Below are 54,631 nucleotides of genomic sequence, written 5' to 3' on the forward strand. Positions count from 1 at the left end.
CGCAGAGGCCTCGACGACGACCACAACCTCAGCCATGACGAAAACCCCTCTCAGACAAACTTCTCGGCGGCCAGATACGACACCAGCAGAGCGCCGCCATCACCCTCATCCGTGACCTTCTGCCCCGCGGANCGNGCCGGGCGGGCAGCGAACTCCAGCACCNGNCTGGTCGCNCCGGCNGNNCCNACCTCACNCGCGTCCACACCCAGATCGGCCAGCGACAGGGTCTGCACCGGCTTCTTCTTCGCCGCCATGATCCCCTTGAACGACGGATACCGCGGCTCGTTGATCGTGTCCCACACACTCACCACCGCCGGCGTAACCGCCGTGACCACCTCATAGCCCTCATCGGTCTGCCGCTCCGCCGTCAACTGCGACCCATCAACCGTCAACTTGCGGGCACCCGTCAACGCCGCGATCCCCAACCGCTCAGCCAGCATGTGCGGCATCACCTGCACCCGGCCATCCGTCGACTCCGCACCACAAATGATCAAATCCGCGTTCAACGTCCCCAGCGCCGCGGCCAGCACCTTCGAGGTCGCCACCGCGCACGAGCCGTGCAGGGCATCGTCCTGCACGTGAACCGCCTTGTCCGGACCCATCGACAGAGCCTTACGGATCGCCTCGGTCGCCGTGGCCGGACCCATAGTCAGGATCGTCACCTCACCACCACCGGCCTCCTTGATCTTCAAGGCCTCCTCGATGGCGTACTCGTCCATCTCATTGATGACGTTGTTGGCCGACGCCCGTTCCACCGCGAAATCCGCGCCCAGCGTGCGCTCAGCACCGGAGTCAGGCACCTGCTTCACCAAAACGACGATATTCATCGCGCTCCTACGACCTCCTGTTGTGGGCGACGCCGGTGATCAGCGGCGTCATCAGTTCCGAGACCATGGCCAGGGCGGCGTCGAGGGCCGGGTGGGCGTCCTCGGCGCCACCGGCCCGCAGCCACTCCCGTAAGACTTGGTTGTGCGCGGCGGCGAACGAGGCGGCCGCGACGTGCGCCGCCAGTGCCGCCTCGGGCGTGTCGGGCAGCCGGCCGCGCAGGTAGTCGCTCATCGTGCGCTCGTACCGCGCGACGCTGGCCACCTCGCGGTCCCGCAGCGCCGGCACGACCCGGGTGAGGCGGTACCGCGCGATCGTGCGCTCCGGCGCCGCCATGAACGTCTCGAAGATCAGCCGGGTCGCCTCGGCCACGGCGAACACCGGGTCGGCCGCCGACGACGAGCCGAGGTACCACCGGACACGCTCCAGCACCGAGTCGTGGTCCGGGAAGATCACGTCTTCCTTCGACCGGTAGTGCCGGAAGAACGTGCGCCGGGCAACCCCGGCCGCCGACGCGATCTCGTCGATCGTCGTGCTCTCGTACCCCTTCTCGGCGAACAACTCGAACGCCGCGGCCGCCAGCCGCTCGCGAACCGGCTCGGCGGCCGGGGCGACGGGAAGCGCGGTCGAGTCCATTTCCGGACCATAGCATCCGGTGGCACTCAGTGCCATAGGCATGGCACCCGGTGCCTCATCCGTGAGTCGGTAGGTTGGTACGCATGGAATATCGCACGCTCGGGCGCAGTGGATGCGCCGTCTCCGCGCTCTGCCTCGGCACCATGACCTTCGGCAACGAGTCCGACGAGAAGGTCGCGCACGCCCAGCTCGACCTGTTCGCCGAGGCCGGCGGCACGTTCGTCGACACCGCGGATGTGTACTCGGCCGGCGAGTCGGAACGGATCATCGGCCGCTGGCTGGCGTCGCGGCCGGCCGCCGTCACCGAGGCCGTCGTGCTGGCGACCAAGGGACGCTTCCCGACGGCGTCCGACCCCAACGGCGCCGGATTGTCCGCGCGGCACCTGACCCGCGCGCTCGACGCCTCCCTGACCCGGCTCGGCGTCGACACGGTCGACCTCTACCAGGCGCACGCGTGGGACCCGATCACCCCGCTCGAGGAGACGCTGCGCACCCTGGACGGGTTCGTCCGGGCCGGCAAGATCCGTTACTACGGCTTCTCCAACTTCACCGGCTGGCAGCTCACCAAGGCGGTCCTGCTGGCCCGCTCGCTCGGCCTGGCCGGCCCGGTCAGCCTCCAGCCGCAGTACAGCCTGCTGGTACGCGAGATCGAGTACGAGATCGTGCCGGCCTCCCTCGACGCCGGGCTCGGCCTGCTCCCGTGGAGCCCGCTCGGCGGCGGCTGGCTGACCGGGAAGTACCGGCGCGACCAGCGGCCGACCGGCGCCACCCGGCTGGGCGACAACCCGGCGCGCGGCATGGAGGCGTGGGACCGGCGCGGCACCGACCGCACCTGGGACGTGGTCGACGCCGTGCAGCGTGTCGCCGAGGACCGCGGCGTGTCGATGGCCGAGGTGGCTCTGGCCTGGGTGACCGACCGCCCCGGAGTGACGTCGACGATCCTGGGCGCCCGCACGACCGACCAGCTGGAGGCCAACCTGCGGTCCGCCGGGCTGCACCTGGCCGACGAGGAGATCAGCGCCCTGGACGACGCCAGCGACCTGCGGCCGACCGATTACCCGTACGGCCCGCTGGGTCTCGATCAGCGAAGCAGAAACCTCTCGGCGGTGAAATCCTGAGCGGCATGACGGACCTGGACGCCAAGGCGAACCTTCATCGGTACCTGCGGGAGGCACGGGAGGCGCTGCTCGGCAAGCTCGACGGCCTGTCCGAGTACGACGTGCGGCGCCCGCTCGTGCCGACCGGGACGAACCTGCTCGGGCTGGTCAAACACGTGTCCTCGGTGACCGCCGGGTACTTCGGCGAGGTGTTCGACCGGCCCTTCCCCGAGCCCGTCCCGGGCCTGGAGGAGGACGCCGAGCCGAACGCCGACATGTGGGCCACCGCCGACGAGTCCCGCGAGGACATCGTCGGCCGGTGGCACCGGGTGTGGGCACACGCCGACGCGACGATCGACGCGCTTCCGATCGACGCCCCCGGCGCGGTCCGCTGGTGGGCCGGCACGCCGGTGACGCTGCACCTCATCCTCGTGCACATGCTCGCCGAGCTGAACCGCCACGCCGGCCACGCCGACATCGTCCGCGAGCTGATCGACGGCCGGGTCGGCTGGCGCCGGCCGGGCGACAACGTGGCCGAGGGCGATGAGGCGTGGTGGACCGCCTACCGCGAGAGGCTGGAGTCCACCGCCCGCAAGTTCGCCTGAACGCCGTGGTCAGACGTAGTTGAACACGGGTGGGAAGACGAGGACCACGATCCAGGCCCAGGCGGCGTACACCTCCAGGTAGCCGGTCTGCCAGCGTTCGAGCGCCGCGAACGGCGTACGCCGGCGGATGAAGTTCAGCAGGAGCCACGCCGACCAGGCGAGGTTGACCAGCAGGATGACGTTCTCGCCGAGGGCGGCCGCCCGGTTGGGCGTACCGCCGTACTCGTCGGTGATGCGTCCGGTGATTTCCAGCAGCACCAGTACGTCGATCGCCAGCGCGCTGACCACGAGCGCGAGCTGGAGCCGGTCGAACGGGCCGGGCGGGGCCAGCGGGTCGCGGGCCGAGAGCGAGTAGAGCAGCAGCCCCAGCACCACCACCAGCAGGAGGTTGAACAGGATCAGCGCTTCGCGCTCGACGTCGATGCCGTTGCTGGTCCAGAGGACGGCGACGAGGAAGGCAAGGAGGGCCGCCGTGAACAGCGGGGTGAACAGCCGGGTGAGGACCGGCGCGATGTTCTCGACGACGCTCTGCTTGGCCTCGACGAGCCACGCGGCCACGACGATCGCGGCCGCGGCGCCGCAGGGAAGGAGCCAGTACGAGATGAACTCCTCGGGGAGGATCCCGATGGCCTTGAACGTGTTGAACAGGAACGCGGAGAGCACGCCGCCGCCGAGGGCCATGAGGACGAAGTAGATGAACCACTCACCGGTGAAGCGGATGAAGTCCATGCGCCGGCGGGAGGAGCGCCATTCGTCGGCGACATAGGCCAGCCCGGCCACGAGCCATAGGGCGATGGGGAGGTGGATGCTGGTGACGACCAGGGACTGCGACGTGTCCAGCAGGGGGTACACGTTGGCCGCCACGGCGCCGAGAGCGAACAGCGCGACCAGCGCCGCGATCACCGGCCGTGAGGCTTTCCGGCGCCAGGCCAGGAAGGCTGCCAGCCAGGGCAGCGCGAGCAGGGCGAAGTTCCGCGCGTAGAACGAGCCGTCATCCTCGAGGCTCAGCCCGAACAGTGCCGGCACCTTGACCGACACTGCCGCGCCCACCGCGCAGATGACCAGGGCCCACAGGTCCCGCCGGGAGCGCGTGGCGGCGACCGGGCCGCCGGTGTCTGCGCTCAGCACCAGCTGCTTCCACAGCCGTTCCGAATGCTCCCGGGCGAACTCGCGGGAGAGCTCGTCGAGGCTGCCCATCCGCTTGACCGCGACCAGGAACGCCTCGTCCGGACTCAGGCCCGCCGCGACGAGCTCGTCGACGGAGCCGCGCAGGTGGTCCTCGAGCTCGTCGGCGTCGAGCGGTTGCAGCTCCTTGCGGCGGAGAACGTACTGACGCCACTGCGCGAACTGCGCTTCCAGCTCCTCCTTGCCGTCCTGTGTCGTCATGCGAGGCCCTCCAGCGGGTTCGTCAGCGGCACGCGGTCATGCCAGATCTCCTTGAGCGTGTCCACGACGGTGTCCCACTGCCGGCGCTGCTCGGCCAGCTCGGCCAGGCCCTGGCCGGTGATGCGGTAGTACTTCCGCTTGCGCTCGCCGGTGACCGACTGCCAGTTCGACTCCGCGAAACCGAGGCGCTCGAGCCGGTGCAGCAACGGGTACAGCAGGCCCTCCGTCCAGTCCAGCTCGCCCCCGGACAGCTCGTTGATCCGCCGGAGGATGGCGTACCCGTAGCTCTCTCCCTCGGCCAGGATGCCGAGCACCAACGGCGTAGCCGAGGCGGCCACCAGATCCTTAGCGACCTTCACAGGACCTCACTCCGGTCTCCTATCCCTAGAACCTTGATGCATAGTACTGATAGGTATCCCGGGACACAACGGCCGTCAATTCAGTCGGGCGGCAGGTATCTCCGGTCGCGGTCACCGGGGTAGACGACGGTGATGCTCAGGTGGGCAGTTTCCAAGCCGGGATTCGCGTACGTGTGGGAACGGTCCCCGCGCATGCGCAATCCATCCCCCGGACCGAGGCCGACCTGTGTGCCGCCGACCTCGACCGTCAGCTCGCCGCTGTGCAGCAGCAACAACTCCCGCGCACCGGTCGGGTGCCCGTCCGACCGGATCTCGTCGCCGGCCGCCACGGCGAAGTCCCACAGTTCGACGAAGGGCGCGTGACCGTCGTTGATGAGCAGCCGGGCCTCACTGCCGCCGGCGGTACGCCGCACTGTGGCCTCGCCGCGGCGAACCACGTCGACCAGGCCGGGCGGGGGTGAGACGAGGTCGCCGATCGGCACGGCCAGCGTCGCGGCGATCCGGGCCAGCGTGCCGACGCTCGGGTTGGTCCGGGCGGTCTCGATCTGCTGAAGCATGTTGCGGCTGACACTGCTGTGCTCGGCCAGCTCTTCCAGCGTCCAGCCGCGAACGAGCCGGGCCGCTCGCAGGTTCGCGGCCAGCGTGGCGGCAACGTCGGAACCAATATAATGTGTGTGTGGCACAAGATAGTGTACGTCGCCTGATCGGTGCCGGGTTCATCGACTACCTCGGCGGCGGACTGTTCCTCGCCTTCTCGGCGGTCTACTTCACCCAGGTCGTCGGGCTCACCGCGCCGCAGGTCGGGCTCGGCCTCGGACTGTCCGGCCTGGTCGCGCTGGTCGTGGTCGTGCCGCTCGGTCAGCTCGCCGACCGGGTCGGCGTGCGGCGGGCCCTGGTCGTCGCGCACCTGGTCCGGGCGGCCGCGACGCTCGGCTATGCGACCGCCGGCGGCTGGTGGTCGGCGCTGCCCGCGATGATCGTGGTGACGGTCGCCGATCAGAGCGTGGCGGCGTGGACCCAGGCGCTGGTGGCCGAGCTGACGTCGGGCGCCGAGCGCGTCCGGGTGATGGCCAAGTACCGCACCGCGGTCAACGTGGCGATCAGCGTGGCCGGTCCGCTCGGCGGCCTGGCGGTGGGCCTGCGGTCGCCGTCCGCGTTGCGGTGGCTGCTGGCGATCGCGGCTTTCGCGTACGTGCTGGTGGCCACGCTGCTTGCCTCGATGCGGCTGGCGCCCCTGCGTCGGCCGGAACACCGTCGCCGCCGTCTCGCGGCGTTCCGGGATCGCCGGCTGGTGCGCCTGGCCGCGATCGACACGGTCCTGCAGTTGTGGACACCGGTGCTCAATCTCGGCTTCCCGCTCTGGCTGACCGGTCACACCGACGCCGGCATCGGCTGGACGGGTCTGCTCTACGGGCTGGCCACCGTGCTGTGCGTGCTGCTGCAGTGGCCGATCGCCCGGCTCACGGCCACGGTCGGCCGGGCCCGGGCCGGTCAGGCCGCCGCCGGACTGGCGCTCGCCGCGGCCTGCGCGGTGTTCGCGGCCGCGGCACACACCCGCGGGCACCTGACGCCGTCGACGTTCGCCGTCGCCGTCACTCTCCTCACGCTGGGCGAGCTCCTCGCGGTGGCAGCCGCCTGGACCTTGTCGTACGCCCTCGCACCCCGCGATCACCGGGCCGAGTTCCTCTCCGCGTTCGCCATGGGCCGTGCCGTGTCCCGCTACGTCCTCGGCCCCGTCCTCGTGACGGCCGCCCTGGCCACGATCGGCGTCTGGACCTGGGCCCTGCTGGCCGCCCTCTTCCTCATCGCCGCGCTGGCCGCCACCACCGTGAAGATCGAGCCGGCGCCCGTCCACGCGGTGTAGCGCACTCGATCACGCCGAACTCTGCTCGGACGGGTCACCACTGTCCAGCGCGTACTCCGTCCTCGAGGATCCGCTACTCGCTGCGGCGCCCCAGGAGCACCGTCACGCCGGTTTGGTGCCGGTGAGCAGCATGGCGTGGCCGAGGACCTTGGGATGCCGCAGCGGGAAAGGCAAATCCATCACTTCGGCCAGCGGGCGCGGTGTTTCCACCGTACGGATGCCGGCGGGGTTGGGGTAGAAAGCGGGGTCGCCGAAGAGGTCGAGAAAGACGAAGGCGCCACCGGGACGCAGGACGCGGAGTGCCTCGACGACGCCGTCGAAGCGGTCGGCGTTCTCCTTGATCTCGTGGAACGTCATGCAGCTGACCACGGCGTCGAAGGAGCCGTCGGCGAAGGAGAGGGCGCTGCCGCTCTGCTGCTCGAACGAGACCCGGCCGGCGACCCCCTCGGCGCGGGCGTTGCGGTCGCACTGGTCCTTCGAGTACTCCCAGTCGTGGCCCCACGAGTCGACGCCGGTCACGGACGCGCCCGGGTGGGCCTGGGCGACCTTCACCGCGAGGCTGCCGCTGCCGCAGCCGACATCCAGGGCCCGGCCGCCGTTCTCCAGCGAGACAGAACCGGCGATCAGCAGGTGGATGCGCCGCTGGAAATCACCGCCGCGCGGGCCGAGCCGGTACACGGTCAGCGCCAGGATCAGCGTGATGTAGCCGAAGATGCCCAACGGCACGAGGAAGAACAGGAACCAGGGACTGACGAACGCCAGGACGCACCCGGCCAGCGAGACGACGGTCGCGCCCGCGAGCGCGCGCAGGCGGTGCAGCCGGACCCACGTACGATATCGGGCCCCGGCCGGAGCCGGGGAACCATCTGTCGACATCGGTGGATCGTAACCACCACCTACGAGATCAGGCCGTCGAAGACGGAGGCTCGATCGAAAGCCATCGCCGTCTCGCGGGCGCGCAGCTCGTAGTCGGCGCGCTGAGCGGTCGACATGTCGAGGACCACCCGGTCGAGCGCGTCGGCGAGGCCGTTGATGTCGCCGGGCTCGACGATCACCGCCGCCTTGCCCACCGCCTCCCCCGTGCCGCCGGTCAGCGTCGTGACGATCGGTCCGCCGCCGGCCAGCATCTTCTCGGCCAGCGCGATGCCGAACGTCTCGACGAAGTCCGGCTCCGGCTTGGTCGGCAGCGCGTAGGCGGCGCACCCGGCCATCAGCAGTGGCTTCTCCTCGTCGTCGACGTCGGTGAGGAAGACGATCCGGTCGTCCTCCTTCGCCATCGCCCGCACGTGCTCGAGGGCCGGCCCGGTGCCCGCCACCACGAGCCGCACCTTGTCCCGGCAGCGCATCTGCCCGTACGCGATGATCAGGTCGTAGATGCCCTTGGCCCGGGCGACCCGGGAGAGGAACAGGATGTAGCCGTCCCGCTCGAGACCGCGGCGGGCCAGCGCCGCCTCGACCGCGTCGTCGTCCATGTCGACGAAGGCCGACGCGTCGATCGGCGGGTAGCTGACGCGGACGCGCTCCCGGCACTGCGCCGCGAACGTCGTGCCGCAGTGGGCGTCGACCTCGGTCGCCGACGCGATGATCTCGTCGCGGGTGTACTCGGAGACCGCCACCACGTCGTCGTTGGCGAGGAACGTCGTGAACAGCACCGTCGCCGCGCCGAAACGGCCCTCCCGCAGGCAGGAGCGGATCACGTTGGTGACGTCCGAGCCGACCGCCTTCGCGATCGTGCGCACCTTCGGGTCGAAGCCGGCCGCCCGGGCCGCGGTGACCGCGTCGTTGACGACCGCCGTGTGCGGCACCAGGTACATCGACAGGCATACCGTCGGCACCGGCTCGCTGAGCAGCTCGACCAGCCGGCCGGTGAGCCCGGCCAGGTGGCGGCCGTCCGGCACCCGGTAGTCGCCGACCGCCTCGGGCCGCTCCACGGTGATGCCCGGGCTGTACGGCAGGAGCCGGTCCAGCGGCTTCAGCGGCAGCCCGGCGGCCTCCAGCGCCGGGATCGGCCAGGTGAGCAGCCGGACGTCGTCGAAGCCCCGGGTCAGCGCGACCTCGGCGAGGTTGCGCGCCTCGCCGGAGTGGCCGCAGATCACCGGGTCGGCCCGGACCACGATGACGAGGCGGCGGCTGGGGTGGCTCATGGTCGTTTCCTCGGGGGTGGAGGGTCAGGACAGGGACGGGGGGCGATTCGCGCTCCCCCAGGAAGTGGGCTCGGGGCCCAGCTTCAGATGCAGCCGGCCGCCGCGGTGCAGGTCGGCAGCGGACAGGTGCGCGGCGTGCAGCGGTTCCCCGTTGAGCGTCGCGGACTGCACGTACTGCGGTGGCGGGTCGCGGTCGATGCCGTCCACGCCGATCGGCGTCTCCCGGTGCCCGCTCGTCTCGATGACGAACTCGCCGTCCCCGGCCTGGATCACGGCGCGGGCGAAGGCGGGCGCGTTGATCAGAAAGAGGTGCTGGCCGGCGACCGGGAACAGGCCGAGCGACGCCCAGACGTACCAGGAGCTGAGCCCGCCGGAGTCGTCGTTGCCCGGCAGGCCGCCGGGGCCGGTGCCGAACTGCCAGGTCAGCGCCGAGTGGACGACCTCGGCGGTGCGATCGGGACGGCCGGCGTAGTGGTACGCCCAGGGCGCTTCCATGTCCGGCTCGTTGTTGAGGCCCTCGAACCGGTTGAGGGCGTAGCCGGCGGCCATCTCGGTCGGCCCCGGGCAGCGTCCGGGCTGCTTGACCGGGTCGGCGCCGTACCCGAAGAAGCGGTCGAGGATCGCGATGAACGCGTCGTCGCCGCCGGCCAGGCCGATCCGCCCGGCCATGTCGTGGATCAGGCGGAACGAGTAGTTCCACTTGCCGCCCTCGTAGAACTCGCTGTCCCGCAGCAGCCCGGTGGCCGGGTCGAACGCGTTGACCCACTGGCGGCCGCGGCGTTCCAGGTCGTCGGCGAGGCGGCGGTCGTTGAGGGCGCGGGCCACCTGGGCGGTGCAGTGATGGGCGTACGCGAGATCGAGGGTGTGCGTGATCGGGTGCACCACGCCGTGCTCGAAGAAGTCCTCGCCGTACATCCGGCGCAGGTCGTCGACCATGTGCACCAGCGCCCAGCTCCAGTCGAGCCCCGGCCGGGCGATCGCGTGCGCGTCGGCGAGCGCGGTGTGCGCGAGGGCGCTGGCCTGCCGGAAGAACCGGTCGGCGCCGCGGGCCATCCGGTAGCCGATCGGGAAGTTGCCCTCTTCCTCGCACACCCGGATCAGGGACTCGAGCAGGTCGGTGAAGCGGTCCGGGGCGATCGCCGCCAGCAGCGGCAGCTGGGTCTTGTAGATGTCCCACATCGTGCAGACGTCGTACGCGTACGGGCCGAGGTCGGGCCAGAACGGGCTCTCGTCCTCGGCGACGCACGGCTTGATCAGCGAGTGGTAGAGCGCGGTGCCGAACACCTTGCGCCGGGACTTCGTGCCGCCCTCGACCTGGACCCGGGAGACGTGCTCGCGCCACCGGGCCCGGGTCCGCGACCGTACGACGTTGAAGGCCGGCGCGTCGGGCCCGCACTCGCGTTCCAGGTTCTGCTTCGCCTGCTCGCAGCCGCGCAGCGAGAACCCGAGGCGCAGCTCGACGACCTGCCCGGCCCGCACCGAGCCCATGAGGAGCAGGCCGAACGGCCTGAGCGTGGTGTGCCGGATGCTGTCGAAGTCGAGCCGCGTGCCGCCGTCGATCAGCCGCCGGTCGTACCAGAGCATCTGCCGCCAGCCCGGCGTGTCGGCCTCGAGATAGACCGAGAGCGGGACGCCCTCCATGACCACGGTGCCCTGGGCGCGGCCGCGGCCCATGCTCTCGACCTGGGCGCGCAGCGGCACGGTCCGCCCGAGGTCGATGGCGAGCCCGCCGCAGGACAGGTCGACCACCACCCGCGCCGACCGATGCTCAGGGAACGTGTACCGGTGGACGGCCACTTTCGCGCCCACGGTGATCTCACAGCGCACGCCGGTGTCGAGCGTCGCCGCGTAGTAGCCCGCCTCGGCGATCTCGTCCCGCAGCGCCCAGGACTCCCCCAGCGAGTCCAGCGGCTGCACCATCGGGGTGACCCGGACGTAGTTGTAGTACTTCCGGATCGCGCCGGTGCCGCTCTGCTGGAAATGCGTGAACCCGGACGCCTCCAGCCGGTCGAAGAGCTCCTCCGGTACGCCCTCGGTGTTCTTGGCGTAGCGCCCGTAGCCGGTCGGGTAAGCACCGCTGTAGGCACACGCGCTGACCATGCCGAACGGCGACGTCGCCCCCGGATGCGTGTTGCCCACCTGTGGTTTCGGCCACCACCAACTGGCGGCCAGACCGTGCGCGCGAGGCAGGTCGGTCGCTGCGGTGCCGATGAAAGGGTCTATGTCGTCGAGAATGGCGGCACTCTACCTACTCGTGACCCCGTGCCGGTTTCAAACAGATGAACGCTAGTTGATCTTGGTGCGGTCACGCCCCGGGGCAGGCGATCCCCCAAGTCAAACCCATTTTCCCGTACGAGACAGTCACGCGCCCGCGTTGACCGGCGATTCACCTGTCGCCCGATCGAGGGGAAGCGGCGACAATCAGCACCGCCTCCGGCGGTCCGCACGCTCAATCGCCGCACCGGAGGCGTTCGCTCCGCCCGCACTACAATAGGGCGACGGACCGGCTGCGCATATGTCGGAGGATTTGGTGGTCAACCTCAATGACGTACAGGCTCTGGTAGAGGCTGCTCCCACCGGCGCAACCTACGCGGAACTGCACGAGGCATTCGTCCGGTCCACCCGGTCAGACATCGCCGAATCACTCGTACGCCTGGCGGCTAACCTGCGCGCCGGGCGATACCCGGCGGGCCGGCCGTACCGGCACGTCAATGGGTTCACCAAAATGGTGATGGTCGAGCACCCGTCGGCCAGGCTCACGCTGCACATCTGGCCGGCCGAGCGCGGCGCGCCGGACGACGTGTCGCGTCCCCATGACCACCGCTACGCCTTCTCGTCCATCCTGCTCGGCGGCCGCCAGCAATTCGTCGAGCTGGAGGAGACCGTCGACGTGCGGCTGGGCGAGCCCTGGCGCTCCTTCGAGTACCGCCCGTACCGGAAGGGCCTCTTCGCCGCGGTCACTCCGCGTGGCGTGATCACCTGCCGGGAGATCGCCGTCGCGCCGCGGATTCCGCTCGCCGGCCACTACACAGCCACATCGGCGATCGTGCACCAGGCCATCACCGGTCGGGATGAGACATGCGTAACGCTGGTTATGCGCGGGCCACGCGAGCGCCGGACCTCCAAGGTCTATTACCGTCCACAGGAGCCAGCGCCCCGAGGCCGCCTGCAGTTCGGCCGACGGGTCGAGCATGAGGAAGTGATGCGGCAGGTTGACGAGGCCATCGCCTTCGTGACCACGTAGGGGTGCTCTCGCCCCGCTATTCTGTACGTCCCAGGTAGCTTCTAGATACGTGCTCGGCGATGAGATCGACCGCCGCAGCCCGGCTCAGGGCCTGTTGGACCGCCGGCCACGAGTCCAGCGCGACGCCCTCGAAGGATGGCGGTTCGAGATCGCGCAGGTACATCGGAAGCAGGAATGCGTTTTGTGCCAGCCACCAGACGTAGTGGCCCTCCTCGGCCCAATCCCCTTCCCGCATGGCGTCGTGCAGGTAGCGGCGCAACGTCTCCTCGTCCGGCCAGCGCAGCATCACCGACTGGTTGGTCAGGCTCCGCAGCGTCGGGTTGTAGAGTTGATTGACGCCGTGGTCGAAGGCGAACCGCCACATCGCCCACAGCCGACGCTCCTCCTTGCCGCCGAGCGTCATGATCGTCCCGCTCGGACGGTCCAGCAGTAGCTCGTTGAGGTGCGACCAGAGCGTAAACGGCAACAGCAGATTCCGGGCACCGCGGCTGACCAGTGCCGTCACGATCTTGTCGGCCTCGGCGATGAGCTGTTCCTCCGGCAGGTCGGGGATCACCTTCGCGGCCATCAACAGGTCCAGCACCGACGGGTTGCGTTCGCCGACCGCCTCGCGGGCGACGTCCCACGGCCTGGTCGGGCGTAGCAGGTGGCGCGGACTGTCGCCGGCGGATTGGTCGCTTGCGTCAACGAACTCTTGCAGCGACACGATCTGCGGCAACCGCGAGCCCGATACCAGGTTGAACCATCGATCGACGTCCTCACGGTATCGCCGTGTGCTCCCCACAGCATCCTCGACGTTGAAGTCGTCCAGGCAGATCATCACCTCGACGCCACGCGCCGACAGGGCCGCGGCGGCGAGCGCCTGAACCATGTTGATGACCGACGGGCTGCTGCGCAGCCGGACCGGCCAGTAGATCAGGCGGGGCGCGACCGGCTCGCCCGACCACGAGCGCTCCCACTGGTAACGACGGTCGAGCTGCCGCAGCAGGTCCAGCGGATCGTCGGGCGGCGCCGTACCCGGCTCCGACAGGAGCTCCCGTTCCCACGCCGTGTGACGGTGGTTGCGGATAACCCGCTCGGGCAGGGTCACGGGGAGCCGCATCAGGTGAGCGAGCCGCGGCAGCAGTACGTCGCTGTTCACACCCGGGAAGAAGGTCACCACCGGCGCCGGCCCCGCCTCGGCCCGCAGTGACTGTCCGACCTCCTCCTCGTCGATCGACTCTGCCGCCCACAGGACCGTGAGCCGTTTCCCGCTGGCCGCCACCCGCCGTATCGCCGCGGCCAGGATGCCATCCCCATCGCTGTACGCGAGCACGCAGATAACGGGGGTCTCGCTGATGCGGTCGGCCAGCTGACGGGCCAGAACATCTCGGTCCCCAGTCTGGTCGCTCGAGCGGGCCAGCAGTGCCGGGCCGACCGGATACTCCGGGCGCCAGTACCCGTGCAGATGGTGGATCCCCACGGCGTCCGCAGGGAACGGATCCGTCAGTCGTGTCACTCTCTGGTACTCCGCTCCGGACCGCGCCACCGCGATCTCGAGCAGCGGGTCGAAGCAGGTGGTGAAAACGTGGCTGCTGAACATGTCCGAGCGGGCGAGCACGCTGCCGAGCGCCGCGACCCCGTCCGGCAAGGTCCATCGCGCGATGTCTCGCTCCATCTCCTCGCCGGCGGCGGCCTCGATCGATTGCCACGGACGCGGTCCGGAGTGGTCGTCTCCCCTCGGCGCCTGGTATGCCTGCAGCACCGCCGCCTGGGCGATCAGATCGAAGGCGTCGGCGGACAACCAGCCGGTGAACGCGGCACGGTATTCGCGGAGAATCCGGACGTCATCGCCGTGGAACCTGGCTCGTGCCCGGCGCAGCGCCGCCAGCAGGCCCGCCGTGCCAGGGTGGCTCTCGGCGTAATCGTCGGCGATTGCCAGCAGGTCGGAAGTGGTGGGCATCACCGCCGCCGACAGCCCGAACCCGGCAAATAGCGTTACCCGGAGGTTGTCCCGGCCGAGCCGATACAGACGCTGTGCGAGGTCCTCCGTCGCGTCCACGTCCCGCTCCACTCGAATGCTCACGTCATCGGCTCGCATCTCGCACCAGCCGCCCCAGCGCCCGCGGCACGATCGTCAACACAACGTCCAGATCGACCTCCGCAGGTACCAGGGATCCGTTCGCAACCTCCGCCTCGAGCTCGCCCGGGCCCCATCCGACGTATCCCCGGAACAACCGGAATCGCTCGACCACCCCGACGTCGGTCCGAGTCGTCAGCGGCAGCGTGCCCATCCGGGATCCAGTCTCCGGCCTGATGCGGCGGAATGTCGGCGGGGGCTTCGCGCCGTCGTGTAAAAGCACGAGCGGTAGATACCCCTCATGCTCCACCGGTCCGCCGTCGAAGAGAACTTCCGGCTCGCGCACAGCTGCCGGCCAGTTCGGGGTAGCCGCCAGCCCGGGGGCCGGCCGGTTGAGCACCACCCCGAGGGCGCCCTCTTCCCGGTCGTAGCGCAACACCAAGATGACTGCCCCGTCCGCGGATTCGTCCGCGGCGAGCAGGATCTGTCCGGTCCGGTCGGCCCGGAACAGAGCAGGGTTTCTGATCAGGGCAAAATGGTCGGCGGTACCACTCGGACGCATCGCGACCGTACCGGCAAACCCCTGCCGGAATTCTTGCGGGCCGAGCATTACCCGGCCGTTCGGCCGGCCGTTCTCGAGCACCTCGACAACGTGGCCGGTGAAGTCGTTCCCCTGGTCGGTCGCGCCAGGCGCGCACACCACCAGAACGCCGCGCTCGAAGGCCGCGTCCGCGATGGCGTCCGCGTCGGCCGTTCCCGCACGGCAGTCCAGGATCACTAGTCGGCGGGTTCCACCATTGAACCGCACCCGATAGCGGATCTCCTCGTAGCTGAAGCCGCAGTCGGGGAACCGCAGCCGCAGTCCGCCGGAGGAGGTCAGCTCGATCGGGCCAACGTAGTGAACGAACAGCAGGCCACCCCGGCCGACCCCCTCGGCGGCGGTCTTCATCGCCATCCTGATCTCGGCGTCAGACTCCGGATCGACCAGCACGAAGCAATTGTCGGGGTCAAGGCCCCAGCGGACATCGTCGACCAGCAATGCTCGTGCCCTAGACAGTTGATCGGCGACCACGGCACGGCGGGATGGATCTCCGCCCGAGCTTCCGAGGAGAACGACGCGGGAGGCAAAGCCGTGAGCAGGCCGCATCACCATGAGCGGACCGCCTTTCCGTCGACCGCAAGAGTGAACGCGGGGTTGCCGTAGAAGACGAACGACGCCCAACTCGGGTCCTTCGGGTATCGCTGAGCCACCGACCGGCGCGCAAGCCGTATCGCCTCGCCCAGCGGTAACCCTTCGAGGGCATGCGAATAAAAGGCGATCGCGAATCGAGCGGCAACCGCGTCGACCACGGGCCAGACATTGCCGATGCAGGCCAAGGCGCCGCCGCGCAAGAATGCGGCAGCCAGTCCCTCCCACGGGTCGATCTGGAATGCGCCCTCCTGCCCGAACACCGGCTCGTCGCCGTGCCGCGCCGTCTCGCACGCATTGAGAAAGACCAGTGGGGCACCCCCGATAAGGGGCCCGATGTCCTCGGCCGTACACTTTTCGTCGTCGAACAGCAATCCGCTCAAGCCAGGCTTTCGCTCGTTGAACGCCGCGTGCCCGGCGAAATGGATAATGTCGTAGCCGGAGACGAGCACCCGCTCGAAGTCCTCCTTGTTTGCCGGCCTGTTCGTCCCGGTGAGCAAAACCTTCACATCGGCCTCCTCGGACCAGGCGCTGGTCAGCCCGTCGTGGATGGTCTTCACCTCACGCTCGACGGCGGACAGATGCTTCCCCGTTCCCGCCGAGCCCACCAGAGCCACCTGGCGCCGGTGCGAGGGCAGGTCGCCGGAATAGCTACGACGCCGGCGGGAATGGCCGACGGGCAACCGTGCCAGCGGGCGCTGCAACGCCACGAAGTCGTCGGCGGCCATGAACTCCCATGCCAACGAGCGATCATTGCTGGTCAGGACGAGCGGCACTCCCGGGTGCAGCTCGATCACGTCTTGCATCGGTATGGGGATGAGCTTTCGGTAGAGGATGCGGCCGACCTCTCGAAGCCGGGAAAGACGATCCTCGCCGGCCGATAGATCCATCGTCGACGAGAGCACCGCATCGACGTGATCTTGGACCTCGCGGGGGCTGACAAGCTGCGCATCGCGCGCGAAACGTTCTTGGCCTAACTGGACATTGATATTGGTAGACAGCGCCCTGACCGCCACGTACTGATCGCCGGTGGGAGTCTGCAGCGTCAGCGCGTACTGAATATTGTCGTTCATGGCTTCGCCCCTCAGAACAGTGAGCTGCAGGGGTTCGGGCGACGCCCGCCGGACGAGCGTTTCCAGTCGGCTGGGCACTTCGGTCAGCGGCACGGCGTTGTGTGCAGGCGCCCGTTCCAGCTCGTTCAAGGCCTGCCACACTTCGACGTAGCGATTCTCCTGGAAGCTGATGGTCGCGTGCCGGACGAGCGCGGTCAGCCGATCACGACTGGTGGTGAGCCTTCGCGGCTCCGCGATGCGCAAGCGCCGCAATTGAATCTGCCGGCCCGCCTCCTCGACCCGACCGGCGATGCCGGACCATATCGCGAGCTTCGCCGCCACCTCCCTCCGGGCGACGGCCGCGATGTCCTCCTTCTCGTCGAGCCGCGCCTCAACCTCCTCGAGGACCGACCATCCGGACTGCCGGACCAGGTACTCCAACCGATCCAGGAAATTCGCGTCGTTCCCCTCCACCGGCGCGCTGATCAGGAGTCTCCGGCAAAGGTTCAACTGAAGTTCCAGGTGTTCGAGGACTGCCTGTTCACCGACGACGATAAGGACGTCGAACTCACTCAGCCGCGAAGCCTTATCCCGGAGCTGGCGCAACCGTCCGCGATACTCCTCGAAAAGGCGGATCCCCTCGGACAGACGGCGAACGTCGGGACTGTTCATGACAACGGTGGCGATGGCAGGTCGCGGAGCTGGTCCTCGGCCGCTTCCACCTGTTTGCGCACCAGGTTCCAAGGGGCAGAGGCAAGCAGCTCGTGGCCCTTTTCCCGGTTGAGCGTGTAGAGCATGTTCCGCAGCTCCGCCGCGTCGAGGTCACCGCCTTGCCGCGGCACGTCCGAACCGCTCCCGGGTCCCGGACTCGACCGGCCGAGGACCAGGGGTGGCCACCCAGTGAGCAGCACGGCGCTCGCCCACGCTCTCTCGCCGGGGAACCGGCGGTCCACCGCCCGGCGCGCCTCGGCGACGGCCACATCGGCCGGGATCAAGTCCATCAGGTCGCGGTAGAATCGGCCGGCGAACTCCGTGGCATGCACCGCCCGTGCACTTTCGAGATGCGCGAGCACGGTCACCCCGGCGATCTTCTCGACCTCAGCCGCGATGGAGGCGGTCGTGCTGCCACTGAAGACGACGAGTCCTATTCCCCTGTTGTCCGCGATCGCGTCGGCGATCTCGGCCCCGCCGACGAATCCCTCGCGCTCGGCCAGCCGCAGCCCATCGCCGCGGCCGTCACCGATCATGTGCACCAGGGAGACGTCGCCGGTCAGGTGACTCACCAGCTCATCGCTCGTTCCGGCCCGGAGGATCTCGACGTCTCCGTGGGCGCCCAGGAGCCCACCGACCGCCGCGGCCTCGGCGTCGGCCTCCGGCGAGGAATCCAGCACGAGCACTCGAACACGCAGATCATCAATTGACAGCGGGCGTATGGACTGGAAAGCGTCGACGCCACGCACCACCGACCAACCTGCGTTCAGCGACAGATGGTCACGCCGCCGCGGATCGAAGAGCACTTCCCACGGCAGCCAATGCAGGGCGGCAGGCAGCTCGGACGACGCGACGAACTGCAGCGTCACGGCGGCGCCTCGTTCCCGCGCCCGAGCACCCGCCTGCTCTACATAGAAGCCCAGTGATCCGGAGAACGCCGCCATCCACAGCGACTCCCCCCGTGCCTCGAGCGCGTTGAGCCGGGTATCCGCGCTGGGGCGCCGCGGGTCGAACGAATCCGCCTCGAACGAGGTTTCGATGCTGATCCGCGATTCATCGTCACTGCCCAACGTCATCGCCAGAACGCGCGGCGTGACGGTGAGTAGGACTCGCTCCGACGTCACTCGAGATGGTGGGAACATGAACCTCCTTCGCGGAGTCACGCGATGACATTCTGTCCGACAACCTCCGCGCCGGGGAAGGTTGCGGCGATGTTACGTGATGCGATATAACGTCTCGCGTAGGAGGTGCCCGATGGAGTCCAGGTTCGCCGAGCCGAGCGTGCTGATCCTTGTCAGCCTCGCCAGCGGTCCGAAACACGGCTATGCCCTGATCAAGGACATCGAGGAGGTCGCGGGCGCGACGCTGGGGCCGGGGACGCTGTACGGCGCGTTGAGCCGGCTCGAGCAGCGCGGGCTGATCGAGGCGTTGCCGGCCGAGGAGCGGCGCCGTCCCTATCGGATCACCGCGGCCGGCGCCGAGGCGGTGCAGGCCTACCTGGAGCACGTCCGGCAGGTGGCTGCGGTCGGGCTCCGCCGGCTGGGGGCGGCACATGCTTGACCAGCTGATCCGCCTCTACCCGGGCCGATGGCGCGAGCGGTACGGCGAGGAGCTCGCCCAGCTGGTGCACGACCTGCGCCCGTCCCGCCCGGCGCCGCGCCTCGCCGCCGATCTCGTCCGAGGCGCGCTCCACGCCCATCTCGAGGAAGGCCTGACCATGGAGAACCGCAGGCTCGCCCGACAAACCGCGCTGATCGTCGGGATCGTCTGGCTCGGGCTCTCGCTGGAGATCCTGCGCTCCAACGTCGTCTTCCCCTCCACGCAGGACGACGACGCGGTCTCGGTGCTCGTCGCCTACCTCTGCGTCTTCGTCGCGCTCGCCCTGGTCGGCGCGGTCGCGGCCCGGTCGGGCGCCGACCGGCGGGCCCAGGCGATCGCCGGGCTGGCCGCCGGCGTGGCGATCGGGGCGCTGACCATCGCCACCTTCGCGGTCGTCGACAACGTCTGGCTGGGCATCGTGTCCCAGCAGCAGGCGAAGATCGACGGGTTGGCGCACAGCGGCGGCGGCTCGATGCGGGCTTACGTCAACCAGGGTTTGGTCTTGGCGATGTTCGGCCTCTCCGCCATGCTCGGCCTCTTCGGGGTGGCCCTGAGCCTGGCCGGCGGCATCGCCGGCCAGGCGTGGCGAACCAGAGCGAACGCCTAGCGCTCCAGCCGCTGGGCCAGCCAGGCGAGGGCCAGCGGGTAGCGGTAGTCGATGCCGCCGTGGCCGCCGGGGAACAGCTCGAAGTGGACCCGGTCGTCGGGGACGCCGATGCGGGACAGGCCGGCCCGGAACGCCTCGGCGCCCAGGTCGAGGAACCACTCGTCGCGGGTGCCGCCGTCGATCCAGATCGCCCGCTGGGAGCGCATCGCGTCCGCGTACCCGTCGACCGAGAGCATCCGCACCGGATCCCAGGCCAGCCACTTCTCCCAGAGAGCGGGGATCAGCTCGGCGCTGCGCGGGTCGAAGGGCAGCAGCGGCGTGCCGTCGTCGGCCGGTGAGAACGCGGCCGAGCAGCCGAGGACCATCACCAGCGACATGTCGTGTTCCTTGGTGAACGCGGTGCGGCCCTGGAAGTCGGCCCACCACTTCTGCACGTCGTGGTCGTACTCGCGCAGGGCCCGCGCGGCCTTGGCGAACTCGGGCAGGTACGAGTGCTCGTACAGGTTGTCGCCGGCGTGGGTGGCCAGGGCGCCGAACAGGTCGGGGCGCAGCATCGGGGTGATCATTGCGCCGAAGCCGCCGGACGACTTCCCGCTGATCGCGCGGGACGCGGGGCTGTTCAGGGTGCGGAAGCGTGCGTCCACGAACGGCACGACCTCGTCGCAGAGGTACGAGTGGTACCGGCCGGTCCCGAGGGAGTCGACGAACTGCGAGCCGCCGTACGCCGTCCACGCGTCGACGTACACGACGATGCAGCCGGGTGCCTCGTCGCGGGCGAACACCTCGTCGGCGGTCTCGACGAACGGCTGGCGGAACGGCGTCCGGTTGGCCCACATGCCGAGATGCCCGCTGTAGCCCTGGATCACGTAGATCGACGGGTAGCGGCCGGACCCGGACTCGTAGCCGGGCGGCGTGTAGACCCAGAGCGGGCGCACGTGGGGGTCACCCAGCGGATTGTCGCGCAGCAGCTCCGAGTCGATCGTCTCCTGGTGCAACTGACCGGCGAGGTCATAACTCCATGGCAGCATGCCCCGAGTCAACCACGCCCAAGTTTTCCAGCCTCGTAACCGCAATATTTCAACAAGGCGTCCAACTATTGCAATCATGTGACGCGGGCTGCCACGATGACCGTCGATCCCCCAGGCAAGAACATCCCCAGATCAAAGGATCGACATGCCCCTCACCAGACGCACCCTCCTGTCCGCCGCGGCCCTGTCCCCAGCCGCGGTCGTGCTCGCCGAGGCGAGTGCCGCCACCGGCGCCGAGGCCGCCTCCGCCCCCGGCGACGTCGTCGGCAAGATCAGCGTCGGCTACCAGGGCTGGTTCGCCTGCCCGGGCGACGGCGCCCCGATCGGCGGCTGGTGGCACTGGAGCCGCGACCGCTTCCAGCCGCCGTCCCCCAGCAACACCACGATCGTGTCCTGGCCCGACATGCACGACTACACCCACGCCTACCCCACGGCGTACCCGAACCTCGGCGGCGGCGGAACCGCCAACCTCTTCTCCTCGTACGACCAGCAGACCGTCGACACGCACTTCGGCTGGATGCGCACGTACGGGATCGACACCGCCGCCCTGCAGCGGTTCAACCCGATGGGCGACGAGGGCCCGACCCGCGACGCCATGGCCCAGAAGGTCCGCACCTCCGCCGAGGCGACCGGCCGCAAGTTCTACATCATGTACGACGTCAGCGGCTGGTCGTCGATGCAGAACGAGATCAAGACCGACTGGTCCACCAAGATGTCCGCGCACACCGCCTCCAGCATGTACGCGCGGCAGAACGGCAAGCCCGTCGTCTGCATCTGGGGTTTCGGCTTCAACGACGACAACCACAACTTCACCCCGGCCGCCTGCCTCGACGTCATCAACTGGTTCAAGGGCCAGGGCTGCTACGTGATCGGCGGCGTGCCCACATACTGGCGGGAGGGCAAGAACGACAGCCGGGCCGGGTACCTCGACGTCTACCACGCGCTCAACATGATCTCGCCGTGGATGGTGGGCCGCACCGGCGACCTGGACGGCCTGGACTGGTTCTACACCAACGTCAACCTCGCCGACCAGGCCGACTGCAACGCGCGCGGCATCGACTACCAGCCCTGCGTGCTGCCCGGCGACCTGTCGGCCGGCGCCCGGCGGCACGGCGACTTCTACTGGCGCAGCATCTACAACATGGTCCGGCTCGGCGCCCAGGGCCTGTACGTGTCCATGTTCGACGAGTTCAACGAGGGCAACCAGATCGCGAAGACCGCCGCGACCGCCGCCGACGTCCCGGCCGGCACCGGCATCCGCGCGCTCGACGAGGACGGCACCCGCTGCGACACCGACTACTACCTGCGCATCACCACCGACGGCGGCAAGATGCTCAAGGGACAGATCGCCCTGACCGCGACCCGTCCCACCCAGCCGACCCTCGGCACGCAGCCGCCGCCCCCGCCGACCGGTGACCTCGCCGCCGGCAAGCCGACCAGCGCCAGCAGCGCCAACGGCGGATTCGCGCCCGGCAACGCGGTCGACAGCAGCACGAGCACCTACTGGGAGAGCGCCAACAACGCCTTCCCGCAGTGGTTCCAGGTCGATCTCGGCGCGAGTGCCACCCTGACCAGCGTGGTTCTGCGCCTGCCCGCCGGCTGGGAGCGCCGCACCGAGACGATCACGATCCAGGACGGCGCGACCGGGGCCACGCTCAAGGCCCAGGCCGGCTACGTCTTCGACCCCGCCACCGGCAACGCGGTCACGATCACCCTGTCCGGCTCCGCCGTCCGATATCTGCGGCTCAGCTTCGCGGGCAACTCCGGCTGGCCGGCCGCACAGCTTTCCCAGATCCAGGCGTACGGGGGGAGCACGCCACCGCCGGTGGTCACCGATCTCGCGGCCGGGCGCGCCACCAGTTCCAGCGGGTACACCCAGTCCTACGGCCCGGGCAACGCGGTCGACGGCAACGCGAACACCTACTGGGAGAGCACCAACAACGCGTTCCCGCAGTGGCTGCAGGTCGATCTCGGCTCGGCCCAGACCGTCGGCCGGTTCGTGCTCAAACTGCCGCCGTCCTGGGGCGCCCGCACGCAGACGCTCGCCATCGCCGGCAGCACGGACAACGCCAACTTCTCCACTTTGGCCGGCTCTGCGGGCCGTACGTTCGACCCTGGTTCTTCCAACACGGTGAGCGTGACCTGCACGCCCACCGCGACCCGCTACGTCCGGGTGACCATCAGCGGGAACACCGCCTGGCCGGCCGGCCAGCTCTCCGCCCTGGAGGTCTACTCGAGCTGACGAGCGAAGAGCCGAGCGGTCAGCGCTTCATGGCGACGCCGCCGTACATGTGGACGTGCTCGTCGGGCACGGCCCGGGCGGCGTCGTCGGGGCGCCAGTGGTTGACCAGCACACAGCCGGGCTCGATCAGCTCGAGGCCGCGGAACAGGTCCTCGCACTCGGCGCGGTCGCGGGCCTTCTCGTTGATGCCGCGGGCGACGTACGCCGCGACGCCCTTGTTGACCTCGTCGGGCGCGCTGTCGGCCGTCACCGTCGACATGGCGAGGACGCTGCCGGGCGGCAGGGGCGCCATGAGCGTGTCGATGATCCGGTGGGCGTGGTCGTCGTCGACGATGAACTGCAGGATCGCGATGAGGCTCAACGCGACCGGCTTGCTCAGGTCGAACGTCTCCCGGAACTCCTGCGAGGCGATGATCGCGTCGGGGTTGTGCAGGTCGGCGTCGAGGTACGACGTGTAGCCCTCGGCGGCGCTGGTCAGCAGCGCGCGGGCGTGCACGAGGACGATGGGGTCGTTGTCCACGTACATCACCCGGGACGTCGGATCGACCCCCTGGACGACCTCGTGCAGGTTGGGGCTGGTCGGCAGGCCGGCCCCGATGTCGAGGAACTGACGGATGCCGAGTTCCTCGGCGATGAACCGCGCCTGGCGGGCCATGTAGTTGCGGTTGGCCCGCATCGAGATGGCCAGGTGCGGCCAGTCGGCGGTGATGGCCGCCGCCGCGTCGCGGTCCGCCGCGAAGTTGTCCTTGCCGCCCAGCAGGTGGTCGTAGATGCGGGCGGAATGAGGAACGTCCGTGTTCAGCTCGATGGGGGACACGCGCTCACATTAGCGAACCGCCCGGCCGGAAAACCGGCCGGGCGGCACGATCGTCGATCAAACCTTGCCGGCGGTACGGGCGCCGGGCCGCAGGTAGACGGCCCAGGTGACCAGCACGCACAACGCGTAGAAGGCGATGAACGCTACGTAGGCGGCATCGGCGCTCTTGGTCTCCAGGAAGGACTGACGGAAGGCGAGATTGACCATCACACCGCCGAGCGCGCCGATCGCTCCGGCGATGCCGATCACCGCGCCGGACAGGCGGCGGGCGGTGGGCTCGTCGGCCGGGTGCTTCGCCTTGAAGATCGCCGGGATCATCTTGTACGTCGAGCCGTTGCCGACGCCACTGAGGACGAACAGCAGCACGAACCCGGCGATGTACAGCGGGAGCGACTTCTGCTGGGCGGCCAGCAGCACGATCGCGGCGCCGGCGGCCATCGCGATGAAGTTGACGAAGGTGACCCGCGCTCCCCCGAGCCGGTCGGCCAGCGCGCCGCCCAGCGGGCGGATCAGCGAGCCGAGCAGCGGGCCGAGGAAGGTCAGGTAGGCGGCCTTGACCGGGGTGCCGAACTCGGTGTGGAACTGCACCTGCAGCACCTGGCCGAACGCGAAGCCGAAGCCGATGAACGAGCCGAACGTGCCGATGTAGAGCAGCGACATGATCCAGGTGTGCGGCTCGCGCGTGGCGTCGCGCATGGCCCGCTTCTCGGTGCGCGCCTGGGTCAGATTGTCCATGTAGAGGGCCGCGCACAGCGCCGCGATCACGATCAGCGGGATGTAGATGCCGGCCACGATGCCGGGGTGACCCGCGCCGAAGACGGCGAGCACGAACAACCCGACCAGCTGCACGGCCGCGACGCCGAGGTTGCCGCCGCCGGCGTTGATGCCCAGCGCCCAGCCCTTGAGCCGGTTCGGGTAGAACGCGTTGATGTTGGTCATCGAGGAGGCGAAGTTGCCGCCGCCGACGCCGGCCACCGCCGCCAGGATCAGCAGGGTCGAGTAGGAGACGCCCGGCCGGATCAGGAACGCCGCGAGCACGGCCGGCACGAGCAGCAGGGACGCGCTGAAGACGGTCCAGTTGCGGCCGCCGAAACGCTGGACCGCGAAGCTGTACGGAATCCGCAGCGCGGCGCCGACGAGGGTGGGCACGGCCGTGAGCAGGAACTTACCGGCGGGATCGATGCCGTACGCCGGGCCGAGGAACAGCACGAGCACGGACCACAGCGACCACACCGAGAAGCCGATGTGCTCGGAGAGAATCGAGAAAATGAGGTTCCGGCGGGCGACCCGGGCGCCGGTGGCGGCCCAGAACGCCGGGTCCTCCGGGCGCCAGTCGTCGATCCAATGGCCTCTGACGCTGAGCTTGCTTCTTTGGCTCGCCGGGCGGGCAACGGGCAGCGTAGCTGTCATGTCACATCTCCAAGATGAGCTGGTCGTTGTCGACGCGGACGGGATAGACGGACACCGCTTCCTGCCCGCTGAGCGAGCAGCCGGTGGCGAGGTCCCACGAATAGAGGTGCAGAGGGCAGACGACCTGCTTCATGTCGATCTGCCCGTCCGCGAGCGGGCCGCCCTGGTGCGGGCACACGGCCGAGAGCGCCCGGACGGAGCCGTCGCGGAGCCGGAAGACGGCGATCATCTCGCCGTCGACGGCGAAGGTGCGGCCTTCCCCCAGGGGGATGTCGCCGACAGAACCGAGAGTCCTCATGCGCGCACCGGCACCTGGGGCAGCACGGTCAGCGGCAGCGAGGTGCGGAACTGTCCCGGGGTCGCGGGCTCGGCCCGTTCCTTCCAGGGATCCTTGTAGGCGCCCACGGCCGCGGCCATCCGCGCGTCCAGATCGGCGGCGATGCCCTCGGCGTCGTCCACGACGACCGCCCGGATCTTCTCGATGCCCACCCGCGGCACCCAGGCGTAGGTGCGCTCGAGCCAGTTCCCGTTCTCCCGGTAGTACTGCAGGAACCGCCCGGTCAGCGTGATGACCTCGTCCGCGGAACCGACGGTCGCGAGCAGATCGCCCTTGCGGACGTGGGCGCCGGCCGCACCGCCGACGTAGATCTCCCATTTGCCGCCGTCAATAGCAACAACACCCAGGTCTTTGACGTACGCCTCGGCGCAGTTGCGCGGGCAGCCGGTGACCGCGAGCTTCATCTTGCCCGGCCCCTCGATTCCCTGATAACGCTCCTCGATCGCGATCCCGAGGGCGGTGGAATCGCCGACGCCGAAGCGGCAGAAATCCGATCCGACGCACGTCTTGACGGTCCGGAAGCTCTTCGCGTACGCGTATCCGGACGGCATGTCGAGCTCGGCCCAGATCTGCGGCAGCTTCTCCTTGGGAATGCCGAGCAGGTCGATGCGCTGGCCGCCGGTGAGCTTGACCATGGGCACGCCGTGCCGCTCGGCGACCTCGGCGATCCGCCTGAGGTTGGCCGGGGTGGTGACGCCGCCCTTCATCTGCGGCACCACCGAGAACGTGCCGTCGCGCTGGATGTTCGCGTGCACCCGGTCGTTGATGAAACGGGCGTCGCGCTCGTCGACGTACTCGGCGCCCCATATCATCTTGAGCAGCGACGCGAGGCCCATCTTGCTCTTCGCGTCCTCCTCGCCGCCGAGCTTCGCGAACACCGAGGACACCGACCTGAGCTCGTAGAGCCGGATCGCGTCCATCAGCTCGGGCTTGGGCATCGGCACGCCGGGCACGTAGTAGGAGGCTGCCGAGTCCTCCTCGGCCTCGCCGCCGTTGGCCCAGTCGACGATCCGCTGCACGAGGGGTTTGCAGGTGCCGCAGCCCTTCCCGGCCCGGGTCTTGTCCATGACGCCGCTGACGGTTTTGCACCCGGCGTCCACACAGGATCGGAGAGCGCCCTTGGAGACGCCGTTGCAGTTGCAGACCTGCTCGTCGTCGGGCATGTCGGCGACGCTCTCCTCGGCCGCCGGCCCGCCCAGGTCGAACAGCAGCGCGGCCCGGTCCTCCGGCAGCGGCAGCCCCTTCTCGAACGCCTTGATCAGGGCGAGCGCCTTGCTGTTGTCGCCGACCAGGGTGGCGCCGACGAGCCGGTCGTCGCGGATGATGACGTTCTTGTAGACGCCCCGCTTCGGCTCGGCGAACTCGAGCAGCTCGTCGTCCTCGTGCTCGGGGCTCTGCAGGCCCATCGCGGCGACGTCGACGCCGGCCACCTTGAGCTTCGTCGACACCTGCGAGCCTTCGTACGCGGCGGCGGCGTTGGCGCCGGTGACGTGGTCGGCGAGCACCTTCGCCTGGTCCCACAGGGGAGCGACCAGCCCGTACACCTCGCCGCGGTGCTGCGCGCACTCGCCGACGACGTAGATGTCGTCCTCGCCGGCGGCCCGCATCTGGTCGTCGACGACGACGCCGCGCTCGACGACCAGCCCGCTGTCGGCGGCCAGCTGCGAGTTCGGCCGGATGCCGGCCGCCATCACGACCACGTCGCAGTCGATGACCCGGCGGTCGGCGAGCTTCACGCCGGTGACCGCGTGCTTGCCGAGGATCTCGGTGGTCATGCCGTCGACCACCACGTCGATGCCGAGCTTCTGCTCGATCGTGGCCTGCAGGGTGCGCCCGGCCCGCTCGTTGAGCTGGGTGTTCATCAGGTGGCCCATGGCGTGCACGAGGGTCACGTGGCCGAGGTGGTTCTGCAGGCCGCGGGCCGCCTCGAGGCCGAGCAGGCCGCCGCCGATGACGACCGCGCGCTCGTGCTCCCGCGCGTACCGGATCATCGCGCGGGTGTCGTCGAGCGTGCGGAACACGAAGACGCCCTGGTGGTAGCCGCGGCCGGGAACGTGGGCGCCCTTGATCGGCGGCACGAACGCGCTGCTGCCGGTGGCGATGACCAGCTTGTCGTACGCGGTCTCGCTGCCGTCCGACCCGTGGACCGTCCGCCTCCGCCGGTCGATGCGGTCGACGCGCACCCCGGCGTGCAGCGTGATGCCGTTGTCGGCGTACCAGTTGAGGTCGTTCAGGAAGATCCCGGACTCGTCCTCCACGCCCGCGAGGACATTGGACAGCATGATCCGGTTGTAATTGCCGTAGGGCTCGTCGCCGAACATCGTGATGTCGAAGTCGCCGCCCCGGGCGAGGATCTCCTCCACCGTACGGGCGCCGGCCATGCCGTTTCCGATGACCACCAAGCGCTGTTTAATCACGACCCGGATGTTTCCGGGCCATTGTTTTGCGCCCGGACCGTCGCGATTGCGCGAACGTTCGGAAAACCCTACAAGCGACCGGCGGCCGTTGTGAGGAGCGCCGATTCATACCGCCGCAGCACGAGACCGGCCACCGTCGGGTCGAGACAGAGCGGTGGAGTCACCGAATCGGCGCCGGCGCGGTGCAGGGTGCGGTAGAACAGGCCGTCGGCGAGAAGGTAGGCGGCGATGGCGATCCGGCGGGCGCCCCGCCGCCGGAGATCCGCGACGACATCGGCGACCTTCGGTGCGCTGCCCGAGGCGTACGCGACATGGGCTTGAAGTTTCGAGGCCATCTCGTGGGTGCTCTCCCGCCACGCCGGATCCGACGAGCCGGCGGCGGCCAGAACCACGGCATCCGCGGCGGGCAGGTTCCGGGTCAGGCTTCGCAGCAGCACCTCGTCGGGGCCGAGCGTCCCGGTGACGGGGATTCCGGTTCCCTCGACCGCGTTCGCGATGTCGACCCGCACGTGGTAGCCGGCCGACAGCAGCAGCGGGACGACCACGGCGTCGCGGACGGCCGGGACGACGTCGCCGATCCGGGGCTGCTGGACGTCCACATAGGAGAGGCGGACGTCCAGCTCGGGCCGGCGACGGGCGACCGCGGCGACCAGGTCGCGGATCTGCCGTTGACCGGCGGCCGAGCGGGTGCCGTGGGCGACGGCGAGCAGGGTCGGCTTCATGCGGCGGCTTCGCCGACCCGCAGGCGGTAACCGCGCTTGATGACGGTCTCGATGTGCTTGCCCGAGCCGAGGGCGGTGCGCAGGCGGGCCACCGCCACGTCGACCGCGTGGCTGTCGTTGCCCCGCGGCAGGGCGGCGATCAGCTGATCCTTGGAGACCACGGCGCCGGGCTTGGCGGCCAGCGCGCTGAGGATCGCCATCGCGGCGGGCGCGAGCGGATGCGGCACATCGTCGAGGAGCACCGCGTGACCGCGTACCTCCAAAGTCTCACCGGCGACCCGCAGCCGGACCGCACGCTTGGGCAGCTCGTCGGTGAGGGTCTTGATCAGCGCGCCGAGGCGGAACCGCTCGGGCATCACCACGGGCACGTTCCGCTCGGCGAGCGGCGCGGCGGTGACCGGGCCGACGCAGGCGACCAGGGTGCTCGTCCGGAAGCGCTCGAGAACGCAGCCGGCGTCGTCGCCGGCCAGCTTGAGGAACGACCGGACCGCGGGCGCGCTGGTGAAGGTGACCGCGTCGATCAGGCCGGCGCAGATCTGCTCGGCGAGCCGGCGCACGGGCGCGGTGTCCGGCGGCGGCACCCAGCGATACACCGGCACCTCGACCACGGCCGCCCCGGCGCCGCGCAGCCCGGCCACGAACTCGGTCTGCGGCTCACCGTGCTCCTGCACCACCACGCGGTGCCCGGAGATACCCTCGGCCAGCAGCTTCTCGAGGATCTCCTCGGACGCCTCGGTCTTGGCCGCCCACTCCTCGGTGAGCCCGGCCGCCCGGATCGCACCACACGGTTTCGGCCCGCGGGCGAGGATGCGCGCCTTGCCGAGCACCTCGCGCAGACGGTCGCCGAGCCCCCAGCCCTCGGCCGCCTCGATCCACCCCCGGAAGCCGAACCCGGTAGTGGCGATGACCAGGTCGGGGGCAAGCCCGATGCACGCCTCGGTCGCGGCGCGCAATGCGTCGTCGTCGGCAAGCGGCACGATGGCGATCGCCGACGCGGTCACCACCCGGGCCCCGCGGCGCTGCAACAACGCCGCCATCTCGTCCCGGCGCCGCTCCGCGGTAACCGCGACGGTGAAGCCCGTCAGCACGCCGCCCTCGCTCATCCAGTCCCCATCCCGCCGTTTGTTTCCGCCAGCGTCACCACCTGCGGTTACCACTTCGTCGAGCCGGGGTTTCCGGGGCGTCAACGCGCATGCACAACCGCCCGCCCCCGGATGTGAGAACAACGTTACCGTCCCGCCACGCCCCACCCGCTCCCCCGGCATCCCCCTTACCCCGCGACGCCACCCCGCCCCGGCGCCGTCACCCGAGACCAACGCGGCCCCGCTCCGCGCGGCGCGGGTCGTCGGACCTGTCGCGATGCCTTTGCTCTGCTCACCAAGACGCCCTGCTCTGCGCACCAGGACGCACCGCTCTGCTCACCAAGACGCACCGCTCTGCTCACCAAGACGCACCGCTCTGCTCACCAAGACGCACCGCTCTGCTCACTGGGACGCGCTGCTCTGCTTACCAAGACGCGCTGCTCTGCTCACCAAGACGCGCTGCTCTGCTCACCAAGACGCGCTGCTCTGCTCACCAAGACGCGCGGCTGGGGTGGCGGTACGGCCGCCGTGGCGTCGTCGCGCGTGGGGGTGCGCAGAGCAAAGTCTGCGGCGACCTGGCGGTGGTCGGCGCCGGCTCGCGGATCGTCGATCGTCCGGCTCGCGGATCGTCGGTCGTCGGGCTCGCTGATCGTCGGGCTCGCGGATCGTCGATCGTCGGGCTCGCGGATCGTCGATCGTCGGGGTCGCGGATCGTCGGTCGTCGGGGTCGGCACCGAGGTGGGGGGCGGTGGCGGGTCAGTCGCCGTTCTCGACTATGCGGCGGAGGCTGGCGTGCAGGCGGTAGACCTCGAGGCGGCCGTCGATGAAGCCTATGCGGTAGTCGCGGCCCAGGGTGGGATGGCCGGCGCGGGCGGCGTCGCGGGTGCCGGCCAGGCCGTCGGCGCGGCCGGACTCGTAGGCGCCGAACTCGTCATCCATCGAGCTTGTCGCCCATCGCCCGGCGGATCGCGGCGACCAGCGCGTCCTCGAACGCGGCTAGCTGACCGTCGACCAGGCCGACGCGGTAGTCGGCGTCGGTGGCGCGGGTGGCGTCCTCGCGGCCGGCGAGCCCGTCGGCACGGCCGTCGCCGTAGGCAACGAAGGCGTCGTCCATGTGGTCCTCCCCTTGTCGGGGCAAATCTGTCACGCAGCGTGACGCCCACCCACCGGCCGATCGGGCAGAAAGTGGGTGCGCTGGTGTGACGGACCTCCCCCTCTAGGTCCGGCACACCCGCGACAATCACACAACGTGACTCTTACGCTGCCGACAGCAGACCCGACAGGCGCCAGAGCGGTTTGCCCGGGCCTTCGATCAGACCAAGATCATTAAGGTACGCGACGACGCGCTCGCCCGACCACCTCAGCGTCTCGCGGAAGTGGGGATTGGCCAGCGCGGCCTTGTGACCCACGGCCGGGTCGATGCCGACCGAGCGGTAGACGCCGGGGTGGATCAGGCGCGTGCCGCACAGGTACGCGGCCCGGCCGACCACGAGCTTGTCGAAGGTCAGCCGCCCGCGGCCGGCCACGCGCACCTGCCGGGCCAGCTCCTCCCGCGCGTACCGGACGTGCCGCGCCTCCTCGACCACATGGATGCGGCTGACCATGCGCACCAGCGGCTGCACCTGCTCGCAGGCCATCGCTTCGCGCTGCAGCGTGTCGAGGATCTCCTCGCAGATGAGGATCGCCGCGAACATGCGCGGGCCGGTGCCGGTGGCGCCGATCCACTTGCCGAGGAACGAGTCGATGCCTGCCGGCCGGTAGACCGGGGTGCCCAGCTTGTCGATCATCCGGCCGAACATGACCGAGTGCCGGCACTCGTCGGCGATCTCGGTGAGCGCGTACTGCGCGTGCGCGGCCCTCGGGTCCTGCTTGTAGTACCCGCGGACGAGCAGCTGCATGAGGATCGTCTCGAACCAGACGCCGAGACCGGCGATGCTGGCCACCTCGTGCCGGGTGAGCGTGATCCGCTGCTCCTCGCCGAGCCCCTCCCACAGGTCGGTGCCGTAGAGGCTCGAGCGGTGCGGCGGTACGAAGTACAGGGCCGGGACTAACGGCGCCTCCCAGTCGATCTCCACCTCGGGGTCGTACGAGTGCTCGGCGGAGGAGCGCAGGAGGCGCGTTGCGGTGCGGTCGCGATCCGTCGTCGTCATGGATCCTCCTGTGACGTACTTGACGTTACCTCCGGTAACAGTTACTCCTAGTACTATGAAGCGCGACGAGGAGCCGGTCAATACCGACGGGCGCAGGGGCCGCTGGGCCGGCCACCGCGAGCAGCGGCGGTCCGAGCTGACCGCGGCGGCCATCGAGGCGATCCGCGAACTCGGCCCCGAGGTGCCGATGGATGCGATCGCCGCGCACGCCGGGGTCAGCAAGCCGGTGCTCTACCGTTACTTCGCCGACAAATCGGAGCTGTGGCTCGCGGTCGGCCAGGAGTCGGCGGGCATGGTGCTCGAGGCGATCGTCCCGGCGGTGGCCCAGGTGCGCGAGGAGCGGGACGTGATCGCGGCGGCCATCGACGCCTACCTCGCGCACATCGAGGCCGACACGAACCTCTACCAGTTCGTCGTCCACCAGCCCGACGTCACCCGGCACCGGGACGTGGTCGCCGACGTGGTCGACACCGTCGCCAGCGGCCTGGCCCGCATCTTTGGCGACCGGCTGCGCGCCCGCGGCCTCGACTCCGGCGCGGCGCTGCCCTGGGCGTACGGCGTGGTCGGATATGTGCAGTCGGTCGGCGACTGGTGGCTGCGGCAGCAGCAGCCGATCAGCCGGGAGGCGCTCGGCGACTACCTGACGACGTTCCTGTGGGGCGGCATCTCCGGCATCAAGCACGCCGCCGACATCCCCGGCGGTCTCGCCGCCTATCAGGAGGAGACGAGGCATGGAAACTGAGAGCTACCAACTGGGGAACCTGCCCGACGAAGAGTATCGCGGGCCGGCCACGCTGCGCGTCGGCGACGCCGAGCTCCCGGTGACGATCCGCGTCTCGGCCCACTTCGAGCCGATCGAGGGCCGCTTCCGCTGGGCCGGCCGCACCACTCCCGACGCCGAGCTGCGGGAACGGGTCGGCGCCGGCGCGCGCGAGGCCGAGCTGACGATTCCGGGCGCACGCCAGGCGACCGCCCGTCTGAGCGACCCCGACCCGTGGGGCGGCATCCGCCTGAGCGGAACAGGCACCCCACCATGGTTCCGCTGACCAGCATCCCGCCTCCCCCAGACTTGTCGCCCGCGACGGATAAATCGGATTTGTCGCCGGGCGCGGTGCGCGCGGGGTCGGGGGCACGCGGCCGCGCGGGGTCAGGGGCACGCGGCCGCGCGGGGTCAGGGGCACGCGGCCGCGCGGGGTCAGGGGCACGCGGCGGCGCGGGGTCAGGGGCGCTCGGGGGCGCGGCGCAGGTTGCGCGGGCTCGTGCCGTACCAGCGGCGCACGGCACGGGTCAGCGCCGACTGCTCGGTCAGGCCGACCATCGCGGTTATCTGGCTGAACGGGAGATCGGTGGTGGTGATCAGGTGGTGCGCGGCGGTCCGGCGTACGTCGTCGAGGATCTTGTCGTAGTTGGTGTTCTCGGCGGCCAGGCGGCGCTGCAGCGTGCGCGGGTGGGTCTGCAGGCGGCGGGCGATCGCGGCGACGTCGGCCGGCGACGAGCCGAGCGACTGCGTGACCAGCTGGCGGACCTGCTCGGCGAGCGGGCGCTCGGGGGCCGGGAAATGGGTGCGCATGTAGTCGAGGGCGACCTCGCGCAGCACCCGGTTGCCGCCGGCCACCCGGGCCTCGGTGACCGTCGCCGGCACTCGGAGCACGGCCGAGCGCTGGGCGAAGCGGACGTCGGCGCCGAAGAACTCCGTGTAGCGGGCCACCGGCGCGAGCGGACGGTGGGTGAGGTGGACCGACCGCAGGCCGTAACGGCCGCCGGCGAGCAGCAGGGTGATGCGGTGCAGCAGGCCCAGCCCGTTGTCGCAGACCTGAGGCGGCAGCGGGTCGAGCTCGGTCGAGCCGTATCGCAGGCCGAGCACCTCCGGCCGGCCCGACGGGTCGGGGATCTGCGTGACGGTCAGCGCGGGCGAGTGCACGAACAGGAACCGGGTCGCGCAGTCGAGCGCCTCCCCCAGCGTCGCCGAGTTCTCGATGGCGATGGCGAGCGGGCCGAGCACGGCGATGTCCTGCCGGGCGGCCAGGCGCAGGCCCAGGTCGGGGCAGTCGCGGTCGGCGGCGGCCGCCTCGAGGAGACGGCCGGCCGCGAGCGACGGGATCACCGCGTCGTCGGTGTCGGGCAGCGCCGCGTCGACGCCGTGGCGCGCGAACAGAGCCCGGCCGTCACCACCAAGCTCGTCGATGAGGGCGGGCAGTCCGCGCAGCCCGGCGGCCCGTACCACGGATCCCATGTCGCGAAAGGATAAATCAGTGTCGCGCGAAGGCAAGTCGGCGGGCGGGATCGGTCACGAGACTGGCAGCATGGCCGAACATTTCGACGTTCTGATCATCGGCGCCGGCCTGTCCGGGATCGGCGCGGCCTGGCGGCTTCAGGAGCAACTGCCCGGCAAGACGTACGCGATCCTCGAGGCCCGCGACGCGATCGGCGGGACGTGGGACCTGTTCCGCTACCCGGGGGTGCGCTCCGATTCGGACATGTTCACGCTGAGCTACCCGTTCCGGCCGTGGCGGGAACCGGAGTCGATCGCGCCGGGCGACAAGATCCGCCGCTACATCGAGGAGACGGCGGCCGAGGGCGGGATCCTGCCGCACATCCGGTTCGGGGCAAAGGTCGCGACCGCCTCGTGGTCCTCGGCCGACGCGCGGTGGACGGTCGGGCTGGCCGACGGCTCGTCGCTGACCTGCACTTTTCTGTACGGCTGCACCGGCTACTACGACTACGCCACCGGCTTCCAGCCCGACTTTCCCGGCATCTCGGATTTCTCGGGCACGTTGGTCCACCCGCAGTTCTGGCCGGAGGATCTCGACTACGCGGGCAAGAAGGTCGTCGTGATCGGGAGCGGGGCCACGGCCGTGACCCTGGTGCCGGCGATGGCCGGGGACGCCGCGCTGGTGACGATGCTGCAGCGCTCTCCCTCCTACATCACGGTGCTGCCGTCACGGGACGTCGTCGCGGACGCGTTACGCCGCGTGCTGCCGGCCGGCGCGGCCAACCGCATCACGCGGGCGAAGAACATCGCGCTCACGCAGGGCTTCTACCAGCTCGCCCGGCGCCGGCCCGCGCGCGTACGCAAAATCTTGCGATCTTTTGCCGTGAAGGCCCTGAACGATCCGGCCTATGTCGACGAGCACTTCAACCCGCGGTACGACCCGTGGGACCAGCGCCTCTGCGTGATCCCCTCGGGCGACCTCTACGAGGCGATCAAGTCGGGCCGCGCGGAGGTGGTCACCGACCACATCGACACGTTCGTCCCCGAGGGGATCCGGCTGCGCTCGGGCCGCGTCCTCGAGGCCGACATCGTCGTCTCGGCCACCGGGCTCTCGCTGCTGCCGGTCGGCGGCGTCCGGGTCACCGTCGACGGCGCGCCGGTCGAGGTCGGCGAGCACGCCGCCTACCGCGGGATCATGCTCAGCGACGTCCCGAACCTGGCCTACTGCATCGGGTACGTCAACGCGTCCTGGACGCTTCGCGCCGATCTCTCCCACCGCTACGTGATGCGGCTGCTCAAGCACATGGACCGGCACGGCTACGCGGTGGCCGTGCCGGAGAACCCCGGTGGTCAGGGCCGTCCCCTGCTCGATCTCTCTTCGGGGTACGTGCAGCGGGCGCTCGACAAGTTTCCCCGTCAGGGCGACCGCGACCCGTGGCTGGTCCGGCAGAACTACATCCGGGACGTGGTCATCACCCCGCGCGCCGACGTCACCCGCGACATGACCTTCACCCGCCGTCCCGCCCCCGCCCCCATGGAGGAGATCGCGTCATGACCCCGTACGAATTCGGTGGCCGAACCGCCGTGCTGACCGGCGCGGCCAGCGGCATCGGCGAGCAGCTGGCCTACGGGCTGGCCGCGCGCGGCAGCGACCTGGTGCTGGTCGACGTCGACCCGACACGGCTCAAGGAGGTCGCCGCCCGGATCGACCGGGTCCACCCCGGCCGGTCGGTGCAGATGCTGGTGGCCGACCTGTCCGACCGCTCCGCCGTCGAGGGCGTCGCCACCCAGGTGCTGGCCGAGCACCCCTCTATCGGCCTGCTGGTCAACAACGCCGGGATGGCGCTGGGCGGCCGCTTCGACCAGGTGACCGTCGACGAGTTCGAGAAGGTCATGAACGTGAACTTCCGGGCGCCGTTCCTGCTGACCCACGCCCTGCTGCCGGCGCTGAAGGCCACGCCCGGCGCGCACCTGGTGAACGTGTCCAGCCTGTTCGGGCTGATCGCGCCGGCCGGGCAGTCCGCGTACAGCGCCAGCAAGTTCGCGCTGCGCGGGCTGAGCCAGGTGCTGCAGAGCGAGCTGGCCGACGACGGGATCGGGGTGACCACCGTCCACCCGGGCGGGATCCGCACCCGGATCGCCGAGAACGCGGTGGTCGGCAGCGGCGTCCCGGCGGACGAGGTCGAGCCCAACCGCAAGATCTTCGACAAGCTCCTCACGTACCCGCCGGAGAAGGCCGCCCGGCAGATCCTGGACGCGGTCGCCAAGCGCAAGGCCCGCCTGCTGATCGCCTCCAGCGCGAAGATGCCCGACCTGCTGGCCCGCCTGCTGCCCGTCGGGCACGCGCGCATCATCCGCGCCGCGACGTCCGCCCGGGTCTCCCGCCGCACGCCGCAGGAGGTCGCCCGATGAACTACGTGACCGTGCGCGACGCCCGGATCCGCTACCACGAGACCGGCGACCCGTCCGCCCCGCCGGTGGTGCTGCTGCACGGCATCGGCCGCAGTCTGGAGGACTGGTCGGCCCAGCACGACCTGCTCTCGGCCGACCACCGGGTGATCGCGATCGACATGCCCGGCTTCGGCCTGAGCCAGCGCCATCCGGAGAGCGCGACGCTCACGTCCCTGTCCGACGGTGTCTGGCAGACGCTCGAGACGCTCGGCGAGACGCGGCCCGTGCATCTGATGGGCAACAGCCTCGGCGGGGCGGTGTCGATGCAGATGCTGGTCGACGACCCGTCGCGGGTGTCGACGCTGACGCTGGTCAACAGCGCCGGCTTCGGCAAGGAGGTGACGTTCGCGCTGCGCATGCTCGCCGTCCCCGGCATGGGCCGCTACCTGCTGTCGCACATCGACGGTCGTACGGCGCCGCGGGTCGAGCGCACCCTCTATGCCGACCGGGCGATGGTCACGCCGGAGCGGATCGCGATGGCTATCAAGATCGCCCACCAGCCCGACTTCGCCGCGGTCTACCTGGAGATCGCCCGCGCGCTCGGCGGTTTCCGGGGCATCGCGTCGCAGTGGCGTTCCCAGTTGCTGCCCCGGGTGGCCCGGCACGGCAAGCCGACGCTGATCGTGTGGGGGGACCGGGACCACATCCTGCCGGTCTCACACCTCGCGGCGGCGCGGGCGGCGTTCCCGGCGGCGACCTGGCATCTGTTCGAGGGCGCCGGCCACATGCCGCAGATCGAGCGGCCGGCGGAGTTCGCCCAGCTGGTGCGGCCGCTGCTGGCCCGGGTCAGCGCCTGAGCCGTGATCGCGCGGACTGCCGGGTCCCGGCGGCAGTCCGCGCGTGCCCTCACCGTTGTTCCGGCGCGGCCGGGACGTCCGGCGCGACCGGGCAGGTGATGATGCAGCCACCACCACCGCCTCCGCCACCACCGCCGCCGCCGCCGGGACTGGTCACGGTGCAGCTGTCGGCGAAGATCGTGGAGAAGCCGGAGACGTGGATGGTTCCCACCGCCGGGTAGTAGCCCGCGGGGAAATAGACCATCGCTTCCGCGTACGAGGTCCACGGTCCCGCGGCGCAGGGCCCTTCGGGGTAGGTGTCCACCTCGTTCGAGTCCCAGTGGGCCAGGTAGATGTTCGATTCCTGGGTGCCGCCCCAGTACAGGACATGCGTCTGGGCTATCTCGGCCACGCGATTGGTGCAGTGAGTCACCCCGGTCGCCCAGACCGCGGGGTAGCCGGCGCTGTCGTTCCCCACGTACGGATTGCTCGTCGAGATGCGGCAGGTGATGACCCGCGGCGTCTCGGTTTCAGCCTCGAGATGGTGACGTGCACTGAGGACCCCCTCATCCGTGTCTCCCTCAGGACACAGACAGGCTCCCGGCACCGGCTGGAACAGCACTGAAGCCCGGCTGAAGCGTCCGGCGCCTCACCAGTCCGAGGCCACGGCGTTGCTCCCGCCGCCGAGCCGTTTGGCGGCGAAGCCGGCGCGCTCGATCTCCTGGCCGAGCGCGTCCAGCCGCTCCCCGAGCTCGCCCGGCCCGGCGAGCTCGCGGGCGATCCCGGCGGCCGCGTCGCCGCCGCCGAGCGACTCCAGCCGGCCGCCGGCCTGCTTCAGCACCTGCGGCAGTCGTCGGACGGACTGACCGAGCAGGCGCAGCATCTCCCCCACCTCGGCCGGGTCGGGAAGCGCTTCCGGATGCTGCGTCGCGTGGTTCAGGTATCGGACCAGCTCGCCGATCTCCGCGACCGCCGCCCGCGTGTGGGCGGCGTTCCACTCGTTGTACGGGTGCAGCTCCGTGACGAGCTCTTCCGCCGTGACGTCCCGCTTCCGCCTGCTCATAGCCCTCAATGATCCGATGCCGTCAGCCGCGGCCGTCGCCCGGGGAGTCGGCGTCGGGCAGGGTGGGCGCGTCGGTCGGATAGAGGCCGGCCACGAAGCCGTAGACCTGGTCGCCCGAGCGCGGGATCTGGGCGAACCGGCGGGCCACCTCCTGCACCTCGGCCCAGAAGCTGCGGACCTGCTCGATCGGGATCCGCGCGTGCACCAGCGTGCACCGCAGGTCGTCGGCGGCGTGTGCGGCCGCCGACTCGGCCACCGCCGCCGCCAGGCCGTTCATCGAGGCGACCACCTGCTTGTCCTCGGGTCGATTGAGCACGCCCACGTAGTACGTCCGCGCGACCCGGCCGTAGAAGCGCTCCTCGATCGCCCGGACCCGGCGCGTGCGCACGACCCGGAGCAGGCCGGCCTCGGTCAAAAGGTTCACGTGGTACGCGACACTGCTCTTGGGCCGGTCGACCGCCCGCGCCATCTCGGTGACGGTGGCCGCCCGCTCCAGCAGCAGCTCGAGCAGCGTGCCGCGCAACGGGTCGGCCAGCGCGCGCAACTGCTCGGGCGCGGTGACCACGAGCAGGTCGTCGAGCTCGTAATCGGGGATCTGCTGATTGACCGACATTTCCCGACCGTTCTAAAATATTGGATCGTTTGATCCCCGTCGTCCAATCCCAGGAGCGTAACGGTCATGGCCGAAGTAGTCCTGTTCCACCACGTGCAGGGCCTCACCCCGGGGGTGCTCGCCTTCGCCGACCGCCTGCGCGCGGGCGGCCACACGGTCCACACGCCCGATCTGTTCGAGGGCGCCCGGCCGGCCTCGATCGAGGAGGGCTTCGCGCTGACCCAGCAGATCGGCGACGACGCGCTGGCCGCCCGGGCCACCGCGGGCCTTCCCGACGGCGCGGTCTACGCCGGCTTCTCGTTCGGCGTGGTCACCGCCCAGCGCCTGGCCCAGACCCGGCCCGGCGCGCGGGGCGCCCTGCTCTACGAGGCCTGCCTGCCCATCCACGGCGAGTGGGCGATCGGCCCCTGGCCGGCCGGGGTCCCCGTCCAGATCCACGGCATGGACAAGGACCCCTTCTTCGCGCTGGAGGGCGACATCGACGCCGCTCGCGACCTGGTCGACACGGTCGGCCCGGCCCAGGCCGAGCTCTTCGTCTACCCCGGCGACGGGCACCTGTTCACCGACAGCTCGCTACCGTCCTACGATCCCGGCGCCACCGCCCTGGTCGTCGAGCGCTCCCTCGACTTCCTCGACCGCGTCGGATGACCGCTACTTCCTGATCGAGCCGGTCGTCTGCTTCTTGGCGTCGGTGGCGATGCAGGTGACACCGCGGTCGCGCGACCAGTCGTCGGGGCTGGGGCGGAGGTAGAAGATGTCGAACTTCTCGTCGGCTCCGGCGCCCGCGTAGGTGTTGATCTCCTTGGCGCAGCGGTCCTCGGACTGCTTCTGCACCTTGTCGTCGCCCGGGTAGTCGCCCTTGGGGAGGTCGAAGACGAAATAGACCTCACCCTCGTGCGGCTTGGCGCAATCGGTCACCGGGAGGTTGGTGACGTTGTCGGAGACCTCGAGGCTGGTGACGCAGTCGCCGGGCTTGAGGGCGGTCACGGTCTTGGTGCCCAGGTTGCCCACGACGGCCACGACCAGGGCGGCACCGAGCACCGGGACCAGCACGGACAGGATGGTGCCGGTGCGGGCGAGGCTGTGCCCCTTCTGGCCGGTCTTCCGGGTCTGGCGCTGGGCGACGATGCCGAGGATCAGGCCGAGCGGCCAGAACAGGAAGGCGAAGATGACCGACGCGATGGCCAGGCCGTTGGTGGGGCCGGCCCGCTCGGGAGCCGCGACGATCGTCGGCGCGGCCGGGTAGGGCTGCTGGCCCGGGTAGCCCTGCTGCGGCTGCTGGTAACCGCCCTGCTGGGGGTAGGGAGGCTGCGAAGGTGGGGGTAACTGCGTCACGCGCGGGGACACTACCGGTCCCATGATCATTTCGCAGCCCTCGGATTTCGCGATGAGGAAACGAACGAGCCGCCGGCCGACCCGGCCGGCCGGCGCCTCCGCCGCCCCGCTCGCGCGGAAGGGGGTGGAGCCCAGCCACGTGGCGCTGGCCACCCGCTCAGGCGCGAAGAGCCGCCTGCCGCCCGACCTCAGCAAGGCGGTGGTCACCCATCTGACGTCTCCGCCTCGCTGACCCGGTGCTCGGCCAGCCAGGTGGCGGCGCGGCGGGCCGAGGCGCGGGACAGCCAGGCGTCCTGGACGACCTCGGCGAGCTCGGCCCGCGACAGCTCGCCGACGCGGCTCGCCCGCAGCAGCACCGACGGGTGGCCCTTGAAGTGCGGCGTCGTGAAGAACGGCGTCGACTCGTCCTGGACCAGGGCCTGTTTGTCGTCCTCCGACTCCACCCAGAAGACGATCACGTCGGTGTAGCGCTCCTTGGTCGCCGGGTCGAAGGCGTCCGGCCGCGGGTTGCGGAAGAACACGAACGACTTCTTGCCGACCTGGTAGACCGGGTTGTCGCCGGTGCCCCACTCGACCGTGACGAACGGCATCGACTCGGCGATCTCGTGCACGTCCTCGACGCGCGCGGGGCGGCTGTCCTCGGTCACCGGCCCAGCCTAGGCGGCTCAGGTCCGGGCCGCCCCGGCCGATACGGGGCGGTGTCCCCCACGTACGAGAAAAGGAATGCGATGCGCGCCCAGCTTGCCCTGGTCGGGGTTGCTTTGACCGCGACACTCAGCGGCTGCGCCGCGGCGACGCCTACCACCGCGACGCCACCGCCGACGGCGACCGCGTCACCCTCCCCGGCCCGCGTCATCACGATCGCGGTGCCGAAGGCGACCTCGGCCGCGCCCGCGCTGACCAACACCGGCACGTCGTGGCTCCCGATCCTCACGTCGCTCTCCGCCTACGGCCAGTGGCTGCTGGCGAACCCCAACCCGGCCCTGGTCGGCACCGTGGCGACGCCCGGCTGCGCGGTCGCCAACCTGCTCTCCGAGCAGATCAACGGCCTGCTGGACAGCCACGCCTACGTGAAGACCTCCCCGGCCGCCATCACCAGCGTGCTGGGACCGTCGCCGGCGACCGGCACCCAGGTGGTGCTGGACGTGGTCGCCGCGCGTCCGGCCGAGCCGGTGATCAGCCGTTCCGGCGCCCGCACGATCAGCACCTTCGACGCGTTCCCGCAGTCGTCGCTGCAGGTCACGCTGGATCTGGGCGCGGACAGACGGTGGCGCTTCTGCGCCGTGGAGTCGGCCGCCGACGACGGCGCGACGGACGACCCGTCGGTGCCGCTGATCTGAGCTCGGCCGGGCTACAACGGCGGTGTCGTCTCCGGTGGCAGGAAGGCGCGGTCGGTGACCGCGGTGATCGCGCCGGACGCGCCGGTCCAGGTCAGGTGGCCGCCCCACAGCGGGTTGAGCAGCAGGTGGTCCCCGGGACGGATCGACAGGCCGGTCTTGATGCCGCCGAACTCGAGGCCTTCCAGCGCCGGGATCATGTCGTCGGCCTTCTGCGGGCCGAGTTGGAAGGCGCGGACGATCATCTGGGACGCGGTGAAGCCCTCGGCGTGGCCCGTGTCGAGGCGCCGGTTGGGGACGGACCCCTTCAGCGTCTGGGTCGCCATGTTGGTGGTGGCCGCGTCCGCGTACGCGGTCACGAACCGCAGCGAGCCGGCCGCCGCGCCGTACGACGGCCAGGTCGCCCGCGCCCCGAGCACGGTGATCGGCTCGACCCCGGCCGGGATCGCCTCCCACAGTCTCGGCGCGGCCACCGGCCAGTCCACGTAGATCTGCCCGGCCCGAGCCGCTTTGATCCGCTTGCCGACCGCGGCGAAGTCCTTCGTGGAGGCGGGCGCGACGATCGTGGTGGCCGCGCCGAGCACGGCGGCCGCCTTCACCGCGGTGGCCTGGTCGGCCGCGAGCACGGCCAGCCGCCCGCCGGGCTTCAGGTACGCCCTCGCGGCCATCAGCAGCTGCGTCGTCGAAGGGCCGTCGCGGAACGTGTACCGGTTGATGCCGGTCAACTCGTCGGCGGTTGCCATGGACGGGATGAACAGGACCTTACGGCTCGAAGCGACCCGGGCGAGGCGCAGCGCGACCGGTGTGGTGAACCCGCCGACCAGGACATGGCAGCCCCGCCGGACCAGGTCCTCGGCGGCGGCCGCCGCGACCGCCGGATCGCCCTTGTCGTCGACCTTCACCGTCTTGATCGTGCGGACGCCGACCTTGTTGATGCGGTTGGTCACCCAGGACAGGCCGATGCGCAGCCCCTGCTCGTACCGCGTGCTCTCGGCAACCGTGAGCGCGTCTCCGGTACGCGTCCAGATCAGGCCGATGTTGAGCGTCTTGGTCGCGCTGCCGCCGCCGGTGGCGGGGTCGACCGGCCGGGCGCATCCGCCGGCCGTCGCGGCCAGCGAGCCGAGGGCCGCGCCCAGAACGGCGCGCCGGGACAGATTCATCGCGGCAGAAAACTACCGCACACGGGCAAACGGCCGGGTGTGTGGGGCGCGCACATGTGCGGCGGCCCGCGATGGGTCGTAGGTTCACGACCATGACGACTGTGGTCGACCTGGATCTTTCGGACCGTACCGCGATGGTGACCGGGGGCGGCAGCGGGATCGGGCGGGCGTGCGCCGAGCGGCTCGCGGCGGCCGGCGCCGCGGTGATCGTGGTGGACGTGGACGCCGCGGCCGCGAAGCTGGTGGCCAAGGAGATCGGCGGAAGCGCGGTGGTGGCGGATCTCGCCTCTTCTACCTATATCTCCGACATCCCGGCCGACGTCGACGTGCTGGTCAACAACGCCGGGCTCCAGGTCGTCGCGCCGCTGACCGAGTTTCCCGACGACCGGTTCGCGCTGATCCAGCGGGTCATGGTCGAGGCGCCGTTTCGGCTGGTCAAGCACGTGCTGCCACACATGTTCGCCCGCGGCTGGGGCCGGGTCGTCAACATCTCCTCGGTGCACGGCCTGCTCGCCTCCCCGTACAAGTCGGCTTATGTCACGGCAAAGCATGGGCTGGAGGGGTTGTCGAAGGTGACGGCCCTCGAGGGCGCGCCGCACGGGGTGACCTCGAACTGCATCTGCCCGGCGTTCGTGCGCACACCGCTGGTCGACAAGCAGATCGCGGACCAAGCCAAGATCAACGGCATCCCCGAGAGCGAGGTCATCGAGAAGATCATGCTGGACCGGGCCGCCATCAAGCGGCTCATCGAGCCGGCCGAGGTGGCCGAGCTCACGGCGTACCTCTGCACCCCGCCCGCCGCCCTCATCACCGGCTCGTCGATCACGATCGACGGCGGGTGGACCGCACACTAGTTTGCCATCATGCTCGAGTTCCTCACCCTGCTCGCCCGGGAGGCCGCTCCCATCGAGTTCGAGCGCCCGCTGCTGGCCGCCCGCCAGGAGGGCGCACCCGCCGCCGAGCTCGCCGCGCTCGAGGAGGTCAAGGTCGCCGCGCTGCGCGTGCGCGAGCTGCTCGAACGCCGCCGGCGCCGGGAGGAGGAGCTCTCCGCCCTCTACGACACCGCGGGCGACCTGGCCGGGCTGCGCGACCTCGACGCCGTGCTGCGGGCGATCGTGCACCGGGCGCGCACGCTGCTCGGCGCCGACGTCTCGTACCTGACGCTCGACGATCCGGAGCGCGGCGACACGTACATGCGGATCACCGACGGCTCGGTGGCGGCGAGCTTCCAGACGCTCCGCCTGCCGGCGGGCGCCGGCCTGGGCGGCCTGGTCGCGGTCTCGGGTACCCCCTACGCCACTGCCCACTACGGCAACGACCCTCGCTTCCGCCACACGAAAGAGATCGATTCGGGCGTACGCGACGAGGGGCTGGTCGCCATCCTCGGTGTCCCGTTGCTGCTGGGCCCCGCCGTGATCGGCGTGCTGTTCGCCGCGAACCGGACCGAGCGGCCGTTCGCCCGCGAGGAGGTGGCGCTGCTGGCCTCGCTGGCCGCGCACGCCGCCGTGGCCATCGACACCGCCCGGCTGCTCACCGAGACGCAGGCCGCGCTGGCCGAGCTGTCGGAGGCGAACAAGGTCATCCAGGCCCACAGCGCCTCGGTGGAGCGGGCCGCGGCCGCCCACGACCGGATGACCGCGCTGGTCCTGCGCGGCGGCGGTGTCGACGACGTGGCCGCCGACCTGGTCGACGTGCTCGGCGGCGCGCTGATCGTCCTCGACGCCCAGGGCCGCACCCTGGCCACGGCCAAGTCCGCGGCCTGGCCCGGCATCCCGCCATCCGGTGACGCCGCGGACTCCGGCGCGGTGCCCTCGCCATCCGGGGCCGGCGATTCTTCGCTGCTCGGTGCCACCGAGGTGGCGTCCGCGGTCGCGGCGTCGCGGGCCGAGGGGCGCAGCGTCCGGCGCGGCGACGTCTTTGTGGCGGCGGTCGCGGCCGGCGCCGACAACCTGGGCGCGCTCGTCTTCCACCCGACGCAGCCCCTGGAAGGCGCCGACCAGCGCATCCTCGAGCGGGCCGCGCAGATCACCGCGCTGCTGCTGCTGTTCCGCCGCACGGTGGCCGAGGCCGAGGGCCAGGTCCGCGGCGAACTGCTCGACGACCTCATCGCCGGGCCGCTGCGGGACGAGGAGGCCCTGCGCTCCCGCGCCCTGCGCCTGGGCGTCTCCCTCGACGAGCCGCACGTCGTCGTGGCGGCGGCCGGCGAGCTGCGGCAGCGGGCGCTTTCGTGGGCACGGACCTTCGCCGCCACCCGCGGCGGACTGGCCGCCGGGCGCGACGGCCGCATCGCCCTGCTGCTGCCCGGCTCCGACCCGGCGGCTGCCGCTCGGACGGTCGCCAAGGAGCTGACCCGCGCGTTGTCCCGGCCGGTGACCGCAGGCGCCGCCGGCCCCGCCTCCTCCCCCGCCGCGGTCGGGCCCGCCTTCCACGAGGCCGACTCCTGCGCCACGGCGTTGATCGCCCTCGGCCGCACCGGCGACGGCGCCAGCCACACCGAGCTCGGCTACGTGGGCCTCCTCCTGGGCGACCGCCGCGATGTGCCCGCGTTCGTCCACGCCGCCGCCGGGCCGGTGATCGACTACGACGCCCGCCGGGGCACCGCCCTGCTCAAGACCCTGGAGGCGTACTTCGCGGCCGGCGGCAGCCTTGCCCGGGCCGCCGAGTCGCTGCACGTCCACGTCAACACGGTCACCCAGCGCCTGGACCGGATCTCCCACCTCCTAGGCGCCGACTGGCAGTCCCCTTCGCGGGCGCTCGACCTCCAGCTCGCCCTCCGGCTCCACCGCCTGCGGGGACCCCTGACCTGATCCACATGCCGGCGGGGCGACGGATGTGGGCGGCAGCCATGGGTGCACCCGACACGGAATGCCTAGGCTGACTTCGTGGAAGAGATCGACGTCGCGGTTCGGGGCGGGCTGCTGCGAGTGGTGGCCTGGCCGGGAAGCGGGCCGCTGGTGATCGCGGCGCACGGGATCACCGCCAACGCGCTCAGCTGGGCCGCCGTCGCCCGGGAGCTCGCGGGGCGCGTACGGCTGATTGCTCCTGATCTGCGCGGCCGGGCACGAAGCGCGAGTTTGCCGGGGCCCTATGGGATGGCCGCGCATGCGGCCGACCTGATCGCCGTCGCCGACCACTTCGGGGCGACCAAGGTCGGGCTGGCCGGGCACTCGATGGGCGGCTTCGTGGTGACCGAGACGGCCGCGCGGTACCCCGATCGGGTCGCGTCCGTGCTGCTGATCGACGGCGGGGTGCCGCTGCCGGTGCCGCCGGGGGTCGACGTCGACACGGCCCTGCTGGCGACGATCGGGCCGGCCATGCGCCGGTTGTCGATGACGTTCCCGACCGCCGACGACTATCTCGCCTTCTTCCGGGCGAACCCGGCGCTGGGCAACTCGTGGACCCCGGACATTTCCGAGTATGTGCTGCGGGACTACACGGGGACGGGGTCGTCCTGCAACATCGAGGCGATCCGGGCCGACGCGCGGGACATGCTCACCGCGCCGGCGCCGTGCGAGTTTCCTCTGCTCGGGGCGCCGCGCGGGCTGCAGGACGAGCCGACCGGCATGTACCCGGCCGAGCTGCTGGCGGCGGCCGGCGCCGAGATGGTGCCGGACGTCAACCACTACACGATCCTGCTCGGCGCCGGGGCCGCCCACGTGGCGGGACGCATCGCGGCGCTTTGAGTACCGGCACTCATCCGCGCGGGCGCCGCCGCGGCAAGGATTGCCGCCATGGACATCAACACCCAGCCGAAGGTGACCAGCGCCTTCTACGCCCAGGCCGTCGCGTCGTTCAGCGTGTCGCTCGTCGCGGTCGCCATCGGGATCTACTACCTGCCCGTCGGTGGTTGGATCCGCGCCTTTCTCGGCCTCGGCCTGCTCTACGTGGTGACCTCCGCCTTCACCCTGGCCAAGACCATCCGCGACGCCCAGGACGTCGGCAGTGTGGTGCGCCGGGTCGACCAGGCCCGGATCGACCGGTTCATCACCGAGCACAACCCGTTCAAGGACCCGGCCGGCGTCTGAGGTTTCACCCCGGGGCGCGGGCGATCACGTGGAAGACGTGCCAGTGCTTGGTGCCGCCGAAGGCCGGGCCGTCGGCGTCCTCCTCGGTCAAGCGGTGCAGGTCGAGGCCGTCGACCAGGCCGCGGACGGCCGGCTCGGCGAGGAACGTCTCGCCGGGCGTGCCGGCCCACTCGTCGCGGTCGCCCAGGAGGGTGACCGCGAGCCAGGCGCCGGGGCGCAGGCTTTCGCGGATCAGCGGCCACAACCGGGCGAAGTCGTCCGGTGCCAGGTACTGCAGCGAGTATCCGGAGTAGACGAGGCCGGCGGGCGGCAGGCGGTCCAGGGTGGCCAGATCGGCCACCTCGATGGTGAGCCGGCCGCCGCCCAGGGTCGCGGCGAGATCCTCGGCATGGTCGGTGACGGTGGCCAGGACCCGCTCGGGAGTGCCGGGCGCCGAGTCGATCGCGTGGACCCGCCAGCCGGCGTGCAGCAGGGCGCGCGTCTCGACCCCGGCGCCGCAGCCGAGGTCGATCGCGGTACGGCCCTCACCCGGGCCGGCCAGCGCGATGACCTCGCCGCAGAGCTCGCGCACGGCCCGCCCGGCCTGCGCGTCGTTGTAGTCGGCCCAGTGCCGCGCGTCTCTCCCGGTCACATCCGACGATCATGCCGTACGCGTCAGGCGTTGCGCTTCACCGCGTCCTCCCAGGCGGGCAGCGACGACGCCGGCCGCAGCGCCGGGCCCACGTAGTCGGCCGACGGGCGGATGAGTTTCCCGAGGCGCTTCTGCTCGAGGATGTGCGCGCTCCAGCCGGCCGTGCGCGCGCAGGTGAACAGGGCAGACAGCAGCTCCGGCGGGACCTGGGCGAAGTCGAGGACGACCGCCGCCCAGAACTCGACGTTCGTCTCCAGCACCCGGTCGGGCTTGCGCTCGCGCAGCTCGGCCAGGGCCGCCTTCTCCAGCTCCAGCGCCACCTCGTACCGCGGGGCACCCAGCTCGCGCGCGGCCTCGCGCAGGATCGCGGCCCTCGGGTCCTCCGCGCGGTACACGGCGTGGCCGAAGCCCATCAGGCGCCGGCCCGAGTCCAAGACCCCTTTCACGTACGCCCGCGGCTCGGCGCCACGCTCGACGTCCTCGATCATCCCGAGCGCGCGGGCCGGAGCGCCCCCGTGCAGCGGTCCGGACAGCGCCGCCACCGCCGCCGACATGCAGGCCGGGACATCGGCCCCGGTGCTGGCCACCACGCGGGCGGTGAAGGTCGAAGCGTTCATGCCGTGCTCGGCCGCGCAGATCCAGTACCGGTCGATCGCCGCCACGTGCCGCGGGTCGGGCTCGCCCTGCCACCGGATCATGAAACGCTCGGTCGTGGTGCGCCCCTGGTCGACCCGCCGCTGCGGCACGGCCGGCAGGCGCGGCCCGCGAGCCGACTGGGCGACGTAGGACAGCATCATCACCGACACCCGGGCCAGGTCGTCCCGCGCCTGGTCGTGGTCGATGTCGATCAGCGGCCGCAGTCCCCAGTGCGGGGCGAGCATGGAGACCGCCGCCTGCACGTCCACCCGGCTGTCGCCGGAGTGCACGGGCACCGGGTACGGCTCGGCGGGCGGCAGAGCCTGCGCGAAGTCCCCGTCGGCGAGCAGCCCCCACACGTCGGCGAAGCTCACGCGCCCCGCCAGTTCACGGATGTCCACGCCGCGGTAGCGAAGCGACCCACCGTCGCGGTCGGGCTCGGCGATCTCGGTATCGAACGCGACGACACCGGCCAATCCTGGGTTGACAGTCAACATGACTCCACGATCGGATCGGTCAACATTGACGTCAACATTGATTCAGTCAACATGAGAGCATGTCCACATGCCCCGGGAACCGCATCTGCTGACCACCGGCGAGGTCGCCGCCCGCCTCGGCGTCAAACCCGCGACCGTGTACGCCTACGTCAGTCGAGGCCTGCTCACGAGCATCCGGAACGCCGACGGTAAGGGCAGCCTCTTCGCGAAGCCGGAGGTGGACGCGTTCGTGGCGGGACGGCAGCGCACCACCACGCCCGGCATCCAGACCGGCATCACGCTGATCCGCGACGGGGGCCTGTACTACCGCGGCCGGGACGCGGTGCGGCTGGCGGGCACGGCCACGTTCGAGGCGGTGGCGACCCTGCTCTGGACGGGCGACCTGGAGCACGTCGACCTGGTCGCCAAGCCGGAGCTGACCGCCCTGGCCGCCGAGACCATCCGCCCGCTGCCCGCCGACGCCCGCACCACCGACCGCCTTCGCGTGATCGTCGCCGCCGCGGCCGCCGCCGACCCCCTGCGCTTCGACACCAGCCCGGCGGCGGTCGTTGCCACCGGCCGCACCCTGCTGGCGGCGATGGTGGCCGCCCTCCCCCACGCCGGCCCCGACGGGCCGGACGGAGACACGCCAGGCGCGGACGGGCGGGCGGGCGACACGCCGGGGCCGGATGGGCCGGGCAGCGACGGGCCGGGACCCGATGGGGACGGGCGAGTCGGGAACGGGCCGTATGGGGACGGGCCGGGTGGGGACGGGCTGGCTGGGATGCTCTGGAGCCGGCTGACCGCGCGCGAACCCCGCGGCGACGACCACCGGGTGCTGAACGCGGCCCTGATCCTGCTGGCCGACCACGACATCGCCGCCTCCACGCTCGCCGCCCGCATCGCCGCCTCGACCCGGGCGCACCCCTACGCCGTGGTCGGCGCCGGCCTGGCGGTCCTCGACGGGCCCTACCACGGCGCGGCGAGCGGCCTCGCCCACGCCCTGCTCAGCGATGCGATGGCCAGCCGGGACCCGGTGTCCACGATCGCCGGCCGGTTGCGCACGGACGGGCTGGTCCCCGGCTTCGGCCACCCGCTCTACCCGGACGGCGACCCCCGCGCCACGGCGCTGCTGGCGATGCTGGCCGACGGCCCGGTGCTCGACACGGCCAACCGCGTGGCCGAAGCGGTCAAGACCCGGTCGGGCACTCACCCCAATGTCGATTTCGCGCTGGCGGCCCTCACCCTGCACTACGACATGCCGCCGGACGCGGGCGAGGCGATCTTCGCGGTGGCGCGGACGGCCGGGTGGCTGGCGCACGCGCTGGAGGAGTACGCGAGCCGGCCCAGTCGCTTCCGGCCCGTGGGGCAGTACTCGGGCCGTGCCCCGGCCCGGTGAGGAGCTCGAGTTGCAGCTCAGCCCGGAAGCGGCGGCAAAGGGCCGGGACGGCACCCGGCCGGCCGTGTCGACCGGGCGCCTCACGCGACCCCCGTACGGGCAAAGGAAGAAGTCTCAGAGCAAGGGTCGATCGCCCGTGCCGACGATGCGGAACGGGACCGTGCGCTCGAGCAGGCGTGGCTCCTGCGTCTCGGCGCCGCAGAGGACCACGACCGGCTGGCGGGGCAGGCCGGAGGCGGCGTCCGGGACCCAGCCGATCACGAGCCAGGTCTGGTTGCCGGGCTCGGTGATGTAGAGCGGGTAGTGCTGCGGGATCACAGTGCCGAGGCTACGCCGTTTGCCGTTCCGGCAAGGTTGTTCGCCGAATCCACCGGCAGGCCGCATGCTGGGCGCATGAGTGACGAGCAAGCATGGGACGCCCGGTATTCGGAGAGCCACCGCATCTGGAGCGGCAACCCGAACGTGGAGCTGGTGACGGAGATCGAGGGCGTGACGCCGGGGCGGGCGCTGGATCTGGGCTGCGGTGAGGGCGCGGACGCGGTGTGGCTGGCGCGGCAGGGATGGCGGGTGACCGCGGTGGACATCTCGGGCGTGGCGCTGGAGCGGGCGGCCGAGCACGCGAAGGACGCGGGAGTCGAGATCGACTTCCAGCGGCACGATCTCGAGGAGACGTTCCCGGCCGGCGAGTTCGACCTGATCTCGGCGCAGTTCCTGCACTTCTGGGAGGAGTTCGACCGGGAGAAGATCCTGCGCCGGGCGGCCGACACGGTGGCGCCGGGCGGCATCCTGCTGATCGAGGGGCACATGGATCACGGGCCGTTCCGGCACGAGGGGCACGACGGCCGGGCCGTCCACTTCCCCACGCCCGACGAGGTCGTGGCGGCGCTCGCGCTGGGCGACGGCTGGGAGGTCCTCAAGGCCGAGGTTCACCCCCGGCAGCAGAAGGGGCCGGACGGTGACGATCACACCCGGACGGACAGCACGGTGAAACTGCGGCGCAAGGCCTAACCGGCGCGGCGCCGGGCCCGGCGGGCCGCCAGCTCATCCCCCGCGGGCGGCGAGGCCGGCTCGCCGACCGGCTGCGGGACGCCGGCGGGCTCGGCGGGCAGGTGCGACAGCGAGCCCTGGATCTCCTTGAAGGCGCCGCCGATCGCGATGCCGAAGACGCCCTGGCCGCCCTGGAGGAGATCGACGACCTCCTCCGGCGAGCGGCACTCGTAGACCGTCGTGCCGTCGGAGATCAGCGTGATGCCGGCCAGGTCGTCGACGCCGCGGGAACGCAGGGTCTCGATGGCGCGGCGGATGTTCTGCAGGGAGACGCCGGCGTCGAGCAGGCGCTTCACGACCTTGAGAACGACCAGGTCGCGGAAGGAGTACAGCCGTTGGGTGCCGGAGCCGGACGCGTCCCGGATGCTCGGGACGACGAGCGTCGTGCGTGCCCAGTAGTCGAGCTGGCGGTAGCTGATGCCGACCGCCTGGCAGGCCGTCACCCCGCGGTAACCGACCGACCCGTCCTCGCCGACGAGTGGGCCCTCTAACGGCTGCTCGTGCACGCGACTACCTCCCCGCTGCGCGGTGCCGCTTCACCTGGACTTCACGAGCGTATATCTCAGCGACGCTTTGAACAGTGAGGTAACCGGGCGACACGCCGCGTACGGGCGAAGCCGATCTATCCGGCGAAGTCCTCGGGGCGGACCTGGTCGAGGAACTCGCGGAACTTCTCGACCTCGTCCTCCTGCTCGTCGGGGATGACGATGCCGGCCTCGGTGAGAACCTGGTCGGCGCAGCGGATCGGCGCGCCCACCCGCAGGGCGAGCGCGATCGAGTCGCTGGGCCGGGCCGAGACGCGAAGGTCCTCCCCGATCAGCAGATCGGCGTAGAAGACGTTGTCCTTCAGCTCGGTGATCTCCACCGCCCGCAGCGGCGCCTGCAGGGCCGCCAGAATGTCCCGCAGCAGGTCATGGGTCAGCGGACGGGCCGGTTTCACACCCTGCTGCTCGTACGCGATCGCCGTCGCCTCCACGGCGCCGATCCAGATCGGCAGGTACCGATCACCGTCGACCTCCCGCAGCAGGACGATCGGCTGGTTGCTCGGCAGCTCCACCCGAACCCCGACCACGCTCAGCTCGCGCACCGCCCGCCTCCGTGTCGTTGTCCATGCCGCTTCGCACGGCCCCCCTTAACCTGCACGGTACACGCCTCTCGTCCGGATCCCACGGGTGCCGAACCGGTCAGCGGCCGAGCTCTCCCCGCAATCCGGCCCGGACCAGGGCGGCGTGCAATTTCTGCGAAAGAGCCTGCAACTCGCGCGCCGTCTCGTTGGCCCGGGCCCGCGCGGCCGGGTCGCTCTGGCGTACCAGCGGCGCGAGCAACTGCGTGAACAGGCCGACCTCGCGATCGGCCGCGGCCCGGAACGCCCGCAGGTGGCGCACCTCCAGGCCGTACCTGGTCAGGCCCACGACGGCCTCGACGATGATCACTGCGTCGCCGTCGTACCAGCCGGGCGGTTTCGCGGTGACGAGGCCGATCTTCTCCAGCTCGTCGAGCATCTCCCCGGAGATGCCCGTGCGCTCCATCACATCGTCGCGCGGAGTGCGGGCATCGGCCGGATCCGCGGCCTTGTCCGAGCCGACCGCCACGAGGGCGGGCCGGGCCGGCGCGGCGGGCTCGGTGTCCAGCCGGTCGAGCTGCTCGCGGATCACCCGCAGAGGGAGGTACTGATCGCGCTGGGCGGTCAGCACGAACCGCAGCCGCGCCACGTCGTTCCACGAGTACTTCCGGTACCCGGAGGCGGTGCGCTGGGGATCGACCAGCCCTTCCGCCTCCAGGAACCGCAGCTTGGAGATGGTGGTGTCGGGGAACTCGGTGCGCAGGTGGGCCAGCACCTCCCCGATGCTCATCAGCACAGCCTCGCGCCCGGCCGCGGGGCGATGCCCCGGGTCGCGTGCGGCCGCCCCCGACGGATTCACGATCAGGCCTCGCCCTCCGGCCGGGGGCCGGCGATGAACACCAGGCGGAACTTGCCGATCTGCACCTCGTCCCCGTTGCTCAGCGTCGCCGCTTCGACCCGCTCACGGTTCACGTACGTACCGTTGAGCGAGCCGACATCGCGGACGGTGAAGGTGCCACCGTCGCGGTGGAACTCGGCGTGCCGGCGGGACACGGTCACGTCGTCCAGGAAGATGTCGCTGTCGGGGTGCCGCCCACTGGTGGTGACGTCGTGGTCGAGCAGGAAGCGGGCCCCCGCGTTCGGGCCGCGTCGCACGACCAGCAGCGCCATCCCCGGCGGGAGCGAGCCGGACATCCGGCTGGGCACCACGTCGGTGTCGGGACCCTCCAGCACCTCATCGAGCGCACCGAGGTTCAGCGTGGACGTGACGTCGAGCGGGGGGAACTCGTCGTCTGGGCGCGTCATCGGACCACCTCACGGATCAGTTGGTCGTCGCCAGGCGGCACGGGCCAAAGAGACAAGCTCAGTCTTCCCCCGCCGCGGCCGTCAGGCCCGGACGCACGACTATCGGTTTTCCATTGCGTAGAACAGCGTTTTCTTTGCCCCGCGAGCCTAGTCAGCGGCAATATCGCGGGGCAACCGGACGCGCGGGATAAAAGGAGGTCAGCTCTCGGTCAATGCTTGATATCCGGCCGCGTCGAGAAGGCCGCCGATCGCCGAGGGGTCGTCCGGCGCGATCTCGACGAGCCAGCCGGCCGCGTAGGGCTCGGCGTTGATCAGCTCAGGCTCGTCGACGAGGGAGGCGTTCCGGGACACCACGGTGCCGCTGATCGGCGCGTAGATCTCCGAGACGCTCTTGGTCGACTCGATCTCGCCGAGCGAGTCGCCCTCCGCCACCTTGGTGCCCTCCTCGGGCAGCTGCACGAAGACGATGTCGCCGAGCGCGTCCTGCGCGAAGTGGGTGATCCCCACCCGCACGGGCCCGCTGCCGTCACCGGACACCCACTCGTGTTCGCGCGTGTACCGCAGGTCCTCAGGAATCACGCCATCTCTCCCGTTGTCGCGTAACCGGTTCCGTCAGGATGCCGGCTTGGCGTACTGCAATGCCGTCGCCTGGCGCACCGCGGTCACCTCGACCGTGGCGCGCTGTTCCATCGTCACGCTACCGCCGCCGCTGTTCACCGACGCGACCACCCCACCGGGGATCTGCAACGCGGTCTGCATGGTCTGCGGGGAGCCGATCACGGACAGCAGGTACGGCCCGGTCAGCCGGGCGCCGTCGACGATGATGCCGCCACCCTCCGCGTCGACGAAATAGCTGGCGGCGACGATCCGCACGGTCTGCCCGTTCGCCCCGGCGATCTGCATCACCTCACCGCCGGCGCCCCGCAACTCCTGCACGGCGTTGAGGATCGCGGACGCCTTCACCTTGTCCATCGTGATCACCAGGCCCGGCCCGCGTCCCGGCAGCGTGCCCGCCAGCAGCCCCAGCTCGTCGGCGCGCTTGTCGGCCTCGGCCTGAGCCGCCTGCCGGCCGGCCACCCCGGAGGTGAGCTGCCGCTGGCTGGTCTCGAGGGCGCTGATCTCGCTCTGCAGGCGGCTGTCGCGGGCCTCGAGGTCGCTGAGGATCCGCACCAGGTCTTCCTGGCGGGCGGTCGCGAGGCCCTGGTCGCCGTCGTTGCTGCGCAGCTGCACCACGAGCGTGAAGCCGAACAGCGCGAGCAGGACACAGATCAGGGCGCCCGCCGACGAGAGCCTCCGCCAGGGCGCCGGCTTGGTGGGTGGTTCCTCTTCCTTTTCCCGTACGGAGGGAGCACCGGTCTCCGGAGTCACCCGTTCGGGGTCGTCCCCGGTTTCTTCGGCGGGCGGGCTGAGCCGCGTCGTCTCCTCGTCGTCCGCGGGCTCCTCGTCGTCCGCGGGCGCCGGCGGTTCCGGCTCGGGGGCGAGCGCGGCGCCGGGTGCGGGACGCACGTACCGCACGGCGA

General features: G+C 70.7%; 59 protein-coding genes (1 of these 59 cut by a window edge). 21 read left to right on the forward strand and 38 right to left on the reverse strand.

The genetic code is table 11. The features are described from left to right. Positions 1-50: 50 nt before the first annotated feature. Together A3CQ_RS0128625 and A3CQ_RS0128630 are read right to left on the reverse strand one after the other, a co-directional pair. The gene (locus A3CQ_RS0128625) at positions 51-827 is read right to left on the reverse strand and encodes an electron transfer flavoprotein subunit beta/FixA family protein (protein ID WP_020514387.1); all 777 of its coding nucleotides are present in this window, start codon (positions 825-827) and stop codon (positions 51-53) included. Positions 828-834: 7 nt separating this feature from the next. Then, a complete protein-coding gene (locus tag A3CQ_RS0128630) occupies positions 835-1,461 on the reverse strand; it encodes a TetR family transcriptional regulator (RefSeq protein ID WP_020514388.1) in 627 nt (208 codons plus the stop codon). Between the two features lie 83 nt (positions 1,462-1,544). On the opposite strand from A3CQ_RS0128630, the gene A3CQ_RS0128635 reads away from it, so the two are divergent. After that, on the forward strand, positions 1,545-2,579 hold the full coding sequence (locus A3CQ_RS0128635) for an aldo/keto reductase (protein WP_020514389.1): 1,035 nt from the start codon (positions 1,545-1,547) through the stop codon (positions 2,577-2,579). A gap of 5 nt (positions 2,580-2,584) precedes the next feature. Next, positions 2,585-3,163, forward strand: a complete 579-nt coding sequence (locus A3CQ_RS0128640; RefSeq protein ID WP_020514390.1) for a DinB family protein — start codon at positions 2,585-2,587, stop codon at positions 3,161-3,163. Between the two features lie 9 nt (positions 3,164-3,172). Here A3CQ_RS0128640 and A3CQ_RS0128645 read toward each other — a convergent pair whose 3' ends face one another. The 3 genes from A3CQ_RS0128645 to A3CQ_RS61110 form a co-directional block, all read right to left on the reverse strand. Further along, a complete protein-coding gene (locus A3CQ_RS0128645; RefSeq protein ID WP_020514391.1) occupies positions 3,173-4,549 on the reverse strand; it encodes a permease prefix domain 1-containing protein in 1,377 nt (458 codons plus the stop codon). Beyond that, positions 4,546-4,908, reverse strand: a complete 363-nt coding sequence (locus A3CQ_RS0128650) for a PadR family transcriptional regulator (RefSeq protein ID WP_020514392.1) — start codon at positions 4,906-4,908, stop codon at positions 4,546-4,548. The genes A3CQ_RS0128645 and A3CQ_RS0128650 overlap by 4 nt, the downstream gene beginning before the upstream one ends. 80 nt (positions 4,909-4,988) lie before the next feature. Further along, the gene (locus tag A3CQ_RS61110; RefSeq protein WP_157296455.1) at positions 4,989-5,591 is read right to left on the reverse strand and encodes a helix-turn-helix domain-containing protein; all 603 of its coding nucleotides are present in this window, start codon (positions 5,589-5,591) and stop codon (positions 4,989-4,991) included. On the opposite strand from A3CQ_RS61110, the gene A3CQ_RS54405 reads away from it, so the two are divergent. Next, a complete protein-coding gene (locus A3CQ_RS54405; RefSeq protein WP_020514394.1) occupies positions 5,585-6,772 on the forward strand; it encodes an MFS transporter in 1,188 nt (395 codons plus the stop codon). The two genes, A3CQ_RS61110 and A3CQ_RS54405, sit on opposite strands and share 7 nt — an antisense overlap. Positions 6,773-6,874: 102 nt before the next feature. Here A3CQ_RS54405 and A3CQ_RS0128665 read toward each other — a convergent pair whose 3' ends face one another. Genes A3CQ_RS0128665 through A3CQ_RS0128675 form a run of 3 tightly spaced genes read right to left on the reverse strand, consistent with a single transcriptional unit; the run spans position 6,875 to position 11,151 of the window. After that, positions 6,875-7,648, reverse strand: coding sequence for a class I SAM-dependent methyltransferase (locus A3CQ_RS0128665; protein ID WP_020514395.1), 774 nt, complete (start codon positions 7,646-7,648; stop codon positions 6,875-6,877). Positions 7,649-7,668: 20 nt separating this feature from the next. Further along, positions 7,669-8,916 (reverse strand): glycosyltransferase, encoded by a 1,248-nt coding sequence (locus tag A3CQ_RS0128670; RefSeq protein ID WP_020514396.1) that lies wholly within the window; start codon positions 8,914-8,916, stop codon positions 7,669-7,671. Positions 8,917-8,940: 24 nt separating this feature from the next. Continuing rightward, the gene (locus A3CQ_RS0128675; RefSeq protein WP_026206306.1) at positions 8,941-11,151 is read right to left on the reverse strand and encodes a GH92 family glycosyl hydrolase; all 2,211 of its coding nucleotides are present in this window, start codon (positions 11,149-11,151) and stop codon (positions 8,941-8,943) included. Positions 11,152-11,431: 280 nt separating this feature from the next. On the opposite strand from A3CQ_RS0128675, the gene A3CQ_RS0128680 reads away from it, so the two are divergent. Beyond that, the gene (locus tag A3CQ_RS0128680; protein WP_020514398.1) at positions 11,432-12,160 is read left to right on the forward strand and encodes a hypothetical protein; all 729 of its coding nucleotides are present in this window, start codon (positions 11,432-11,434) and stop codon (positions 12,158-12,160) included. Between the two features lie 16 nt (positions 12,161-12,176). On the opposite strand, the gene A3CQ_RS0128685 is transcribed toward A3CQ_RS0128680, so the two are convergent. The 4 genes from A3CQ_RS0128685 to A3CQ_RS0128700 form a co-directional block, all read right to left on the reverse strand. Continuing rightward, positions 12,177-14,201, reverse strand: coding sequence for an SIR2 family protein (locus A3CQ_RS0128685; RefSeq protein WP_157296457.1), 2,025 nt, complete (start codon positions 14,199-14,201; stop codon positions 12,177-12,179). Positions 14,202-14,226: 25 nt separating this feature from the next. After that, positions 14,227-15,258: a YqgE/AlgH family protein gene (locus tag A3CQ_RS57765; RefSeq protein ID WP_020514400.1), complete on the reverse strand. Its 1,032-nt coding sequence runs from the start codon at positions 15,256-15,258 to the stop codon at positions 14,227-14,229. 107 nt (positions 15,259-15,365) lie between these two features. After that, entirely contained in the window at positions 15,366-17,132 is a 1,767-nt protein-coding gene (locus tag A3CQ_RS0128695; RefSeq protein WP_020514401.1) for a CHAT domain-containing protein, read from the reverse strand. Continuing rightward, positions 17,129-18,295 (reverse strand): CHAT domain-containing protein, encoded by a 1,167-nt coding sequence (locus A3CQ_RS0128700; RefSeq protein ID WP_020514402.1) that lies wholly within the window; start codon positions 18,293-18,295, stop codon positions 17,129-17,131. Before A3CQ_RS0128700 ends, A3CQ_RS0128695 begins: the two co-directional genes overlap by 4 nt. A gap of 130 nt (positions 18,296-18,425) precedes the next feature. On the opposite strand from A3CQ_RS0128700, the gene A3CQ_RS0128705 reads away from it, so the two are divergent. Both A3CQ_RS0128705 and A3CQ_RS0128710 read left to right on the forward strand, forming a co-directional pair. Then, complete coding sequence (locus A3CQ_RS0128705; RefSeq protein ID WP_020514403.1) at positions 18,426-18,731, forward strand: PadR family transcriptional regulator; 306 nt, start codon at positions 18,426-18,428, stop codon at positions 18,729-18,731. Continuing rightward, entirely contained in the window at positions 18,724-19,377 is a 654-nt protein-coding gene (locus A3CQ_RS0128710) for a hypothetical protein (RefSeq protein ID WP_020514404.1), read from the forward strand. Before A3CQ_RS0128705 ends, A3CQ_RS0128710 begins: the two co-directional genes overlap by 8 nt. Here the strand turns inward: A3CQ_RS0128710 and A3CQ_RS0128715 are convergent. Next, complete coding sequence (locus tag A3CQ_RS0128715) at positions 19,374-20,405, reverse strand: alpha/beta hydrolase (RefSeq protein ID WP_026206307.1); 1,032 nt, start codon at positions 20,403-20,405, stop codon at positions 19,374-19,376. The genes A3CQ_RS0128710 and A3CQ_RS0128715 overlap by 4 nt on opposite strands. Before the next feature lie 145 nt (positions 20,406-20,550). Here A3CQ_RS0128715 and A3CQ_RS0128720 point away from each other — a divergent pair, with 145 nt between their 5' ends. Further along, positions 20,551-22,647: a glycoside hydrolase family 99 protein gene (locus A3CQ_RS0128720; RefSeq protein WP_020514406.1), complete on the forward strand. Its 2,097-nt coding sequence runs from the start codon at positions 20,551-20,553 to the stop codon at positions 22,645-22,647. 19 nt (positions 22,648-22,666) lie between these two features. Here the strand turns inward: A3CQ_RS0128720 and A3CQ_RS0128725 are convergent, their stop codons facing one another. From A3CQ_RS0128725 to A3CQ_RS0128765, 9 genes are all read right to left on the reverse strand, one after another. Further along, positions 22,667-23,464, reverse strand: coding sequence for an SAM-dependent methyltransferase (locus A3CQ_RS0128725; protein ID WP_020514407.1), 798 nt, complete (start codon positions 23,462-23,464; stop codon positions 22,667-22,669). 57 nt (positions 23,465-23,521) lie between these two features. Then, on the reverse strand, positions 23,522-24,874 hold the full coding sequence (locus A3CQ_RS0128730) for a nitrate/nitrite transporter (protein ID WP_020514408.1): 1,353 nt from the start codon (positions 24,872-24,874) through the stop codon (positions 23,522-23,524). A gap of 1 nt (position 24,875) precedes the next feature. Then, entirely contained in the window at positions 24,876-25,172 is a 297-nt protein-coding gene (locus tag A3CQ_RS0128735) for a Rieske (2Fe-2S) protein (RefSeq protein WP_020514409.1), read from the reverse strand. Beyond that, positions 25,169-27,628 carry a nitrite reductase large subunit NirB gene (gene nirB / locus A3CQ_RS0128740; protein WP_245577358.1) on the reverse strand — a complete coding sequence of 820 codons (2,460 nt, stop codon included), beginning with the start codon at positions 27,626-27,628 and terminating at the stop codon, positions 25,169-25,171. The genes A3CQ_RS0128735 and nirB overlap by 4 nt, the downstream gene beginning before the upstream one ends. A gap of 68 nt (positions 27,629-27,696) precedes the next feature. After that, on the reverse strand, positions 27,697-28,350 hold the full coding sequence (locus A3CQ_RS0128745) for a sirohydrochlorin chelatase (protein ID WP_020514411.1): 654 nt from the start codon (positions 28,348-28,350) through the stop codon (positions 27,697-27,699). Then, positions 28,347-29,453, reverse strand: a complete 1,107-nt coding sequence (locus A3CQ_RS0128750; RefSeq protein WP_020514412.1) for a uroporphyrinogen-III synthase — start codon at positions 29,451-29,453, stop codon at positions 28,347-28,349. Before A3CQ_RS0128750 ends, A3CQ_RS0128745 begins: the two co-directional genes overlap by 4 nt. A 735-nt stretch (positions 29,454-30,188) precedes the next feature. Then, positions 30,189-30,371: a hypothetical protein gene (locus tag A3CQ_RS0128755; protein WP_020514413.1), complete on the reverse strand. Its 183-nt coding sequence runs from the start codon at positions 30,369-30,371 to the stop codon at positions 30,189-30,191. Beyond that, the gene (locus A3CQ_RS0128760) at positions 30,364-30,546 is read right to left on the reverse strand and encodes a hypothetical protein (RefSeq protein ID WP_020514414.1); all 183 of its coding nucleotides are present in this window, start codon (positions 30,544-30,546) and stop codon (positions 30,364-30,366) included. The genes A3CQ_RS0128755 and A3CQ_RS0128760 overlap by 8 nt, the downstream gene beginning before the upstream one ends. A 142-nt stretch (positions 30,547-30,688) precedes the next feature. Next, complete coding sequence (locus A3CQ_RS0128765) at positions 30,689-31,582, reverse strand: AurF N-oxygenase family protein (RefSeq protein ID WP_020514415.1); 894 nt, start codon at positions 31,580-31,582, stop codon at positions 30,689-30,691. A 55-nt stretch (positions 31,583-31,637) separates the two neighbouring features. On the opposite strand from A3CQ_RS0128765, the gene A3CQ_RS0128770 reads away from it, so the two are divergent. After that, positions 31,638-32,324 carry a TetR/AcrR family transcriptional regulator gene (locus A3CQ_RS0128770; RefSeq protein ID WP_020514416.1) on the forward strand — a complete coding sequence of 229 codons (687 nt, stop codon included), beginning with the start codon at positions 31,638-31,640 and terminating at the stop codon, positions 32,322-32,324. Further along, positions 32,314-32,628: a DUF4873 domain-containing protein gene (locus A3CQ_RS0128775; protein ID WP_020514417.1), complete on the forward strand. Its 315-nt coding sequence runs from the start codon at positions 32,314-32,316 to the stop codon at positions 32,626-32,628. The genes A3CQ_RS0128770 and A3CQ_RS0128775 overlap by 11 nt, the downstream gene beginning before the upstream one ends. A gap of 173 nt (positions 32,629-32,801) precedes the next feature. On the opposite strand, the gene A3CQ_RS0128780 is transcribed toward A3CQ_RS0128775, so the two are convergent. Beyond that, positions 32,802-33,815: an AraC family transcriptional regulator gene (locus A3CQ_RS0128780; protein ID WP_020514418.1), complete on the reverse strand. Its 1,014-nt coding sequence runs from the start codon at positions 33,813-33,815 to the stop codon at positions 32,802-32,804. A 70-nt stretch (positions 33,816-33,885) separates the two neighbouring features. Here A3CQ_RS0128780 and A3CQ_RS0128785 point away from each other — a divergent pair, with 70 nt between their 5' ends. Genes A3CQ_RS0128785 through A3CQ_RS0128795 form a run of 3 tightly spaced genes read left to right on the forward strand, consistent with a single transcriptional unit; the run spans position 33,886 to position 37,042 of the window. Then, complete coding sequence (locus tag A3CQ_RS0128785; protein ID WP_026206310.1) at positions 33,886-35,349, forward strand: flavin-containing monooxygenase; 1,464 nt, start codon at positions 33,886-33,888, stop codon at positions 35,347-35,349. Next, complete coding sequence (locus A3CQ_RS54415) at positions 35,346-36,206, forward strand: SDR family NAD(P)-dependent oxidoreductase (protein ID WP_020514420.1); 861 nt, start codon at positions 35,346-35,348, stop codon at positions 36,204-36,206. Before A3CQ_RS0128785 ends, A3CQ_RS54415 begins: the two co-directional genes overlap by 4 nt. After that, positions 36,203-37,042 (forward strand): alpha/beta fold hydrolase, encoded by an 840-nt coding sequence (locus A3CQ_RS0128795; protein WP_020514421.1) that lies wholly within the window; start codon positions 36,203-36,205, stop codon positions 37,040-37,042. Before A3CQ_RS54415 ends, A3CQ_RS0128795 begins: the two co-directional genes overlap by 4 nt. Before the next feature lie 49 nt (positions 37,043-37,091). On the opposite strand, the gene A3CQ_RS0128800 is transcribed toward A3CQ_RS0128795, so the two are convergent. The 3 genes from A3CQ_RS0128800 to A3CQ_RS0128810 form a co-directional block, all read right to left on the reverse strand. Then, positions 37,092-37,499: a hypothetical protein gene (locus tag A3CQ_RS0128800; protein WP_020514422.1), complete on the reverse strand. Its 408-nt coding sequence runs from the start codon at positions 37,497-37,499 to the stop codon at positions 37,092-37,094. 171 nt (positions 37,500-37,670) lie between these two features. Further along, positions 37,671-38,084, reverse strand: a complete 414-nt coding sequence (locus A3CQ_RS0128805) for a hypothetical protein (protein ID WP_020514423.1) — start codon at positions 38,082-38,084, stop codon at positions 37,671-37,673. A gap of 22 nt (positions 38,085-38,106) precedes the next feature. Beyond that, positions 38,107-38,697: a winged helix-turn-helix domain-containing protein gene (locus A3CQ_RS0128810; RefSeq protein ID WP_020514424.1), complete on the reverse strand. Its 591-nt coding sequence runs from the start codon at positions 38,695-38,697 to the stop codon at positions 38,107-38,109. A 66-nt stretch (positions 38,698-38,763) separates the two neighbouring features. On the opposite strand from A3CQ_RS0128810, the gene A3CQ_RS0128815 reads away from it, so the two are divergent. After that, on the forward strand, positions 38,764-39,345 hold the full coding sequence (locus A3CQ_RS0128815) for a dienelactone hydrolase family protein (RefSeq protein WP_020514425.1): 582 nt from the start codon (positions 38,764-38,766) through the stop codon (positions 39,343-39,345). A gap of 3 nt (positions 39,346-39,348) precedes the next feature. On the opposite strand, the gene A3CQ_RS57770 is transcribed toward A3CQ_RS0128815, so the two are convergent. After that, entirely contained in the window at positions 39,349-40,032 is a 684-nt protein-coding gene (locus tag A3CQ_RS57770; protein ID WP_157296459.1) for a DUF4190 domain-containing protein, read from the reverse strand. Positions 40,033-40,084: 52 nt separating this feature from the next. On the opposite strand from A3CQ_RS57770, the gene A3CQ_RS61115 reads away from it, so the two are divergent. Next, positions 40,085-40,264, forward strand: coding sequence for a hypothetical protein (locus tag A3CQ_RS61115; protein ID WP_157296461.1), 180 nt, complete (start codon positions 40,085-40,087; stop codon positions 40,262-40,264). Here A3CQ_RS61115 and A3CQ_RS0128825 read toward each other — a convergent pair. After that, on the reverse strand, positions 40,236-40,679 hold the full coding sequence (locus tag A3CQ_RS0128825) for an MmcQ/YjbR family DNA-binding protein (protein WP_020514427.1): 444 nt from the start codon (positions 40,677-40,679) through the stop codon (positions 40,236-40,238). The genes A3CQ_RS61115 and A3CQ_RS0128825 overlap by 29 nt on opposite strands. An 81-nt stretch (positions 40,680-40,760) precedes the next feature. On the opposite strand from A3CQ_RS0128825, the gene A3CQ_RS0128835 reads away from it, so the two are divergent. After that, positions 40,761-41,372 carry a hypothetical protein gene (locus A3CQ_RS0128835; protein WP_157296462.1) on the forward strand — a complete coding sequence of 204 codons (612 nt, stop codon included), beginning with the start codon at positions 40,761-40,763 and terminating at the stop codon, positions 41,370-41,372. Positions 41,373-41,383: 11 nt separating this feature from the next. On the opposite strand, the gene A3CQ_RS0128840 is transcribed toward A3CQ_RS0128835, so the two are convergent. Next, positions 41,384-42,529, reverse strand: a complete 1,146-nt coding sequence (locus tag A3CQ_RS0128840; RefSeq protein ID WP_020514430.1) for an ABC transporter substrate-binding protein — start codon at positions 42,527-42,529, stop codon at positions 41,384-41,386. Between the two features lie 71 nt (positions 42,530-42,600). Between A3CQ_RS0128840 and A3CQ_RS0128845 the strand changes: the two genes are divergently transcribed. From A3CQ_RS0128845 to A3CQ_RS0128860, 4 genes are all read left to right on the forward strand, one after another. Next, entirely contained in the window at positions 42,601-43,383 is a 783-nt protein-coding gene (locus A3CQ_RS0128845) for a 3-hydroxybutyrate dehydrogenase (protein ID WP_040433134.1), read from the forward strand. Positions 43,384-43,392: 9 nt separating this feature from the next. After that, the gene (locus tag A3CQ_RS0128850) at positions 43,393-45,336 is read left to right on the forward strand and encodes a helix-turn-helix domain-containing protein (protein ID WP_020514432.1); all 1,944 of its coding nucleotides are present in this window, start codon (positions 43,393-43,395) and stop codon (positions 45,334-45,336) included. 75 nt (positions 45,337-45,411) lie between these two features. After that, on the forward strand, positions 45,412-46,212 hold the full coding sequence (locus A3CQ_RS0128855) for an alpha/beta fold hydrolase (protein ID WP_020514433.1): 801 nt from the start codon (positions 45,412-45,414) through the stop codon (positions 46,210-46,212). Between the two features lie 48 nt (positions 46,213-46,260). Next, positions 46,261-46,554: a YiaA/YiaB family inner membrane protein gene (locus tag A3CQ_RS0128860; protein WP_020514434.1), complete on the forward strand. Its 294-nt coding sequence runs from the start codon at positions 46,261-46,263 to the stop codon at positions 46,552-46,554. Positions 46,555-46,558: 4 nt separating this feature from the next. On the opposite strand, the gene A3CQ_RS0128865 is transcribed toward A3CQ_RS0128860, so the two are convergent. Beyond that, a complete protein-coding gene (locus tag A3CQ_RS0128865; protein WP_020514435.1) occupies positions 46,559-47,185 on the reverse strand; it encodes a class I SAM-dependent methyltransferase in 627 nt (208 codons plus the stop codon). A 23-nt stretch (positions 47,186-47,208) separates the two neighbouring features. Next, entirely contained in the window at positions 47,209-48,318 is a 1,110-nt protein-coding gene (locus A3CQ_RS0128870) for a citrate synthase 2 (RefSeq protein ID WP_026206312.1), read from the reverse strand. 67 nt (positions 48,319-48,385) lie between these two features. On the opposite strand from A3CQ_RS0128870, the gene A3CQ_RS0128875 reads away from it, so the two are divergent. Beyond that, positions 48,386-49,696, forward strand: coding sequence for a citrate synthase family protein (locus tag A3CQ_RS0128875; RefSeq protein WP_020514437.1), 1,311 nt, complete (start codon positions 48,386-48,388; stop codon positions 49,694-49,696). Positions 49,697-49,810: 114 nt separating this feature from the next. On the opposite strand, the gene A3CQ_RS0128880 is transcribed toward A3CQ_RS0128875, so the two are convergent. After that, complete coding sequence (locus A3CQ_RS0128880) at positions 49,811-50,014, reverse strand: hypothetical protein (protein WP_020514438.1); 204 nt, start codon at positions 50,012-50,014, stop codon at positions 49,811-49,813. A gap of 75 nt (positions 50,015-50,089) precedes the next feature. Here A3CQ_RS0128880 and A3CQ_RS0128885 point away from each other — a divergent pair, with 75 nt between their 5' ends. Next, positions 50,090-50,704 carry a class I SAM-dependent methyltransferase gene (locus tag A3CQ_RS0128885; protein WP_020514439.1) on the forward strand — a complete coding sequence of 205 codons (615 nt, stop codon included), beginning with the start codon at positions 50,090-50,092 and terminating at the stop codon, positions 50,702-50,704. On the opposite strand, the gene A3CQ_RS0128890 is transcribed toward A3CQ_RS0128885, so the two are convergent. From A3CQ_RS0128890 to A3CQ_RS0128915, 6 genes are all read right to left on the reverse strand, one after another. After that, positions 50,701-51,249, reverse strand: coding sequence for a MerR family transcriptional regulator (locus A3CQ_RS0128890; protein ID WP_020514440.1), 549 nt, complete (start codon positions 51,247-51,249; stop codon positions 50,701-50,703). The genes A3CQ_RS0128885 and A3CQ_RS0128890 overlap by 4 nt on opposite strands. Positions 51,250-51,365: 116 nt before the next feature. Beyond that, positions 51,366-51,830: a bifunctional nuclease family protein gene (locus A3CQ_RS0128895; RefSeq protein ID WP_020514441.1), complete on the reverse strand. Its 465-nt coding sequence runs from the start codon at positions 51,828-51,830 to the stop codon at positions 51,366-51,368. Between the two features lie 97 nt (positions 51,831-51,927). Then, a complete protein-coding gene (gene ftsR / locus A3CQ_RS0128900) occupies positions 51,928-52,596 on the reverse strand; it encodes a transcriptional regulator FtsR (RefSeq protein WP_026206313.1) in 669 nt (222 codons plus the stop codon). A gap of 71 nt (positions 52,597-52,667) precedes the next feature. Continuing rightward, on the reverse strand, positions 52,668-53,111 hold the full coding sequence (gene odhI, locus A3CQ_RS0128905) for an oxoglutarate dehydrogenase inhibitor Odhl (protein ID WP_020514443.1): 444 nt from the start codon (positions 53,109-53,111) through the stop codon (positions 52,668-52,670). Positions 53,112-53,309: 198 nt separating this feature from the next. Next, positions 53,310-53,690: a glycine cleavage system protein GcvH gene (gene gcvH, locus A3CQ_RS0128910; RefSeq protein ID WP_020514444.1), complete on the reverse strand. Its 381-nt coding sequence runs from the start codon at positions 53,688-53,690 to the stop codon at positions 53,310-53,312. Between the two features lie 33 nt (positions 53,691-53,723). Continuing rightward, positions 53,724-54,631, reverse strand: partial view of a DUF881 domain-containing protein gene (locus A3CQ_RS0128915; protein WP_020514445.1) — the 3' portion only. The gene runs 112 nt beyond the window's last position; the window shows 908 of its 1,020 coding nt (coding positions 113-1,020); the start codon falls outside the window, past its right edge; its stop codon occupies positions 53,724-53,726.

The organism is Paractinoplanes globisporus DSM 43857, assembly GCF_000379645.1.
GTDB classification, from domain to species: domain Bacteria; phylum Actinomycetota; class Actinomycetes; order Mycobacteriales; family Micromonosporaceae; genus Actinoplanes; species Actinoplanes globisporus.

Coding starts and splice junctions, on each gene's coding strand:
- A3CQ_RS0128765 (WP_020514415.1), bottom strand. CDS start 31,582: ATGACGACGACGGATCGCGACCGCACCGCAACGCGCCTCCTGCGCTCC.
- A3CQ_RS0128640 (WP_020514390.1), top strand. CDS start 2,585: ATGACGGACCTGGACGCCAAGGCGAACCTTCATCGGTACCTGCGGGAG.
- A3CQ_RS0128860 (WP_020514434.1), top strand. CDS start 46,261: ATGGACATCAACACCCAGCCGAAGGTGACCAGCGCCTTCTACGCCCAG.
- A3CQ_RS0128730 (WP_020514408.1), bottom strand. CDS start 24,874: ATGACAGCTACGCTGCCCGTTGCCCGCCCGGCGAGCCAAAGAAGCAAG.
- odhI (WP_020514443.1), bottom strand. CDS start 53,111: ATGACGCGCCCAGACGACGAGTTCCCCCCGCTCGACGTCACGTCCACG.
- A3CQ_RS0128850 (WP_020514432.1), top strand. CDS start 43,393: ATGCTCGAGTTCCTCACCCTGCTCGCCCGGGAGGCCGCTCCCATCGAG.
- A3CQ_RS0128785 (WP_026206310.1), top strand. CDS start 33,886: ATGGCCGAACATTTCGACGTTCTGATCATCGGCGCCGGCCTGTCCGGG.
- A3CQ_RS0128845 (WP_040433134.1), top strand. CDS start 42,601: ATGGGTCGTAGGTTCACGACCATGACGACTGTGGTCGACCTGGATCTT.
- A3CQ_RS0128695 (WP_020514401.1), bottom strand. CDS start 17,132: ATGAACAGTCCCGACGTTCGCCGTCTGTCCGAGGGGATCCGCCTTTTC.
- A3CQ_RS0128795 (WP_020514421.1), top strand. CDS start 36,203: ATGAACTACGTGACCGTGCGCGACGCCCGGATCCGCTACCACGAGACC.
- A3CQ_RS0128770 (WP_020514416.1), top strand. CDS start 31,638: ATGAAGCGCGACGAGGAGCCGGTCAATACCGACGGGCGCAGGGGCCGC.
- A3CQ_RS0128735 (WP_020514409.1), bottom strand. CDS start 25,172: ATGAGGACTCTCGGTTCTGTCGGCGACATCCCCCTGGGGGAAGGCCGC.
- A3CQ_RS0128805 (WP_020514423.1), bottom strand. CDS start 38,084: ATGAGCAGGCGGAAGCGGGACGTCACGGCGGAAGAGCTCGTCACGGAG.
- A3CQ_RS61115 (WP_157296461.1), top strand. CDS start 40,085: ATGAGGAAACGAACGAGCCGCCGGCCGACCCGGCCGGCCGGCGCCTCC.
- A3CQ_RS0128755 (WP_020514413.1), bottom strand. CDS start 30,371: ATGGATGACGAGTTCGGCGCCTACGAGTCCGGCCGCGCCGACGGCCTG.
- A3CQ_RS0128780 (WP_020514418.1), bottom strand. CDS start 33,815: ATGGGATCCGTGGTACGGGCCGCCGGGCTGCGCGGACTGCCCGCCCTC.
- A3CQ_RS0128630 (WP_020514388.1), bottom strand. CDS start 1,461: ATGGACTCGACCGCGCTTCCCGTCGCCCCGGCCGCCGAGCCGGTTCGC.
- A3CQ_RS0128815 (WP_020514425.1), top strand. CDS start 38,764: ATGGCCGAAGTAGTCCTGTTCCACCACGTGCAGGGCCTCACCCCGGGG.
- A3CQ_RS0128750 (WP_020514412.1), bottom strand. CDS start 29,453: ATGAGCGAGGGCGGCGTGCTGACGGGCTTCACCGTCGCGGTTACCGCG.
- A3CQ_RS0128810 (WP_020514424.1), bottom strand. CDS start 38,697: ATGTCGGTCAATCAGCAGATCCCCGATTACGAGCTCGACGACCTGCTC.
- A3CQ_RS0128840 (WP_020514430.1), bottom strand. CDS start 42,529: ATGAATCTGTCCCGGCGCGCCGTTCTGGGCGCGGCCCTCGGCTCGCTG.
- A3CQ_RS0128720 (WP_020514406.1), top strand. CDS start 20,551: ATGCCCCTCACCAGACGCACCCTCCTGTCCGCCGCGGCCCTGTCCCCA.
- A3CQ_RS0128645 (WP_020514391.1), bottom strand. CDS start 4,549: ATGACGACACAGGACGGCAAGGAGGAGCTGGAAGCGCAGTTCGCGCAG.
- A3CQ_RS0128745 (WP_020514411.1), bottom strand. CDS start 28,350: ATGAAGCCGACCCTGCTCGCCGTCGCCCACGGCACCCGCTCGGCCGCC.
- A3CQ_RS0128680 (WP_020514398.1), top strand. CDS start 11,432: ATGTCGGAGGATTTGGTGGTCAACCTCAATGACGTACAGGCTCTGGTA.
- A3CQ_RS0128870 (WP_026206312.1), bottom strand. CDS start 48,318: ATGTTGACTGTCAACCCAGGATTGGCCGGTGTCGTCGCGTTCGATACC.
- A3CQ_RS0128670 (WP_020514396.1), bottom strand. CDS start 8,916: ATGAGCCACCCCAGCCGCCGCCTCGTCATCGTGGTCCGGGCCGACCCG.
- A3CQ_RS0128705 (WP_020514403.1), top strand. CDS start 18,426: ATGGAGTCCAGGTTCGCCGAGCCGAGCGTGCTGATCCTTGTCAGCCTC.
- A3CQ_RS0128835 (WP_157296462.1), top strand. CDS start 40,761: ATGCGCGCCCAGCTTGCCCTGGTCGGGGTTGCTTTGACCGCGACACTC.
- A3CQ_RS0128775 (WP_020514417.1), top strand. CDS start 32,314: ATGGAAACTGAGAGCTACCAACTGGGGAACCTGCCCGACGAAGAGTAT.
- A3CQ_RS54415 (WP_020514420.1), top strand. CDS start 35,346: ATGACCCCGTACGAATTCGGTGGCCGAACCGCCGTGCTGACCGGCGCG.
- A3CQ_RS0128885 (WP_020514439.1), top strand. CDS start 50,090: ATGAGTGACGAGCAAGCATGGGACGCCCGGTATTCGGAGAGCCACCGC.
- A3CQ_RS0128665 (WP_020514395.1), bottom strand. CDS start 7,648: ATGTCGACAGATGGTTCCCCGGCTCCGGCCGGGGCCCGATATCGTACG.
- A3CQ_RS0128875 (WP_020514437.1), top strand. CDS start 48,386: ATGCCCCGGGAACCGCATCTGCTGACCACCGGCGAGGTCGCCGCCCGC.
- A3CQ_RS0128760 (WP_020514414.1), bottom strand. CDS start 30,546: ATGGACGACGCCTTCGTTGCCTACGGCGACGGCCGTGCCGACGGGCTC.
- ftsR (WP_026206313.1), bottom strand. CDS start 52,596: ATGAGCATCGGGGAGGTGCTGGCCCACCTGCGCACCGAGTTCCCCGAC.
- A3CQ_RS0128635 (WP_020514389.1), top strand. CDS start 1,545: ATGGAATATCGCACGCTCGGGCGCAGTGGATGCGCCGTCTCCGCGCTC.
- A3CQ_RS0128715 (WP_026206307.1), bottom strand. CDS start 20,405: ATGCTGCCATGGAGTTATGACCTCGCCGGTCAGTTGCACCAGGAGACG.
- A3CQ_RS0128710 (WP_020514404.1), top strand. CDS start 18,724: ATGCTTGACCAGCTGATCCGCCTCTACCCGGGCCGATGGCGCGAGCGG.